Genomic DNA, 57,671 nt, shown 5'->3' with positions numbered 1-57,671 from the left:
TCGACTTCATCGCTTCCGCTCACCAGATTGTCTGCATGGGCAACGATTTTCTCTTCAAGTGTCACGGGGACATATGACTTTTCCGGAAGGCCAAGCTTAATGGCCTCCTCCTCGGTTATTCCGGCGCCGATATGCCTTTCAATGATATGCAGGACATCATCTGAATATCCATATTTCTCTGCAATCTTGACTCCTTCGACCGCATGGGTTATTCCATGGGTTCTGGACCTTCCAATATCATGCAATAGGGCGCCCTTGCGGATAAGGTCTTCATCCACATTATCAAAATTAGCTGCTATCTTCATAGCTTTTCTGTAAACGGCTTTGCAATGCTCAATGACATTATCTGGAGTGTGCTCCTTTTCAAGTAATTCTATTTCCATTTTAATCTATTTGTTAATTGTCTCATTAAATGAATTCAAATCACTTTCAATTAATTCGATGCGTTCATTGATTTGCTTGATTATATCGGAATTGTCTTGGAATTCCAATTCCTCACCGCAAACGCATAGAAATTCCTCGTCGGATGCTTCATCAAAATTGTATCTGACATGGCCTTGCGGACATATGAAGAACATGTTGTTCTCCTCATTGGCTAACTGCTCTCTCAATTCAGACAGTTCTCCTTCGCATTCCTCGTTTATCTTATTGATCAGTTCAGCCTCTTCGAATTTCCATGAGTATGTGAACCATTGAGTTTCAGGATCTTTGCTTCTTTTATAATTGGCAATTTTCAAATCATAAAGCTTGTACAGTATTTTTCTCACGATATTCAATTTTATTCCAGTTTTATTGGCTATTTCCTCATCGGTTTCAATTCCATCCCTTAATGCTTTAATGATTGGAATGATTGTTTTTTCCACAGTTTCTTTAATATCATTAGCAATAAATTGAATGTCTTCAGCAGGCAATCCTAAAGCTCTTATGAGATGGTCAATTCCTTCAGGGGTTTCTTCACCAGGATAATATTCTTTAAATCTTTTCTTAAGATTGTCTTCATGTTCTTTTTCAATTATTTGTGATAATGATTTCTTTACCAATGGATTATTTATCATTTAATTTCCCCTAAAAATTAATAGTTTAATCTAATCTAATGTATATAAAAATAAAATTGATATTAGATATCTATTTTTTTATATAAATATATGACGATTTTAATATTCCTTTAAGATATCCAATAAATTTTCAATAATATAATCTACTTCCTCATCGGTTAAGGTGGAGTATATCGGAAGGCTAATCTCATTTTCAAACAGGTGGTAAGCGTTAGGATAATCAGCAATGTCGAATCCTAAATTCTTATATGCTGTCAGTAATGGCAGTGGTTTGTAATGCACGTTTGTGCTGATTCCGGCTTCCTCCATTTTAACGATGACTTCATTTCTCTCATCAAGGCTCAAGCCGTCGAGACGGGCAAGGTACAGGTGTCCTGAAGACTTTGAGTTGTCGGTGACATGCCTTGGAGTGATGACTCTTGTTCCCTCGAATCCTTCATCGTACCTTCTTGCAATCTCATGCCTTCTTTTGAGTAGTGAATCGTATCTCTTCAATTGTCCAAGGCCTATTCCTGCCTGAACGTCAGTCATGTTGCACTTGTATGCCGGAAGAAGAATGTCATATTCCCATGACCCCTTCTGGGTCTTTTCAAGGGCGTCTTTGGTCTGTCCGTGAAGTGAGTATATCTGATACTTCTTGTAGAGCGCATCGCTGTCAAGGCTGTCATGATGCTTCCAGGTAACCGCTCCCCCTTCGGCGGTGGTCAGGTTTTTCACTGCATGGAATGAGAAACAGCTGAAATCCGCAATGTTTCCGGCACGCTTGCCGTTTTGAACCGCTCCGAAACCATGGGCACAGTCATTCACGATAATTATCCTGCCGAATGCCTCCTGCAATTCATTGCTTGGGCTGAACATGTCCCTCTTGGATTCAATTACCTCATAAATCTTATCGTAGTCACATAGGATTCCCGCTATGTCGACAGGTATGATGGCCTTTGTCTTAGGGGTTATTGCATCGCTCATCTTTGAATAGTCCATTTCCTCACGGTCGACCTGACTGTCCACCATCACCGGTGTCGCCCCGACATGGCATATTACGCTGCAAGATGCAGTGTAGGTGTATGCAGGCACGATCACCTCATCGCCCTCGCCGATGCCAAGCACCCGCAGGGTCATCTCCAATGCTGTGGTGGCTGCACTCAAGCAGACGGTCCTTTCGCTGCCGCAGTACTCGGTGATTTGCCTTTCAAATTCTTTGGTCTTGGGTCCTGTGGTAATCCAGCCTGATTTCAAGGCGGCGATTACCTCATCGATTTCCTCGTCAGTAATGTCCGGTGGTGAAAATGGAATGTTCATCATTATTATTCTCCGTTAACTTCTTCTGGTTCTTTATAAGTAGGAACACACTTCTTCATGGTTTCCTTAATGTGCTCTTTGCTGGTGTTCTCATCATCCAGGATGTCCCTGAACATGTCCAGCTTCTCTTCAATGTCATTCATTGTGAAATCCATGGATTGTGTGATGTAAATCTTGTCATGCTTGGTTCCTTCAAGGTTTTCCTCATTCATCAGGATTTCCTCATACAGCTTCTCTCCCGGCCTCATGCCGGTAATCTCGATTTCCATATCCTCTCCAAGAGTGTATCCTGAAAGCTCGATGAGGCTTTTTGCAAGGTCGTATATCTTGACCGGCTCGCCCATGTCGAGAACGAAAATCTCCCCTCCTTCGGCATAGGTTATTGCCTGAAGCACAAGGGCCACCGCTTCCGGAATGGTCATGAAGAATCTTGTAATCTCCTTGTGGGTGACTGTCACAGGCCCTCCATGGGCAATCTGCTTTTTGAACAATGGCACAACTGAACCGTTGCTTCCTAAAACATTTCCGAAACGCACTGCAACGTATTCTGTTTCGCTTTCCTTGTCCTTGGCCTGTATTATCATTTCACACAGTCTCTTGGTGGCGCCCATGATGTTGGTAGGGTTGACTGCCTTGTCTGTTGAAATCAGTATGAAACGCTTTACCTCATGCTTGTCTGAGCAGTTTACAAGATTGTATGTTCCGAAAACATTGTTCTTTATCGCTTCGGTAGGATTGTTCTCCATTAAGGGAACATGCTTATGCGCAGCGGCATGGAACACTATTTCAGGTCCGAATTCCTCGAAAATCGCATCCAGCCTGTCTCTTTCACGGATGTTGGCCACGACTGCGCGGATGTCATTGTTCGGATGATTGGTCTTCAGTTCCAGCTCAATGTCATATAGGCTGTTTTCATAATTGTCCAGCAATATGAGCTGCTTAGGGTTGTGCAGCATGATCTGGCGGCACAGTTCCGAACCGATTGACCCTCCGGCGCCTGTGACAAGCACTACATGGTCCTGGAGCAGGCTTTTGATGTTGTGGTTGTCCAATTGTATCGGGTCCCTTCCAAGAAGGTCCTCGATGCTCACGTCCCTTAGGCTGTGGTAGAGGTTTTCCTCGGTTATGATTTCCCTTAGGCCTGGAAGAACCTTGACCTTGGCTCCTGTCCTGTTGCAGATTTCAAGAATCTCCTTTTTATTTTTGTTGTCGATATTGACTATTGTGAAAAAGATTTCATCAATGTGCTCTTCCCTGCAGATCTGTTCAATGTCATTCCGGGTACCGATTATTCTTTCCCCGCCGACGGAGTAGCCTATGCGCTTCTTGTTGTCGTCAATGATTCCTATGATTTCATACTTGTTTTTCAAAGTTGAATGCAATGTCTTTATGATGTCATTTGCGGAATAGCCCCCTCCTATAATCAGCAGTTTCTTTTTGGTGTCGCCATTATCCATTGTCTTTTTTTGAGCGTCCTTCAAAAGGACGTATCTTATGACTAGGCGATAGGCAATCATTATGATACCTATAATCAGTCCCACAAGCAGGTTGTGCTTGATTGACGGATTGACCATGTGAAGCACCAGCTCCTCAATGAGGGAAACGATCAGTGCGGACACGATGGATAGGATTAGGTATAGGATGTAATCCTGGTTTGTCTCATAACGGATGATGTTTGCGTATCTTCTGGTTATCCTGAAGACAATTTGGAAAACAATTATTGACAATATGATGCTTATCAGTATCTCGTTTCTGGTCACCACGCTTGTCGGGTTCATTAAAAATGAGTCTGTAATGAGCACTGATATGAAATAATAGCCCAGTATGATTGAAAGACAATCCGCCAGGGGCAATAAGTAGTTCCTAAATTTAGCAATGCCGTCTATATTCACAAAAATCAAATCCGTTAACTAATTAATATAATCAATAATATTATAATTTCTAAGTTATAATAATGTATTTTTTGTAAAATCATAAATATAAAACTTTCTTTCAGATAGTTTTTTTAAAGTTTAAATCAGTTAAAAATTAAATTTAATTTAAAATAAAACTCGTTTGGCCTGAAAAACGCTGATGGGGGCTATATTCACCCAACATGCCTGATGATGACTGCCGGAGTGTGTGTGATGGAATCCAAATCTTCAATTGTCACTTCATCGATTTCGGAACCCAAAACCTCCTTGACGCTATGTATGGTTTTCATCTCGGTGGATAATGATTTCTGATAGTCCTCGGCAATGTTGGCGATTTCAAGGGCGCTTTCAACATCCATCCTCTCGCTGCAGCCCAACGGTGTTGAGCCCATATTCTCAGACAGCTGACCCTTCAGGTAGCCGAAAAACCCATTGTCGGCATCGATTCCGTCAATGGCTATCGGAAGGCCGGTGAAGTACTTGCCGTTTTTCATGTAGGTCGCATCAGTGTCGATGATCATCACGCAAACGTCCTTGCCGATTTCGCCCTTAAGCTCGATTGCCACCCTCTCGGGATTTTCCGGAAGCAGTGAAACGCAGGTTCCAGGAGCATTGCTCAAGTCGATACCCGCCTCTGAAGCCGGCTTGAGGGCATGCTTCAAACCGTACAGCTGGAGAACAACCTCCTTATGGGCCTTGGTTTCCTCAGGAAGCTTCCTCAGGTTCTTGATGGTTCTCTTCTTGATTCCCAAAACCGGCCCCAGGACATATCCCCAAAGGTACTTGCTCCAGACTGTTGTCAAGAACTTGGCGGTCAGGGAGGGAGTGTATTCTGCCTCATCAACCAACCTGCCCTGTGAAACTGAAATCGGGGTTTCTGCAATGACAAGATAATCCCCATCCTCCATCAGCTCCCTTGCAGGTTCAATTATGCAATTTAAATCTTCATTGGGCTTAATGTAGCCTGTCTCAATGGGGATGACAATGTATTCGCCATTAATCACATGCTTAATTTTGTCAAGTTCATCGGTCTTCATAAAAATCTTTATTAAAATAATTATATAGATATAAAATATAATGGGGTTTTAAAATATTTAACTCTTAGGGATGATCGATAATGGCAAGGAAATTTATAACATACTTTGACAAACAAGGCGAAGACTACACTGACGAATTAATTAAAGCCGTTAATGACAAGTTAGATGCATCTGAAGGCATAAAAAGAATCCTGATTGCTTCATCATCAGGCCAATCAGCCTTAAAACTGCGCGAAGCCATTGACGATGACATTGAAATAATCAACGTCACCCATCACATGGGATTCAGCGGAGACAACGAGTCAGACATTTCCGAAGAGATGGTTGAAAAGCTCGAGAAGGTTGGAGTCAAAACATATCTGGGAAGCCATGCATTCAGCGGAGCTGCAAGGGGAGTTACAAACAAGTACGGAGGATACTCACCATTGGATATTGTGGCCGACACACTGAGGATGTTCTCCCATGGGGTAAAGGTTGCAGGCGAAATAACAATCATGGCTGCCGATGCGGGACTGGTTCCTGTCGGAGAGGAAATCATAGCCATCGGCGGAAGGGGCCATGGGGTTGACACTGCAGTCATCTTAACACCTGTAAATGCCAAAAACCTCTTCGATTTGAAATTCCATGAGATAATAGCAATGCCTAGGGACTAATTATATAATTTTTCTCACATGGAAATTTCATATTTATATGTTTATAGTTGCATTTAAATATGAGTTGCAATAGAAATATTTAACAATAATTTTAAATTAGCAGAGTAAGTGGGGTTAATTTGTGAAATTTATAGATGATGCAATCAAAGAATCCGAACAAAGAATGGAAGAAAAGGCACCAGAAAAGCTCTCTTCCGACATAGATGATGAGCTTATAAGCATTATGGATGGTGTTAGAACTAAAATTTATGTTGTTGGTGCTGGAGGAGCAGGAAACAACACTATTTCAAGATTAAACGAAATGGGTATCGAAGGAGCAACAACAATTGCAGTAAATACTGATGCTCAAGATTTATTTTACAGCCAATCTGGTAAAAAAATCCTTTTAGGAAGACAAACCTCCAAAGGATTAGGCGCTGGTGGAGACCCGGCTGTCGGTGAAGAATGCGCAGAAGAAAGCGAAGATGAAATTAGGGATGAACTGGAAGGCGCAGACATGGTATTCGTGACCTGTGGTCTTGGTGGAGGAACCGGTACTGGTTCAGCTCCGATCATCGCTAAGCTGGCTAAAAAATTAGGTGCATTGACCGTAGCTGTAGCTACCTTGCCATTTTCTGCTGAAGGAATCAAAAGAAGGGAAAATGCTGAGCAAGGTTTAGAAAAACTCCAAGAATCTGCAGATACCGTAATCATTATTCCAAATGACAAATTGCTGGAAGTTGCACCTAGCCTGCCATTGAACAAGGCTTTCATGGTTTCCGATGAAATCCTCGGAAGGGCAGTTAAGGGAATCACTGAACTTATAACCAAACGTGGTCTAGTAAGTCTGGACTTCGCAGATATCAGAAGCATCATGGGCGGTTCCGGAATGGCAATGATTGGTATGGGCGAGTCCGAATCAGGCGACAGAGCATTAGAATCTGTACATGAAGCATTAAGCAGCCCATTGTTAGACATTGACATTTCCAATGCTAAAGGCGCATTAGTGAACATTACCGGTAGTTCTGATTTAACATTACATGAAGCTGAAAAAATCGTTCAGGTCGTTGCTGACAAATTGGATCCTGAAGCTAACATCATTTGGGGTACTCAAATTGATGAAAGCCTTCAAAACATTGTCAGGACCACTGTGGTCGTTTCAGGCATTGACGCTAAAATTTCTTCAGACAGCACTCCTGATATCGAGTATGCTGAAGAAAAAGCGGAACCGGAAACAGGTAATGATCAGTTAGATGATTTCATTGATGGAATCTTCTAATTCTATCATTTTTTTTCATATAATGCAAACATTTATTAATGGTTAAAATAAAAATTATTTTATTACTATTATTTTATTATAATTTATAAATTTTTTATTTTGGGTTATTTACATGAATGTACAAGAAAGTTTCGATAAATTTATTAAGGACAGTAAAAGAGTATTAAAAGTATCAAGGAAACCTGATCGTATTGAATACCGTGAATTGGCTAAGATATCCGCTATTGGTGTTGTCATTATCGGCGGTTTCGGTTACATCATAGTATGTTTAGGTTACCTGATTGGTATCTAAACCAATTATTATTTTTTTTAATCTCTTTTTAAATTTATAATAAAATTTCAGTAATGATTTTTTGTTAATATTTCTAGTTTTTTGAAAACTTTTATATACTATTAGGTATCATAAATATTAATATTATAGAAATCTTGACTTTTTGGGAATTTTTATTCTTAAAACAATGGCTTCTATAATATTTTTAACTTAATGTATGATTTTATTAACAACTAAAAACTTTAAAAATAGGTGAATTTTTCATGGAAGATACTAACAGTACTATATACGCTCTTAAGACCTCTGCAGGTCAAGAAAGGAACGTTGCAAGGCTTTTAGCACGTAAGGCTAGAACCATTGATGGTATTGGTATTTCATCAATTCTTGTTCCAGAATCTTTAAAAGGTTACATTTTAGTTGAATCATCAACAAAAATTGATCTTAGAAATCCTGATTTGAAAGTACAACATTTAAGAGGTGTTGTAGAAGGTAGTGTTGGTATTACCTTTGAAGAAGTGAAAAGATTCTTAAAACCAGAACCAATTATTTCCTCTATCCAAAAGGGAAGTATTGTGGAACTCATTTCTGGTCCTTTCAAAGGAGAAAGAGCAAAAGTGGTTCGTATCGATGAATCACGTGAAGAAGTCGTTCTTGAGTTAATAGAAGCTGCAGTACCAATTCCGGTTACTGTTAAAGCTGATCAAATTAGAATAATTCAAAAGGAGGCTGACTGATGGCTAAAGATACAGTCGAAGTTCTTATCGAAGGTGGAACTGCAACTCCAGGACCACCATTAGGCCCAGCATTAGGACCTTTCGGTATTAACATGATGCAAGTAGTTGAAGAAATCAATAAGAAAAGCGCAGACTTCGCAGGAATGAAAGTGCCTGTTAAAGTCTCAATTGATAGAGATACTAAAGAATTCGAAATCGAAATCGGTACTCCACCAACAACTGCATTAATCATGGAAGAATTAGGCATTGACAAAGCTTCTCATGAACCAGGTTTAGACATCATCAATGATGTCCCAATCGAAACCGCTTTAAAAATCGCTAGAATGAAATTCGATTCATTACTCGCAAACGATTACAAAGCAGGTGTTAAAGAAGTTATGGGAACCTGTGTAAGTATGGGATTATCCGTTGACGGTAAAGACCCTAGAGAAGCACAAAAAGATGTTGATGCTGGAGTATATGACGATATCTTAACTGAATAGATATTGTCCAGTTTAAATTTAAAATTAAGTTAATAAGCAACAGTGTATATGACGTTATAATTAAGGTTATAATTGATATACTGTTTTTAATTCATGCAATCGTTGAAGAATTTTTTTCTTGTAATCGATTCTCATGAAACCAATTGAAAATCCAATGAACAGCGAATGTTCATGGGGGATAAATAATGACACAAGATGTAATTAACGCGGTGAAGGAGGCTAAAGAACAATCTAAGCCGAGAAACTTCACTGAGTCTATTGATATTATCATTAATATCAGAGACTTAGATGTCAAAAAGCCAGAAAATAGGTTTAATGAGGAAGTTACTCTTCCTAACGGCCGTGGCAAAGATGTTAAAATCGGAGTCATCGCTGATGGGGAACTCATTGTTCAAGCTAAAGATGCTGGTCTTGACACTGTAATCAACAAACAGGATTTAGAAGAGTTCGGAAAAGACAGAAAATCAGCTAAAAAAATGGCTAACTCTGTTGATTTCTTAGTAGCTCAAGCTGATATGATGCCACTCGTAGGTAGATTCCTCGGTCCAGTTTTAGGTCCACGTGGAAAAATGCCTAAGCCAGTGCCTGCAAGTATCAAATTAGATCCTCTTTTAGAAAGATTACAAAGTACTGTCAAAGTGGGCGTTAAACAACAACCTTCTATTCAAATCGTTGTTGGAAGCCAAGACATGTCAGACGAGGATATAGCTGAAAATGTGGAAACTGTTCTTACAGTCTTAGACCGCAATTTAGAAAAAGGAAGAAGTCAAATAAAGTCCATGTTTATTAAAACAACTATGGGACCAGTAGTGAGGGTGATCTAATGGCTCATGTTGCTGAATGGAAAAAGGAAGAAGTTAAAGAGCTAAAAGGTATCATTGACGAACACGATGTAATCGGTATCGTCGACTTAATGAACATTCCTGCAAAACAGCTCCAAGAAATGAGGAAATCATTAAACGGAAAAGCTGTAATCAGAATGTCCAAGAAAAACCTTATTGACTTAGCTCTCGAAGATTGTAATGCTGAAAAAACCAACATTGTTGATTTATCAGGACATATGGATGGTCAAATTGCACTCATTGCAACTGAAATGAACCCTTTCAAATTATACAAAATATTGGAAGACAGCAAAACCTCAGCTCCTGCAAAACCAGGATCTATTGCAACCGACGATATTGTTGTGCCTGAAGGGGACACCGGTTTTGAACCAGGTCCATTCCTAGGAGAATTACAACAAGTTGGAATTCCTGCAAAAATTGATAAAGGAAAAATCTGCGTACAAAAAGAAACAGTCGTAGTAGCAGCTGGTGAAGAAGTATCCAAACAAGTTGCAGCAACCTTATCAAGAATGGATATCAATCCGATGGAAGTAGGAATTGACTTAAAAGCAGTATACGAAGAAGGATCTATTTACACTTCCGATGTACTTGCAATCGATGAAGAACAAACATTAGCTGACGTTCAAAATGCATTTAGAAGTGCATTCAACTTATCTGTAAACGCAGCAATCCCTACTGATGAAACTATTTCCACTATCATTACTCTTGCATACACCAGAGCAATCAACGTTGGTGTAGAAGCAGCAATAATGACTTCTGAAACTTCAGAACCGATCATTGGTTTAGCACAAGCTAAAATGTTAGCATTAGCATCCGAAGTTGCTGACGCACCTGGTGCTATTGATGACGAATTAGCTGAAAAACTCTCTAATGTTGCTGTAGCAGCCGCTCCAGTAGTAGAAGAAGTTGTTGAAGAAGAACCAGAAGAAGAGGAAGAAGAAGAAAATACAGAGGAAGAAGCAGCAGCTGGGTTAGGAGCTCTCTTCGGTTAAATTAATTTAAAATTTTTTATTATAAAAAAACTAACACTTTAAAAAATTAATGGTGATAACATGGAATACATATATGCGGCAATGATTTTGCACAGTGCAGAAAAAGATATTAACGAAGAAAATGTTAAAAGTATTATTGAAGCAGCAGGAATTGAAGCTGATGACGCTAGAATCAAAGCTTTAATCGCAGCTTTAGAAGACGTCGACATCGACGAAGCTATGGAAACCACTGCTATGGCAGCAGCTGCACCTGCAGCAGCACCTGCAGCAGCTGAAGCAGTTGAAGAAGAAGAGGAAGAAGAAGAGGAAGAAGAAGAAGCTTCAGAAGAAGAAGCAGCAGCTGGATTAGGTGCTCTCTTCGGATAGATTTTTTAATCTATCACCTTTCTTTTTTTTATTTTTCTTTTTACCAAAAACCACTATTTTTCACACTTATTTTAACTACATCATATTATTTTCAATCAATTTCAACCGGATTTTTCATTAATTATTTATTAGTCAAAAAACATATTCTATACTAATAAATTATTTAGAACTGATTTATATGGTAGAAATTTTTGACGAACTTGGTTATAAAAAACAAACTTGCAAGACTTGCGGACAAGAGTTTTACTCCCAAGTGGATCGTGACACTTGCGGAGACGCTCCATGTGATGAGTATGAGTTCATTGCAAATCCTGCAACCGATAAACCATACAACTTATATGAAATCCAGAAAGTCTTTAGAGAATTTTTAGAAAGCGAAGGACACACACATGTCCACAGGTATCCCGTACTTGCCAAAAGATGGAGGGATGACGTATTCCTGGTTGGTGCGTCAATCTTCTGTTTCCAGCCATGGATAACATCAGGCCTTGTAAAGCCGCCGGCAAACCCTATTGAAATGGCTCAGCCATCAATCAGGTTGAATGACGTTGACAATGTCGGAAGAACAGGCCGTCACATGACCTGCTTTACAATGGGAACCCATACTGTAATCAACAAGGAAGATGACTTCATCTACTGGGAAGACCGCACAATTGAACTGTGCCACAAATTCTTCGAACACATCGGAATCAACACTGAAGAGATCACATTCATCAAATCATGGTGGAGTGGAGGAGGTAACGAAGGGCCATGCTACGAGGTATGCTGCCGTGGAGTGGAACTCGCTACTTTAGTTTTCATCCAATATGAGACATTGGAGAACGGCGATAAAAAGGAAATCCCTATTAAAGTGGTTGATACCGGTTACGGTTTGGAACGTATAGCATGGATTTCACAGGGAACACCAACCGCCTATGACGCATGCTTCGCACCTGTTGTGGACAAGCTTAAGGAATTGACCGGCGTTGAAATCAACGAGGACATTCAGGGAAGAAACGCGCAGATTGCAGGCATGATGGATATTGAGGACATTGGCGACTTGAAGGAGCTTAGGCAACAGGTGGCTGACAGTCTTGATTTGACTCTTGAAGAGTACCTGAAAGCCGCTGAACCTATGGAAGCCATTTATATAATCGCTGACCATACCCGTTGTTTGGCATTCATGATTGCCGACGGCATCATCCCGTCAAACGTCAAGGAAGGTTACCTTGCAAGGCTGGTTTTAAGAAGGACAATCCGTTTCATGAAGGAACTCAACATGAAGGAATCACTTGCTGATGTCATGGCAATACAATTGGATTTCCTATCCAAGTTCTACCCTGAAATACGCGATTCAGAAGAGCATATCATGAATATCATTTCTTTAGAGGAAGAAAGATATGCTTCCACAGTTAAGAAGGGTAAAAGCATTGTTAAAAGAGCCATCAAAAGACTTAAAAAGGAAGGCAAGACTGAAATGCCTCTTGACATGCTCATTGACTTGTATGATGCTCATGGAATGCCTCCGGAAACAGTTGTTGAAATGGCAGGCGATGACTTTACCGTAAACGTTCCGGACAACTTCTTCACACAGGTTGCCGGTGCTCACGAGAAGGACACTACCAACAAGAAGTCCACATTCAAGGTGGACTATCCCGAAACAGATTTACTGTTCTATAAAGATTTCTACCAGGAAGAATTTGAAGCTGAGGTTTTGGGACTTGTTGAAAAGGACGGGGACAAGTGCCTGATTTTTGACAAAACAACATTCTACCCTGAAGGAGGAGGCCAGCCATCCGACATAGGTGAAGTTTCCATCGACGGGGAATCATTTAAAATACCATATGCTGAAAAAATCGACAATGTCGTATTGCACCATATAGCTGGGGACATCACAGATGATGTGGTTGGCAAGACCGCAAACGGCAAAATCGACTGGAACAGGAGAATAACCCTTGCACGCCACCACACAGGAACACACCTTGTAATCGCAGCGGCACGTAAAGTCCTCGGTCAACACATCTGGCAGGCAGGATCACAAAACGAGCTCACCCGTGCACGTATAGACCTTTCACACTACAAGCGCATCACACAGGAAGAGTTAAATGAAATCGAGAAACTCGCCAACGAATACGTGATGCAGAACATTGAACTCGACATCCAATTCCATACACGTGACGAGGCACAGGAACTCTACGGTTTCGTGCTCTACCAGGGAGGAATCGTGCCGGGCAAGATGATACGTGTAGTCAAGATTCCTGGAGTCGACGTTCAGGCATGTGCAGGAACACACGTTCTCAGAACAGGTGTTGTCGGACCGATTAAAATCAACAAGACCGAAAGGGTGCAGGACGGTGTTGAAAGGATTGACTTTTCAGCAGGACTTGCAGCAATCGATTCAATGCAGCATGACAGTGAACTATTACGTGAAAGCTCAGGAATATTCAAGGTTGAAAACGACCAATTGCCGAAAACCTGCGACAGGTTCTTCAGCGAATGGAAGGCTCAGAAAAACGAAATCGATCGTCTGAAATCAGAAATCGCATCATTGAAGATGAACTCACTCGCCGATGAGTATGATGAAATCAACGGACTGAAAGTGGTTCATCAATTAATCGAAGCGGACTTCAAGGAACTGCAAAAAATGGCTACTGACTTTACCGACAACGGAAAGGCTGATGTGGTCATCATGGGCAACAGTGACGGCAAAATCGTCGGTGCGGCTTCACAGAATGCAATTGATGATGGTGTTAAGATCAATGAAATCATCAAAACCGCAGCAGGAGTACTTGGCGGTGGCGGTGGAGGCCGCTTGACACTTGCACAGGGTGCAGGTAAAAACACCGATAAGATGGATGAGGCCATCCAAACGGCAGTTGATTTAATCAAAGGATAATCTACATTATCCTTTAACTATTTTTTTAAAAAAAGAAATGATGGGAAGTTGATTTTCCCATATTTAAATGGTAACGTACCAGATTTTAGTTTTAATAGGTGTGTATCCTTTAATCAATTTTGTGTAAGGAAGTATTTTGAACAGGTAATAGCTGTCGTCCTTGGTCTTCACGATTTTTGTTTTGATTTTTCCGGTCTTCTTGTTTTTGAAGAAGAACTTGGCCTTCAATACCAGGGTATCGGGGTTTCCGTCAAGAGGGTCTTTTGCATTGTAGCTGGTTGCATACACTCCTTTAGGATTTTCAGCATTCCTCTTAAGGTAGTAGCTTTCAATGTAATCTCTTTTGACTTTTTTCCTCTTGTTGATCTTGAGGGTCAGGGTCTTGACTTTTTTCTTGTATATGTTGAGCATTCCCTTATCGTTAATGGTGTAGCGGTCATCGTTTGAGGTTATTCTCACCTTATATGTGCCAACCTTCAATTTTTTAACGTTGAACACCTTCGCCACTCCTTTTGAATTGGTTGTAACCTTATATGTCTTGGTTGTTTTGCCGATTTTAACTTTAACGGTCACTTTCACATTTTTATGGATGACAAGCTTGTTTTTTGATTCATCAAATGTTGCGACTTTGATTTTCACGTACTTATTGGATTTCTTGATGAAATCCAGGTTTCCCAGGATGAACGCTTCGGTTTTCTTGGTGTTGGATGGGCTCTTCTGTGTTGTTTGGGCAGGGGCAGTATTATTGGTTTCGGTTCCGGTTGCATTGTCCTTAAGGATTTCACTTTCCTGTTTTTCAACTTCCTGTGCTATTTGATCAACATTTTCATTTTCAAGGGCAGGGCTGTCGTCAGCGACCGTCAGGTTTGACACATCTTCGGATGCTGATGCGCTGCCGATGCATAGGATAATGAAAAGCATTGAAAATATTATCACTATGTTCTTTAATCTCATTTTCATCACCGTTTCAATTTGTAAAAATTATTTGTCTATATTCACCTTTTTGGTGTGGATTGTATTTAATCTTTTAGAGAAAAGTTTTATTAATCAAGAATATTAAAAATTATACTTGCTGTTATATTCAAACTAGTACAGAAGGGATTACTATTTTTTTTCAGCGTGCACTAGAAAATATTAAGAGATGTTTAAATGGATTATGATGTAATAATAGCCAGGTATGGTGAAATAGGATTGAAAAGTCCTAAGATAAGGTCACGTTTTGAAAGAAAGCTAGTTAAAAATATTAAGGCTACTTTTGAATGTGAAGTTATAAGAAATCAAGGAAGAATATACATTCACCCTGAAGATTTCACAGAAAGCGTAGAAAAGCTAAACAGGGTATTCGGAGTTGTCTCATACTCTCCTGCGGTTTCAACCAAGACAACCTACGATGATATCGATGAGACATTGGACGGATACACCAGGCAATTAATCGATGAAAATGCATTGGATGAAAACACCAAGTTCGCCATCAAGTGCCGTCGTGTTGGAAAGCACGACTTCACATCACAGGAAATGGCGGCCCATTGCGGAGGGGTTGTGAGAAACGTTGTCATGGCTCCGGTTGACCTGACAAACCCTGACCTGACAATATACGTTGAAGTGCGAGAGGACGACACCTACATTTTCCATGAGAAAATCAAGGGTCCCGGAGGACTGCCTTTAGGAACACAGGGCAAGGTCGTGGTGCTTTTATCAAGCGGAATAGACTCACCCGTTGCGGCATACATGATGATGAAAAGAGGATGTGAAGTAATAGCATTGAACTGCAACAATGACCCGTTCACCACTCCCAAGGCATTGGAGAATTATGGATTGCTCGTCGATCAGCTGAACAAGTATGCCTGCGGAGTGCCGATCAAGAAGCGCGTGGTCGACTATGGCGAATACCTGCAGGCCGCAAAGGATAATGCCCCTGAAAGGATGACCTGTGTATTGTGCAAGTCCGGAATGTATCGCCTTGCAGAAAAGCTCGCAGAGAAAGTCGGTGCCGATGCCATTGTCGACGGAAGCAGCGTCGGTCAGGTCGCATCACAGACCTTGTCAAACATTCTGGCGACAAGATACGGCGTGAACATGCCGATACTCTCACCATTGATTGGCCTTGACAAGGAGGAAATCACACTGATCGCCAAGAAAATCGGAACATTCCCGATATCTGAAATCGATGACGGCGGATGCAGTGCGGTTCCAAGGTATCCTGAAACACATGCTGATTTGCAGACAGTTAAAAAGGTATGTGAAGAAATCAACCAGGATGTCGAAATCGAAAAGGCATTTCAAAAAATCAGAAAACTTGATTGAGTTTTCTGTAAACTTTTAATTTTATATACTATGTTTGACATAAATACTATTATAGTCCCGTAGGGTAGCGGCAATCCTTTTGGGCCCTGGACCCAAAGACAGCGGTTCGACCCCGCTCGGGACTACTTATTTTATTATTGCTGAAAACACCATTCCCATTTTTCATGCCATTTTTCCATGACTTCAAATATTTAATTGCTTTTTGATTTAAAATATTATTGAAGACTTAACTGTAAAGATAACAATTATTAAATACTATACTAGTTAAAAATAATATATGTCTAGTAAATAATTAATTTACTAATTAGAGGTATAAAAATGAAAACTACAGTTAGTGTAATTAAAGCTGATATTGGAAGTGTGTCCGGACACTGTGTCGCACACCCAGAATTAATGGACATCTGTGATGAAGTGTTAAACGAAGCTTTAGAAGCAGGTATCTTAAAAGATTACTATATCTCCCGTTGCGGAGACGACATAGACCTAATCATGACCCACGACAAAGGGGTAGAAAACGAAGAAGTGCATGAAACCGCATACAATGCATTCATGAAAGCTACTGAAAGAGCACGTGAATTAAAACTCTACGGTGCAGGTCAAGACTTATTATCCGACACCTTCTCAGGCAACATCAAAGGTATGGGTCCTGGTGTAGCTGAAATGGAATTCGAAGAAAGGCCATCCGATCCAGTGCTTGTGTTCTGCTGTGACAAAACCGAACCTGGTGCATTCAACTTACCAGTATTCAGAATGTTTGCAGACCCATTCAACACTGCAGGATTAGTCATCGACCCATCCCTACACGATGGATTCAAATTCGAAGTATTCGACGTAATCGAACACAGGAAAGTTGTCTTAAACTGTCCTGAAGAAATGTACGACTTACTCGCATTAATCGGTTCCACCGGAAGATACGTTATCAAAAGGGTATGGAAGAAAAACGGTGAAATCGCAGCTGCAGTAAGTACCGAAAGATTAAACCTCATGGCTGGAGAATACGTAGGTAAAGACGACCCAGTATGTATCGTAAGAGCACAATCAGGGTTCCCTGCTAACGGTGAATGTGTAGATCCATTTGCATTCCCACACATGGTAAGCGGATGGATGAGAGGATCACACAACGGTCCAATGATGCCAGTATCCGAAGCAGAAGCAAACCCAATCAGATTCGACGGACCACCTAGAGTAGTCGGATTAGGATTCCAAGTAGCAAACGGTGAATTAATCGGACCAGTCGACTTATTCGACGACCCAGCATTCGACCCAACCCGTGAACAAGCTGCTAAAATCGCAACCTACATCAGAAGACACGGCCCATTCGAACCTCACAGGTTACCTGCTGAGGAAATGGAATACACTTCACTTCCTGGTGTAATGGAAAAATTAGAATCCAGATTCGAAGACATGGATGATTAGATTTAAAGAGATTAATTAATCTCTTCTTTTTTTTTATCTTAATCGTGCAAGAATACCACGACCTCTTTTTAGGTCGTGGATGAATTGCACAAAAACATGGGAGGGACATTAATACTTATCAAATGCTCTCTCACTATTTGTTTATATTATGGTTATTTAATAATTATTATTGTGTGTTTTTATAATTTGTAAAAAATTTTAAAAAACATCAAATGCTCTCTCACTATTTGTTTATATTATGGTTATTTAATAATTATTATTGTGTGTTTTTATAATTTGTAAAAAATTTTAAAAAACCCGTTTTTGGATGTGATTCATGTGTTTTCTGAATATAATACTGTTAATAAAGGTATTGTGGTTAAATTGTATCCTGATGAAATTATGAGGAATAAAATTAATCAGAATATTGGTAATGCCAGGTTTACTTGGAATAAATTATTACAGGAATATCAGGAAACATTTGAATTGTTTAAAAAACAAGGATACACAAAGTTACAATGCAACATAAAAACATTCAATACAATGTTGAATATGCTGAAAACACAATATTCATTCTTGTATGAAAGTGAGTCAAGCAGTTTGCAGCAGGTTTTCCGTGACCTAATACAGGCATTTAAAAGATTCTTCAACAATACATCCAGTTATCCTAGATTCAAATCCAAAAAGAATCCAAAACATAGCTTCAGAATACAAAACAACAATAATATCAAAATACAGGACAATATAATTGTTTTACCAAAATTAGGACAAGTACATTACAGAACCAGCAACCATTATAAAAAACTACTAAAAGAATCTAAAATCAACAATGTAACAATTAAAAAGGAGCACGGTCACTTTTATGCAGTTTTCAACATCGAAACAAATGTAGAGACAATGGATTATACTTATAATATTGTGGGAATCGATCTTGGTATGAGAACATTAGCAACCCTCAGCAACGGACTAAAGATAGCCAATTTAGACACACGCCATGAGGAGAAAATGATTAAAAAATACCAAAAAAGCCTATCACGAAAAAAATACAACAGCACCCGCTACAACAAAACACTAAAAACACTAGGAAAATGGATAAAAAGAAAAAACAACCGCATAAAAGACGCATACCACAAATTAAGCCACTACCTAGTCAAAAAATACGACCTAATCTGTATGGAAACACTAGACATACGCGAAATGTTCGAACAAACCGATTATAGCAAAAAACTACAAAATATCAGCTGGTACAAACTATTGGAAATGATCAAATACAAATGCCAATGGTACGATAAAATATTCATCCAAATAAGCCAATGGCACCCATCCAGCAAAAACTGTAACGTATGCGGATACTACAACAAAAATCTAGGCGACGAAAAAAAATGGACATGCCCACACTGCAAAACACAACACGACAGAGACATAAACGCAGCAAAAAACATCAAACAAGAAGGATACAGACTTCTTAAAGAAAAAAATAAAATGAACCTCAGGGACTGGGGGGATAGCACGGTAATACTACTTAGGGACTGGGGGGATAGCACGGTAATACTACTTTCGTGGGAAAGTACCAGCCCGTGAAGTAAGAATCCTCGACCTCTGCCAAGGTCGAGGTAGTTCAATTCACATTTTATATTTTGTATTTTTTTACATTTTTGTAAAAAAAGTAAAAATATTTATAACATTAATTTCAAATTATATTATTGGAAGTGAGTTTTATGTTACTTAGAGAATTATTTGGTGATAATGCAAGGATAAAAATTCTGGAAGAATTAATATCCAATTGGGATTTTTTCCTATCAGTTGATGAATTATCCCGGATGTCGGATGTTTCTAAAAAAAGTGTTTATATTCATATTGATGAACTGAATAAAATAGGTTTGTTGGTAGTTGAGGGTTCTGGTTCAAAAAAATTTAAATTAAATCCTAAAGATAAAAGAGCAATTCTTTTAGCTTTAATTGAGTCAGAGGAATATTTAAGAAAATTAAATGAATTTGAAAATGAATTAGATAATCAGGAAGCAGAATTTTTGCCATTGTCATTATCTGATAGTGATGATAAAAATTTATTAAAAGTAAATTCTAAAAAAATTAATTCTGCAATAAAAAGCATTCCAATGATGAATTTCATAATGTAGGTGATTTAAATGGATAATAATAAATTAAATTTACTGATTCCTGAAGATATGGATGAACTAAATATTGTGGGTGGTGCGGTTACATCCACTCCATTCAATATAAGATTGTTATTGTACAATGATGAAATTGAAAGAACTGGTGACCAGCTGAAGGATAATGTTAAAATAATTAGAAAAGGAAAAGCGGAGGTTGTAATGCACCCTCAAGTTGCTAAAAATATTGCAGAATTGTTGCTTAAGGAAGTTGAAAACTATCAGGAAAAATTTATTGAAGATTAAGAAATCATCAGGGTTGATGCCATGTCTAACGAAAAACCATCACATAATGGGATAATTGAAAAATTAACGCCAATTGAGAAAAAGATATTGTTAGAATGTGGCAAAATGAATATTTCCATTAAAAAGAATGTTCGTGAAGAAACAATTAAAAAGAAAATGCCTGATGCCTATTTAAAAGATTTTAATAAATCAATTAAAAATCTTATTGCAATGGGGTTGTTAGTAGTCTATCGGCCGCATAATTATGGCCTATCTAAAGAAGGGAGATTAATTTCAAAAAGAATCAAGGAATCTTACCAACGTGATTTCTATTCGAGTTTGAAAATATTGATGATTGTAGAGTAAATAATTTGGGTTGTATGTCAATTCAATTACTTTGGAGCGAAATTATAATTATTATTAAGAAGTTTTGTGTGCAGTTATTATTGTAAAGCTACTTGAATTGATTGTTATTATGCAGTCATCGACTTCAACATAATAATTCTTGCCCTCCTTTGTAACCACAGAATCCTCTTTTTTGAGTTTGGCTATGCAATAGCCCAATGGCTCGTCACTTATTCCCAAATTCCTCTGAATCCTTCCGACACCCATTTCAGTAGTGTGAATCCTATCTATATTTTCAAGCAATGTTTCCTTATGCATTTCACTCACCAATATTCTCATCTCAGTTACATCAATAACTAGTTATTTATATGCTACAATCATATTAATTAATATGTCATTTTTAAAGTTCATTCTTAAAAACCCATTCAGGAGAAAGAACAGTGCAATACTTGCGATTGTCGGAATTGCAATAGGTATTGTCGTCATCGTTGCTCTTGGTGGAATTACGGAAGGTTTGGTTGATACCTTCGAGGAGACGATACATGCGGGAGGGGCTGATTTCCAGATTTCAGGAAAGGAAACCGGCGACTCAGCATATGGAACAAATACGATTGACGCATCCTGGACAGACAAGATAGCAAAAGTCGAGGGAGTGGAAGAGGCCTATCCGATATATGTGGTGTTGACTTCGGTCGGTGATGATTACATGAACACCCTGATAGGCATTGATCCGGAAGGAACAACCCTTGCCGACATCTCCATGAAGGAGGGCAGGATATTCGAGGACAATGCGGATGAGGTGATTATCGGTGAAATATATGCCGATGACAACAACTACACTGTAGGAGACACCATTGAAGTAAACCGTGAAGACTTCAAGGTTGTCGGCATATACGAATCGGGCGATTCCAACATGGCCGGCGGAGTTTTCACCTCAATTTCAAGGGTTGGTGAGCTGATGGATGATGAGGATTCCATCTCAAACATCTACGTCAAGGTTGATAAAGGAGTCGATGCGCAGGAAGTTGCCGACAGGATTGACGACAAGTACGGCGATAAGATAACCACAATAACATCTGTCATGGAGATGGAGCAGATGGCTGACATGCTCAACATGCTTCAGGCATCCTCATGGGCAATATCCCTGCTGGCGATTGTCGTTGGTGGATTGGGCATAATTAACACAATGTTAATGTCAGTGTTTGAGCGTACCCGTGAAATCGGTGTTTTGAAGGCTGTGGGATGGTCAAACAAGAGGATTCTTCTCATGATTGTTGGGGAATCCTTGGTCATTACAATTGTTTCAGCAGTCATAGGATCAATAATAGGAGTTGTGGGATGTCTTGTTTTGGCTACACAAGTAGGTTTTGAGCCGCTTTTCACTCCAAAGATTTTCATACAGGCATTCGTCATTGCAATAGCTGTCGGAATTGTCGGTGGAATATATCCTGCACTTAAGGCCATAAGGCTGCCGCCGACAGAAGCATTGAGGTATGAGTGAGGTGATTTTATGATTGTTGAGATAAGGGACTTGTATAAGAGCTATGAGGATGGAAAAATCAAGGCATTGAACGGTGTGAACCTCACAATTGAGGAGGGGGAGTTCGTTTCAATAATAGGTCCGTCAGGTTCGGGCAAATCAACACTATTGAACATGCTCGGAGCATTGGACGTGCCGGATTCCGGTTCAATAAGAGTTGCTGGTGAGGATTTGACCGCCAGCAAAAAATTAAATGAGTTCAGGGCCACAAGCATAGGCTTTGTTTTTCAGCTGCACAATCTAATCCCAAACATTTCCGTGCGTGAAAACATTGAAATACCAATGTACACTCAGGGATTATCCTCAGGCGCGATGAAAAATAAGGCATTGAAGCTGTTGGATGATGTTGGCCTTAAGGACAAGGCGGATATCATGCCGAACAAGCTGTCTGGGGGTGAGCGCCAGAGGGTTGCAATCGCCCGTGCCCTGGCAAACGATCCATCAATAATATTGGCGGATGAACCAACAGGATCACTTGATTCAAAGACAAGTACCAGAATACTTCGCCAACTAATCGATTTGCACGAACATAAAAACGTGACGCTGATAATTGTAACTCATGATATGGATGTGGCCAAACTTGCAGACAGGGTTATCGAGGTTTTGGATGGTGAGATAATATCTGCAGGTGACGATTCGCTCATTCACAGTAAAATTGATGTGTAATGCATCAAATTTTACCATTCCTTTTTTTTAATCAACCAGATTGTCTATTTTGTCGAAAAGCTCATGATATTCATCAAAAAGGCTATTGATTTCCTCATCACTTCTGGACACTAGAACAATCTTCAGCTGATTTTCCTTTTTGAATGTTTTCACCAGATCTGATTCAGGGGCGTTTTCAAACTTGTCATCAATCAGTGACTTGATTTCATTATAGGCATCTTCAGTCAAATTGTGCATTCTGTTATGGTTCATGATGTCCATTGCATGGATGATTCCATTCTCCGCCATATCCACGCAGGTGGAGAGTCTAATCTTGGTGTTCAGGTAATAAGGAGCTTCAATCTTGTCTCGGCGAAGCACGATTGAAATCTTTGTTATCACATGGTCATCACTGCAGTTATCATTAATGAATCTGATCAGTTGAAACTGCTTAATGTTTGCATTGTTATTCATGAAATTCATAGTATTATATTATTTTTAAGAATATTTAAGATTAGATGCATTCAAAGTTTCATTTTTTTATTTTTGCCTTACCTTGGAATATTGTTCTCACAGTGTAATTTTGTCTTCACTTTGAAATATTGTTATCATGTTGTAATCTTGCCTTTACTATGAAATATTGTTCTAACAATGTAATTTTGCTTTTACCTTTCAATATTGCATTTATTTGCAACAAAAAGTTTATATGAATTGTAGTTTAAAATAATATTTGATTAAATTAAATTAATTATAAAATGAGGTAAAATTATGCTGGAAGAAAAAGAAATACAAAAAACTCTGCTTTATGTCGGGGATGAAGGCGAGGTTTCACTTGATGTGATTGTCGACTCAGAAGGGGAAACATTTTGGGCAACTCAGAAAACAATGGCTGAAGTGTTTAAAGTTTCTAAATCTACAATCAGTGAACACTTAAAACATATTTTTGAAGAAGGTGAATTGGAGAAAAATTCAGTTGTTCGGAAATTCCGAACAACTGCATCTGATGGTAAAAAATATAATATAAATTTTTACAATTTAGATGCCATTATCTCTGTAGGCTACAGAGTGAACTCTAAAAATGCTACACGTTTCAGAATATGGGCTACTCAACAATTGAAAGAATTAATAATCAAAGGATTTGTTTTAGATGATGAACTTTTAAAAAATGGTTCCAGATTTGGAGTTGACTATTTCACTCAATTGCTTGAAAGGGTAAGGGACATCAGGTCATCCGAAAGAAGATTCAATCAAAAAATCACAGATATATATGCTACCAGCTTTGATTACAAAAAAGATGCTCAGGTAACTCGTGAGTTCTTTGCAACAGTTCAAAACAAGTTAATCTATGCAGTCAGCGGTCACACTGCTGCGGAAATTATTGCTGAAAGGAGTGGCAGTGAAAAAATCAATATGGGATTGGCAACTTGGAGCAATCCAAACGGCAAAATCATATTGAGTGATGTCGTAATCTCTAAAAATTATTTGAATGAAAAAGAACTAAAACGTTTAAACTCATTGGTGGATGGATTTTTAACCCTTGCTGAAGCAAGAGCCCTTAATGAAATTCCAATGTCCATGAAAGATTGGAAAAAAGTATTGGATGATTATATTGATTTAAACTTATTGCCAATTTTAAAAGGAAAAGGCAAAATTTCATCTAATGAAGCTCAAAAAATTGCAAAAGAGGAATATGATAAATTCAAACTCATTCAAGACAGGGATTATCAATCCGATTTTGATAGGTTAATCATTGACATTAAAAGAATTGAAGGTGTAAATTAGATGATTCCATGAATCATCCTTAATGCATCCAACAGCCCATGACTATATTCGATGCAGCCGAATGCAGTCCTCATATCCTCCTTTTCAAGATAATACTTGGAATCATTCCAATAGTCAACGGCCCTGTCATAAACCTCTTTTTCCTTCCCGACAAACTCAATATGAGCCACCTGATTCAGGTTCCTTTCCAATTTCGCAATGTCCTTTGCTATCTTTTCCGGACTTTCCAATTCACTCATCTCAATTGCCTCCAAACATAAACGATTCTCTGACCAACAGTGAAGTATGATAATATCACCAGGATATAAATGATGTATGTGAAGTAAATGTCTCCTGCAAGAAAACCGATAATTGCCCCAATCATCAAGATGATCATTCTAACGGCACGCTCAGCTATTCCAATGTTGCACTCTGCACCCTGTGACTCTGCCCTTGAGCGAACATAGCTGACAGTTATTGCTGAGTGAATCGCCAAGACTCCAACAAACCAATCGCAGTATCCTCCGAAAATGATTCCAATATAGATTATCGCATCAGCGAACCTGTCCATTGTTGAGTCGAGAAACGCTCCGAATGGGGATGACCTTCCATGGTATCTTGCAACGGCACCATCCACAACATCCAGAAAACCGGACAACAGGATTGCAACACAACCCAGAATAAGGTTATGATTGGCGAAACCGTAAGCCGCAAGCAATGCAACGAACGGTGAAATCACTGTCACTATATTGGGATTTATATTCAAGTTTCTCGCAATCGGATTCAGTATTCTTGTTAAAAATGGTCTTAGACTTTGAAGCATAATTATATATAAAGATTTCATCTAATATAAAGGTGAATGAAAGTCTTAAAAACAAGTATTGATGAAATCGATGAGGAAATTATTTTCAAAGCCATTAACGTATTGGCGGACGGCGGGGTTGTGCTCTATCCCACCGATACAGTCTATGGTCTAGGCGCCAATATTTTTGATAAGAAAGCGGTGAAAAGGGTTTTCGAAATCAAGAGGAGAAGCTATCTGAAGCCATTGTCAATACTTGTCAAGGACGTTGAAACCATCGACCTTGTGGCGAAAATCTCCATGGGTCAGAAAAACACCATGATGGAATACCTTCCGGGTCCCTACACTTTCATCCTGGATAAGAGAAGCATAGTGCCGAGGATAATCACAAGCGGCACCAGCTATGTGGGAGTTAGGGTGCCGGGTAATGGTTTGGCCCGCAGGCTTGCAGGCATTTTCCCAATAACCACCACCAGCGCGAACATTTCCGACGATGAGGTTCTAACCAACCCCTCAGACATACTGGATCAGCTTGACTGTGATGTTGATTTGGTGATTGATGTGGGGGACTTGGGTCCTGCCAAATCCTCAACAATTGTAGATTTGACCAGTTTCAAGCCGAAAATAATAAGAAAATAGAGATTAATGGGTTAATCTCTTGAGAATTTGATGATCAGTAAGGTTCCAAAGAGTAATATGATTAGGGCGGGAATGTAATTGTTCCCGGTCACATGCCTGTTGAGGCTGACTTTATTTAATGGGTCATCATTTGCTTCGGTGCTCATTTGATTTGATGAATTGGCGTGATTGCCTTTAATTAAAGTGCTGTTTTCATCTTCGCTTTCATTTGATTGCACGGGTTTGTCGAATGTATTAGTGGTCTCATTATCCGCCTGTGTTGAATTTTCTGCGGCGGTTGAATTTTGACTTGGCGTATTATTGCTGTTTAGGGTTTCGTTTTCAATCAGTTCAAGAATGTCTCTGTAGATGATCCTGTATGCGAAATAGTTCTGATGATTGACATTGGATGATTTAAGCACTTCAAAGTCGAACACTGCCTCTGTAGTGTTGTTGATTCTTCTAACGGCCCCATGGTCAGGTATCGTTTTTTCAGACGCGCTGGCCCTAATCATCTCCATCAAAGTGGGGTCAACCCTCCATCCGGTGAAATCATCAGTGAAATGCCATATGATATGCTGGGTTTTGATCTTGTCCTGCATTGCAATGTCATAATAGTCAACGAAGAAAGTCTTCAGCTCATTTCCGACGGACTCTCCGTTATTGTTGTTGACTGCCTTGTCAGTGTCCTCCACTGTAAACTCAGACCCTTCAACGGCTTCATCATCACCATAGTCGATGCAGTATCCATTGTAGCCGTCATCGAAACTGATGTTGAAGTGACCGTCTTCACTGGCGCTAACAATATCGCCTGTACGGTCCTCTTCACTCTTCAACTTTTCTTCATCATATGAACTCATTACTGTAATGTTGCCCTCTTCATGGGCAGATATGATATTTAAACTTGATGTTATTGTCAATAGAATTATAATCAATGTGTATAATTTGTTTTTCAATTTATTTTCACCTCTGTGAATGAGTGTAATATTAGCGTTGTCAGAGGTGATATATAAAGTTAAAGTGATTGTTTGGTAACTAAAAAAAGAAAAAAGGAAAAAGATCAGCTAGTTTTTCCTTTTCATTATAACCACTGCAATGACTGCCACCACAACAACGATTATAAGTATCAGTATAGGGTTTCCGGCCTTTAAAAGATTGCCTGCAGTATCGTTTTTAGGCTCGGTGGTGTTGTTGACTTCCTTGACGTTATTGTGCACGATTGTAGTGTTGTTCTCAATCACAGTAGTTGTGGTTTTCACGATTGTGGTGTTGTTTTTAGGTTTTTCCTTTTCAGCATTGTTCTTTTTGGCTTCTTTTTTCACATCCTCATTATTGGTGGTTTCAGAATCATTTTTATCGTTTGTTGTCTTGTTTTTATTGGTGTCTTCTGCTTTATCGTCACTATTGTCGTATGTTGTCTTGTTTTTATTGGTGTCTTCTGCTTTATCGTCATTATTGTCGTTACCGGTAGTGTCTTGCTTATTGTCCTCTGAAGTGTTGTCGATATCATCACTTGCAGCCAGCTTGTCGCTTTCCACGGTTTTCATTGAAACCTTATATGCCAAGCAGTCTGACTTTTCATCGTCAGTTGATTTTAAAAGCTCGAAAGTGAAGGTGGCCTCGGTGTTGTCGTTGATTTTAACGACTTCACTGCTGCCGATATTGTCATTTGAGTTCAAAACCTCGCTGATGACGCTGTCGCTTGAATCCATATTGTTGTCAGCAATCTTGGATATTATCGCCCCAAGCTGATTTTCCTTTCCCTGCTTGTACGCCTCGATTATTGCAAGCTTGATGTAATTCTCAATCTTGCTGTGGCTGAACTCCCCGGGGGTGAATGTGGCATCGCTTCCAATCTTGCCTTTGGAGGAATCCATAGCATAACCTGTAAATCCGTCGGCGAACTTGATTTCACCGTTGGCAATGCCAGTTATGGTAATGTAGTTAGAAGTGTCCTCCAATTCAACGCTTCCACTATCATCAGATGAATCTAACGCATCTGATGACTCGTTTCCTGCAAATGCAATACCTGCGCAGCAAAGCGCAAATATTGAAACTATTATTAATGCAGCTATCTTCCTGTTCATATCAAAAAACTCCTATAATATAGGTTATGAGTATATTTCAATTTCGTCAATATATATATTTTATAAAAAACAATATTGATACATGAAGGTATTGGCTAATTTTGAAGACAATCACAAGATCCCATCAAACTCATCTCTCGATGATTTGCTCGACGGGGGTTTTGAGAAAGGCACCATAACACAAATCTACGGTTCACCAAGCTCAGGAAAAAGCAATGTGGCATTGGCACTGGCGGTCAATGTTGCCAAAAACAACCGCAAGGTAATCTACATTGACACTGAAGGCGGAATATCCATAGACAGAATCAAGCAAATCTCAGGACCATACTTCTCCAACGTGGCCAACAACATCATTGTTCTTGAACCTACTAATTTTTTAGAGCAAACCGAAAACCTAAGATCAATCAACGTGTGGCTAAGAAAGCACCATGAGGATGTGGATCTCATCATACTGGACTCTGCAGTTGCACTGTACCGTGTCGACGACATGAAATCATATAAGCTGAGCAAGGAATTGAGAAAGCAGATACAGTCCCTGTCAAACACCGCACGCAATCACGACATTGCGGTGATAATAACAAACCAGATATATAATTCCTTCGACGATGAGGGAAACAGTGAAGTCAAGCCCGTTGGCGGCGACATTCTGGAATACATAAGCAAGGTCATAATCCAATTGGAGCGAGGGGATGAAACCAACCAGAGGATAGCCACACTTAAGCGTCACAGAAGCATTCCAGAGGGACGTCAAGTAACTTTCACTATCACTTCCGACGGGATTGTTTAGGTAATTTTATTAATAACTAAAAATATATATTTATTTTGGAATTGTTTGAGTTGATAATTATGAGGGATAAGGATTTCGATATTAAAAACCCTAAAAAGAAATTTAAAAAGACTGAAAGGGTTCCTCCAAAAGGTTACGACAATGCAAATGACTTTTTCGAGGACATGTACATGGATGAGGACATGATTTGGATGGGACAAAATACAAATCATCTGCAGGACGACACCATATCCGACGCGATGATTGAAGCCATCAAAGAAAAGAATTACTGTAAATATCCTGCCCCAGAAGGTTTCAGTGAACTTAAACAATTGATTTTGGACGATTTTGGATTCAAAGACCTTGAAGTCCTGCTCACAGCCGGAGCAACAGAATCATTATACCTGTGCATGCAGGCGCTGCTAGAGCCAGAGGACAATGTGGTATTGTCAGACCCTGGATACTTCATCATAGGCGACTTTGCAAACAGGTTCGCAAATGAAGTGAGGTACGTTCCAATATACCATGAGGAAAACCACTACAAGCTGACTCCAAAGCTCCTGAGGGAGAACATGGATGAAAACACCAGGATGGTTATACTCATTGACCCGTTGAACCCATTGGGCTCCGCTTACACAGAGGATGAACTGAAGGAATTTGCCGAAATCGCAAAAGAAAACGACTTATACTTATTACATGATGTGACCTATAAGGACTTTGCAAGAGAGCACTACAACATGGAAGACTATGCTCCAGGCCAAACATTAACCATATTCAGCTTCTCAAAAATATTCGGAATGGCTGGTTTAAGAATCGGGGGAGTGTTATCCTCAAAACCAATCATCGATGCAATCAGAAACGCTGTGGTCAATGACCTTGGAGTTAACATAATCACCCAGTACGGTGCAATCGCAGGCCTTAAGACAAAACCTCAATGGATCGGAAGAATCCGGGAAACCTGCTTTGAAAACCAAAGACTAATCCATGAAATGATTGAACCAATCGAGGGAGTGTTCCTGCCTGTCTACCCATCAGATGCTAACATGATGGTAATTGACCTGTCAGGTGCCGGAATAAACCCTAAGGAAATGTCCAACTACCTGGTTGGCAAAAAACTATTCACAAGGGAAGGGGAATACACTTCAGAGGAATTCGGCGACAGGTACCTTCGTATCAGTTTCTCAATTCCAACAGAGGAAATCAAGGTCTTTTGTGAAGAATTCCCTAAAGCCGTTGAGGCTTTAAGGACAAAATAAAAGGTTAATGGTATGAGATTTCGATATCATCAACCCATACCTAATTTTTATAATATAGAAAACCCAATTGAACCGTTAACAACCATCTCTAACGATTTTTTAGATGAATTCACTGAAATTGCCATCGCTTCAATGTTTGCCGGCTTGAGCTATTCCAAATTAAATGATGAATTTAAAAAGGAATGGGGCATTGACTGGGACAACATAATAATCCTGAAATACCACATGTCAAGCGACATCCTCAAGATGGAGCCTTCAAAAGAGAAATGCAAGCTGATGGATGAGGAATTTCAGGAATACGGCGCCAAGGCATTCGCACTGGCAGACATACTCAGGGAAAATGGATTCAGGGCTGACCTAATCAACCCCCTGGACGACAGGGTAAGCCTCAGAGCAGTTGCAATGCAATCCAACGAGGCAATCATTACAAGAAGCAACATGTGCATGTTCAAGGAAGGATTGAACCTTGGATTTTTCATGATCAAAACATCAATCGAAAACCTGCCATTCAAGACGGTCAACGAGCTTGAATGGGTTGGGGATTACTGCTCCACCTGCGGAGTGTGCATAGACAGGTGCCCCGAAAAAGCATTCGACGAAAACGGAAAGTTCTTAAGAAAACTCTGCACAGCCCATCGTGAAGGGTGCAGCAAATGCATAGATTACTGTCCGTTCTATAAGAGAGGATATGATAAAGTTAAAAAAAGATACGGGAGAATGAAAAAATGAATGATAAGATAGCATTGGTATCATGCAGCGGACTGAGCCCATTGGGACTGGTCGTAAGGGCTGCAAGCGTTGAACTTGCATTGGAAAACGAGAACATTGTAGCGGCATGCATAACAGAGTATTCAGCTCAGCCGAACAACTGCTCACCGATACTGGAAGACGCAAAAATAGTGACAATCACAGGATGCGGAGACGATTGCGCCTCAGTAATCCTCAATGACAAGGATGTTGAAGTGGTTAAAAACATTTCCGCTGACGCTGTGGTGAAAACATATGATTTGAACCCATTGGATGCCGTCAGACTTGATGATGACGGTGAAAAGGCAGTGTCAATATTGAAGAAGTATATTCTAAAAGAATTGGAAAAAATATAAAAAAGGGAAAATATTTTTAATCGGATAGGTAATAATATTCTCCTTTTTCTTTCTGCTCACGGTCCTTGTAACTGTCGAGCTTGTTAACCCTAGGCCTCTTGGTTTCCTTATCCCTTCTGAATGTAATGTTTAAGTTGCCTAGAAACTCGTTCATTGCATTTCTAAGGTCAGTAGGCTTTGACGCATGACCGTTCAAACCAGGAGTGCCGTTGAAAACCATTGCCCTGTCGGAAATGTAGTCGATAAACACGATATCGTGATCCACAATCAATGATGCCGCATTTCTGCTTTCAACCATCTTGCGAATGACTCTTGCAGCAATCAACCTCTGCTCAACATCCAAAAATGCTGTCGGCTCGTCGAAAAGATAAATCTCAGCATCCTTTGATAAAGTGGCAGCTATCGCCAGTCTTTGAAGTTCCCCACCACTCAATCCTTTAACCGGCTTGTCGAGCATTTCATCCAATGTCAATGGGGTCATGATTTCGCTTTCAAAGATTTTGGATCCGAAACTAGGGGCATTCATGTATAAAAAGTCGCTGACTGTTCCCTCAAAGTTTGAAACGATGTACTGTGGCTTGTATGCGATTGTCACTTCCTCGTCAACCTCACCGGTGGTCGGCTCCTCAACGCCTGCAAGCATCTTTGCGAATGTGGTTTTACCTATACCGTTTGACCCGAAAGCGGTGACTATTTCATCATAGAAGATTTCACCCTCATCGGCAGTCAGGCTGAAGCCGTCATATTCCTTGCTCAGGTCGCTGTATGATGCAAGGGCATCTCCCTCATCCTCTGGGGTTGGCGGGCGGATAGTGAACTCAATCGGGTTTCTTCTGATTCTAACGTTTTCCTCAGCCAAAAATCCATTGATGTAAGCGTTGATTCCTATGCGCACTCCTTTTCTTCCGGACACTACACCGTATCCTCCAGGCTGTCCGTATAATATGTGTATGTTGTCGGACAATGCGTCAAGTGTTGCAAGGTCGTGCTCAATCACTAGCACGCTCTTGCCTTCCTCTGCAAGTGAGCGTATGACCTTCACTGCATTGAGCCTTTGTGAAACGTCAAGCCAGGATGTCGGCTCGTCGAAGTAGTAGAAATCTCCTTCCCTTAAAACGGTTGCTGCTATTGCAACCCTTTGAAGCTCTCCTCCACTGAGGTTTTCCATGTTCCTGTCAAGAACGTTTTCAAGCTGAAGTTCCTTTGTTACGTAATCCAGCTTGTCCCTTTCATTAACGTTGCCAAGAAGGTCTTTAACCTTGCCCTTAACCACCTTAGGCAACTTGTCAACCATTTGCGGCTTGAGGATTGTTTTGATGTTTCCCTCGGATAGGTCCTGGAAGTACTTCTGAAGGGATGAGCCCTTGTAGTACTCAATCACTGCATCCCAGTTCTCAGGCTTGTTTTCAAAGTCTCCGAAGTTAGGAATGAGTGTTCCTGATAGGATGTTCATTATTGTGGATTTGCCTATACCGTTAGGTCCAAGCAGTCCGAGAACGGTTCCGGCCTCAAGATTTGGGAGTCCGAAGAGTTCAAACTGGTTTTGGCCGAACCTGTGAATAGGTTCGCCAGCCGCTTCTGGCAGGTTTATGATTGTAATAGCATCAAACGGGCAGCGGTTGGTACATATTCCGCACCCTTCACATAATTCTTCTGATATCAACGGTTTTTTAGTGTCTTCATCGATTACTATGGTGTCCTCCTCCATTCTGACACCCGGACAGTAATGTATGCAAAGATAATCACATTTTTTCGGTTGACATCTGTCCTTGTCTAAAATTGAAATACGAGTCATTATAATCACATGTAAAAATATAATCATTAATAATTATGTCGTTACTGATTAATTAAACTATTGTAAAAATTGCTGTTTGCGAGGATATTTTCAATGTTTCCGGTTTTGAGTGGTTGGGTTTTATGGAATTTTAATCGATTTAGGGTAAAGGTTTTAAATAATAAATTTGAAATTTTTAATTACATAAAAATAATTTTTAAGTTAAAAGTGATTAAGAATCAATAATTATGGGTGATTAAATGGATATTAAAAAATTTATGTGTTTAATTCTAACATTGGTTATTTTGATTTCTGCTTGCGGAGTTGCTTTTGCTGATTCAGGAGATTCTGGAAGTTCCGATTCATCAGATTCAGGTTCTTCTTCAGGAGGTTCAGATTCTGGTTCATCAGATTCAGGCTCCTCTTCCGGATCATCTTCAAGTTCCAGTTCAAGCTCTGATTCCAGTAGCAGCAAGGACACTTCCAAAAGTACGGATACTTCTAAAAGCAGCTCTTCATCTTCCGGTTCCAGTTCCTCTTCAGGTTCCAGCAGTTCAGGATACTCATCAAGTAGCAACTACGGTTACTCCTCAGGTTCCAGTTCAGGCTCTTCCGGATATTCATCAGGCAGTTCTGCAGGTTCAGCATCAGCAAGCAGCGATGCAACCACAACCGATGATGTTGTAAACACTACCACAAACCAAACAAACAATGTGACCAACAACACTGCAAACAATACCAATGTGTCAGCGCCTCAAGATCAAGGATTCAATCTTGGCGACAACATGATGGTTGTTGTATTGGCAATTGCGGCAGTTATTGTTGTTATAGCAATAATTTTGGTGTACTTTAAATTGTAATTGAGATTTAAAGGCATGTGATTTCATGTCTTAATCTCTACTATCTATTTTTTTCGTAAAACTTTTAAATGATTAATTTCATAATGTTATTTGTGATAAGATGAAACAAGTGATGATTGTAAGGACAGATTTAAAGATGCGCAAGGGCAAAATCGCTGCGCAATGTTGCCATGGTGCCATTGGAGCATACAAGAAATCTCCTGCTGACAAGATTAGAAAATGGGAGAATGAGGCCTATGCAAAGGTTGTTCTTAAGGTTAAGACTTTGGAGGAATTGACTGAGCTTAAAAAATTGGCCGACGAGAAGGGAATTGCCAATTATCTTGTGGTTGATGCCGGACGCACTCAGATACCTACATCAAGCGTTACAGTTTTGGCCCTCGGGCCTGATGAGGATGAAATACTTGACGAAGTGACTGGGGATTTGAAGCTATTATAACTCAAGTGTCATTTTAATCAAAGCTATTTTTAATTAAACATAGGTGTGATTATTATCATAAAACAGGTCGTTAAGATTGGGGGAAGCCTATTTCCAAAACATGCCATAGAACTTGCAAGACAGCTGGAAAACACCAACTCTGCAATAATACTTGGAGGAGGGGAGTTTGCAAACCTGATACGCAAATACGATGATGAAATGAACTTCACAGAAGAGGCCAACCACTGGACAGCAATAGATTGCATGGACATCACAGCAAAGCTCGTGAATGACAAGGTTGACTCGACCGGACTGGCATATACAATCGACGAGGTTAAGGAATTGTCCGATGATGGTTTGACTCCAATATTCATTGTTTCAGACTTTTTAAGAAGCGAAGATCCATTCGAGTGCAGCTGGGATGTGACTTCAGATTCGATTGCAGCCTATGTGGCGCACCTCCTAAATGCAAACCTTTTAATAGTAACAAATGTAAATGGTATATATACCCAAGAACCGAAAGAGCCAGGTTCAACATTCATAAGTAAAATCGATGCAAAAACTTTACTAACTTTTCAAGAGTCATCGATTGATGTAATGCTGCCGTCTCTTTTATTAAAGTTCGGGTCTGATTGTTATGTTGTGAATGGGAAGTACCCAGAAAGGGTTTTGTCTTTAATAGATGATAATATAAATGATTATAACTTCGATTACACACATATCATAGGTGATTTAAAATGAAAGAAGTAGAATGTATTAGTTGTAAACAAGAAATTCCACTAACTGGACCGTTCGTAGAATTCGAATGCCCAATCTGTGGAGCAAAAATAGCAAGATGTGAAAAATGCCGTACCTTTGGTCACGCTTACAAATGTGAATGCGGTTTCGAGGGACCATAAGTTTAAAATAATGGAGGAATTAGAATGGGTGAAGTATTAACCACTATGAAAATCATGCCAGACAGTCCTGATGTGGATTTAGAAGCTATCAAAGCAACTATTGAAAGTTCAATGCCAGAAGGAGCTAAACTTCATGAAATGAGTGAAGAACCAATTGCATTTGGTTTAGTTGCAATTATCTTACAGTTCATCACTGAAGATGGTGAAGGCGGATCTGAACCTGTTGAAGAAATGGTTCAAGGCATTGAAGGCGTTGCCAGTTTCGAAATTACTGGTGTCGGAAGATTAATGTAAATTTTTTCTTCCTTTTTTACTCTTTTTTTTAGTTTTACCAAAATATTTATATACTTTTTTGCACTATTATTATATAACACGTGTTAAGTGTTAGGTCATAGAAATTTAGGTGTGCCTAAAAATTTAGAAACATTTATATACTATGACAAACAATCTTTTATACAAGTGACATAAATTTAGGCATGCCTAAATTTTCACTTAAACAAGACATATTATTAGTCGAATAATGGTTGAATTATCTCACACTTTTACTCTCACAGGTAACTATTAGAACTTTTTATCTGATAAAATTTTCTAATGGGAAAAGTGAAAAGATTTTCAACAATAATAATACAATCTCCAAAATATAAATATAGTATTAAATTAGCTTTCCACAATTTTCTAATTTAATACACAGGAAAATTTATCTGCCAAAAATTTTCCAAAAAACAAGTCGTGGTGTTTATTAACTCTCCTCAACCAAAATAAACACCAACTACTCTATTTTTAAAAATAATTATGAAAATTATTGACTTTTATAATATTACTAAAAGTAAGAAATCGGATTTTCGATTACTTACCACTTTTCCGTGGACAATTTATAAAATACTATATCTTCACCATCAATAATAAAATTAACTTTTGTTCGTATAAAACTTATAAAAAAGTTCCTATACTTATCGATTTCCAGCACTGAAACTTTAATTTAATCTCTATTTCCAATTAATCATATTTTGAAAATATGAGAGTTATTAATTCAACACTTTTCCCAGAATGATTCAATGAAATAAATTATTCCCTGAATGAACGTGGAGTAGTTGATCTTGGAATATCCTTATGGAATTCAAGAGCCAAATCCATGATTTCCACTGAGATATCCCCCATTCTTTCGAATGATTTCACAACACGTGATATGTAAATATAATAATTCGACATTTCAACATCATCAAAAGAAGTTTCAACCATCTGATTAGCTATGAGATTCATGGCTTTCTGTTGGTTTTCATGAATTTTTTCTTCCGTATCCATCAAATCTCCACGTAATTCTATACTACCTTTAATAAAAGCATCAGTTGCATATGAAATAGACCTTTGTGAATATTTATGCATTTTTTTTAATATCTTTAAAAGTTCATCATCAACGGGGGACTTCTCATTGATAACAAATTTTGCAATATGGCCGGAATAATCCCCAATGCGCTCGTAATTGTATGCTGCCTCGCTGAATAACAAGATTTTAGAAAGTTTGGAATGAGGATCAACATCAACAACAGTTTCAACAGAGGAACGAACTTTTTCAAACATGTTATTTGTTGTAAAATCTAATTTTAAAGCTTCTTCCGCTAATTTCTTATCATTATTTAAAATAGCATCAAAAGACATTTGGACCTGTTCCTTAACATGTCCGCTCATGCTGCCTAACATGTTTTCAATTAAGAAAAAGGCGGAATGCTGTTTGATGTTAAAAATTGGATTTGAAGAACCATATTTTTCATCATATTTATTTAAATCAATGACATATGCCCTTTTGACAATGTCTTCTTCAATCAATGGTTTAAGTAACTGAGTAACATATCTACGGCTAATTCTTAATTTATCTGCAATTTCATCTTGAGTAGAAGGTTTATCATAAAAAATAACATCCAAGATATCTTCTAATGTTTTATCACTCCGTGCCATAAAATCCTCTCCAATATTTAAAATAAAAAATTAAATAAACAGTGACTGTTTTATCTGTATTTTATATACTCAATATCCATTCCTCATTTAATTTAATTAATATGCATTATTCATCTTTAGGATAATCCAGATTTTTTGAATGCAAATATTTTCATATTCACTTAATTAAAACAATGATTTTAGACTTATTTAAACTTTGCTAAAATGTGAATTTTCATTCATAAAAAGTGAATCAAATTAATTGAAAAAAATATTAATAAACTTAACAATTCCAATAATGAGAATAGAAAATAATGAAAAATATATTTAAATGAAACAAAAAAATGTAAGAGTTTTAATATGTCTTGAATAAGAAATAGGAAGAATCATAGGCAATATTCATCACAAATACTCCTTAAAATCATTCTCAAAAAAAATACTTTATTATATCTTAGTTTAAAATCAGACCACTATTCAAAAACGTCCATTAATGTTAAGATAAAAAAATTGCTATTAATTAATATTTATATCACAATATATAATATTCAAAAGGAAATTTCCACCCATTTAACTGTGCTTTTTTTGACAATTGTTGCAATGTATATCGGTCCAATTGAAATAACCCCTACAAAAGGGGTTACAGTTTCAGTAATGCCCTTGTTATACACAATGATTTTAGGCTTAATATGCTACCTTGCAAAACCAATAAAATGGATCCAAAGAAAACAATCCAGAATTGCTGAAGGTGCCATAATGCTTTTCATTGGAATTTTAATCGCAAAATTAGCAATATCCAGCGGTCAATCAATACATTTATTATTGGAAATGGGGCCTGCATTAATGTTACAGGAGTTAGGGCACCTTGCAACAATTTTAATCGCACTTCCTGTAGCCTTACTTTTAGGATTTAAACGAGAATCAATTGGCTTGACAAATTCCATTTGCCGTGAACCTGAAGTTGCAGTTGTTGTTGACAAGTATGGATTTAATTCTCCTGAAGCAAGAGGGATATTTGCACTATTCATAGTCGGAACAATAATTGGAACTGTATTCATTTTTTAACAAGTATTAGTGTTTCAATTCTACCATTACATCCTTTTGCATTTGCAATGGCAAGTGGAGTAGGCAGTGCAAGTATGAATGCTGCTTCTCTTGGACCCACACTTGCGGCATTTCCCGGTTTAGAAACTCAAATTGAAGCATTTGCAGGATTCAGTAATTTGTTGTCCTTTTCTGCGGGAATATATATCGTCATGTTTTTGGCTCTGCCATTCACTGAAAAATTATATACAATTTTAGAACCAAAAATCGGAAGAAAAGATATAACCAAAAATGAGGAAGAATGAATGTCTGATTTAATCGATGAAATAACTGAAATGACATCAGAGGGCATTTTAAATTGGATTTTGCTTTTAACCATATTTTCAATTATCACAGTAATTGGTAATTGTGCGGGTTATAAACATCCATATCAGATTCTTTAGGTGGAATAGTGATTTTATCATCTATTGTCCTTTTAAGCGTTTTTTTAGAACGAAAATTACCAATTAAAATTCCATCAATTATCTTTATTATTATAATAGGCATTATTGTAGCATTTCCCGCAATGCCTACTTCACATTTTGTTTTATATTATGTGTCTCAAATTGAAATTTTATCAATAGGTACAGTTTTTATAGGGTATGTTGGAATTGGCCTGATCGGAAATGAAACTGAGTTTAAAGAAGACAGATTGCGCGTGATTATATTTACAATATTAGTTATTTTATCTTCTTATATGGGATATGCAATGGTAGATATGTTAGTTTAGTGAGCGGTGTGTTTCAGTCTGGCATTCATTTTTAATATATGAAAACAACTCTAAAACTCAATTGGCTTTGGATTGTGATGTTTGGTATCATCATCCATTTTGCTGTTAGCATTGAGGAGTCATCCATCATAAGCTGAAATTGTTCAGGTTAATTAATATCGCAGAATACCTGGGAAATTTAATGTTCACATTCATGTTGAGTATACAATTGATAAATTACAAATCATGTTAATTTTGGAAAAAAGAAAATTACCGCGAAGTTACTTTTCAAATGATGCTTATTTTTTCTTCAGCAAAAAATCTGTTCGTTTTTTAGGTATTTTTTTATTTTTTTATTAAATGCCCCATCATTTATTATTCACATTATAGGAATTTTATTTCACTAAATAGTAACACTTAAATAATATAAAAAAAGACTTTCAAATTGTAGGAGAAAATCAGATCCTACATTTAATCAATTACAAAGAGGCAAAATAAATGAAAAAGAACCATAGAATTGCAGTTATTGTTATTGCAACCGTGTTAATCATTATGAGTGGAATTTTACTATTTTCAGGATTTGGAAGCTCCGAAAGAATTGATATAGTAGGTTCCACATCTGTACAACCAGTAGCTGAAAAACTAGTAGAAGAATATAAAATTACTCACCCCAATGCAAACATTAATGTTCAAGGTGGAGGATCTAGCGTAGGCATTAAAAGTGCCCATGAAGGAAGCGCAGAAATTGGTACAAGTTCAAAAGAATTGGACGATAATGAAAAAGAAGGATTAAAAGAATATGAACTTGGTCAGGATGGAATTGTATTAGCTGTTAACAGAAATAATGATGTATCAGATTTAACTAGTACCCAATTAAAAGACATATTTTCCGGAAAAATCACCAACTGGAAAGAAGTTGGTGGAAATGATAGTAAAATCCATGTTATAGTCCGTGAAGAGGGATCAGGTACTTTAGATGCATTTAAAAGTATTGTAATGGGAAATACAAAAATCAAAAGTGATGCCATTGTTCAAAGTTCAACTGAAGCTGTAAAACAATCTGTCAAACAAGATGAAAACGCTATTGGTTTTGTTTCATTCGCACACATGTCTGATGATGTGAAATCTTTAAGTATCGAAGGAGTAGCTCCAAGCACTGAAAGTATCGCAGACGGTTCTTATGAATTAAAAAGACCATTTTTATTCCTTGTTAAAGGAGAACCATCAGGTGATCTAAAAGACTTTATCGACTGGATAAATAGCACTGAAGCAGATAATGTTTTAAAAGGAGAAAAAATTATCAAATCAAAATAAATAACCCGACAACAGGAATTTAAAAAATAAATATGATAACTAATGTTTTCATTATATTTTTTATTCTTAATTTTTTTATACTGGAGGGATTTAACATGTCTAAACTTACATCTGAAACAATAATGGAGAAATCATTGTTTATTATTGCATTATTCTCTTGTTTGGTGATTTTACTTATAATAAGTTTTATATTTATCGAGGCTTTCCCTGCAATACAGGAATATGGAATCGCCCAATTTTTATTTGGAAATATCTGGGCGCCAAATGAAGGGCAATTTGGTGTATTTGCAATGATAATTGGATCATTATATGTTACATTCATTGCACTTTTAATGTCAGTTCCTTTATCTCTTTCATGCGCAATATTTATGGCAGAAGTTGCAAGCAGTAAAGTTAGAAAGTTTTTAAAACCCGTTATTCAAACATTATCTGGAATCCCTTCTGTTGTTTTTGGATTTTTTGGTCTAATTTTATTAGTCCCATTTATAAGATCTCAATTTGGGGGAACTGGCTTCGGCATACTTACTGCAGCAATCATATTGTCCATCATGATTTTGCCGACTATAATTTCGGTTTCTTATGATTCATTAAGAGCAGTTCCGCAGGATTACAAAGAAGCATCTTTAGGTTTAGGAGCAACAAACTGGCAAACAATTCGTAGAGTTGTTTTTCCATCAGCACTGCCGGGCATTATTACCTCAATTATTTTAGGAATGGGCAGGGCTGTGGGTGAAACATTGGCTGTACTAATGGTCATAGGCAATGTTGCAAAAATACCAGCATCGATTTTAAGTCCTGCTAGAACTTTGACCTCAAATATCGCATTGGAAATGAATTATGCAATCGGCATTCATTATAATGCTTTATTTGCTACTGCAGTCGTGCTGTTTATAGTAATTATTTCATTGTTAATTATTGCAAATCATATTCAAAGGAAATACAGTATGGATATTGGTGGAGGAACATTATGAATACAAAAGGAGGTATGAAAAATGAATTTTAATTTTATATCTGCAAAAATTTCTCAAAAAATAATGAATTCAATATTTCTACTTTCAGGAATTATTACCTTAACAATTCTGGTAATTATTTTAGCATATATTTTAATTAAGGGCCTTCCGGTAATAAATTTAGAATTTATTTTCGGTCAAGTTGAAAATCAGGGTGCATCAGGCGGGATATTTCCAATAATCGTATCAAGTTTATATGTAACTTTGCTTTCAGTTTTAATATCCACTCCATTGGGAGTAGGTGCTGCTATTTATATGGTGGAATATGCAAATGATGGAAAATTAACTAGGATAATACGTTTTGGAGCCGAAATATTAGCTTCAATTCCTTCAATAGTGTATGGTTTGTTTGGATTATCTTTTTTTGTCATATTTTTAAATTTGGGATGGTCCATATTTTCAGCCAGTTTAGTTTTAGCTATTATGGGGATTCCAACAATATTTCAAGTTTCAGAAGTATCTATACGCTCAGTGCCAAGCATATATGTAGAAGGAAGTTATGGATTGGGCGCTACAAAATGGCAGACCATTTATAAAGTTGTCCTGCCTGCAGCACTTTCCGGAATTGTCACTGGAATAATATTGGGAATGACAAGAGCAATTTCTGAAGCAGCCGCTGTAATGTATGCTGTAGGCTCATCCATTACCATGCCAATTTCAATACTCGATCCGGGTAGGCCATTGCCGCTTCATTTGTATATTTTAGCAACTGAAGGCATTTCTTTACCTAATGCCTTTGGAACTGCAGCCGTTCTAGTGATTATTGTATTGATTATTACATTTTTAACTAATTATTTCACAGAAAGATATCAAAATAAAATGATGGGAAAATAAATAAAGTAAGGAGATTTAATTATGGAAAAAATTACTGTTGAGCATTTAAATACTTATTTCGGAGATGCTCATATTCTTAAAGACATAAATTTTAAAGTAGCTGAAAACACAGTCACTGCATTAATCGGTCCATCAGGTTGTGGCAAATCAACTTTTTTAAGGTCAATTAATAGGATGAATGATTTAATACCAGCATTTAAATGTGATGGAACTCTCCTTCTTGATGATGAAGATGTTTATGCTCCTGAAATGGATGTTGTGGATTTGAGAAGAAAAGTAGGAATGGTTTTTCAAAAACCCAATCCTTTTCCAAAATCCATTTTTGAAAATGTAGCTTATGGTTTAAGAATTCATGGAGAAGAAGATGAAGATTTTATAAAACAAAGAGTTGAGGAAAGTTTAAAATCAGCAGCAATTTGGGATGAAGTTAAAGATAAACTTGATAAATCCGCAATGGGATTATCTGGAGGTCAACAACAAAGATTATGTATTGCAAGGACGATAGCCAATAATCCTGAAGTTATTTTAATGGATGAACCCTGTTCTGCTCTAGATCCAATTTCAACATTAAAAATTGAGGATTTGATTCATGAACTTAAAAAAGGTTATACAATCATTATTGTAACGCATAATATGCAACAGGCATCAAGAGTTTCAGATTACACTTCCTTTTTCTTAAATGGAGAGATTATTGAAAGTGGAAGGACAGAACAGATATTTGTAAGTCCAAAAGAACAAAAAACAGAAGAATATATAACCGGAAGGTTCGGATAATAAATTAAATTAAGGAGGTATAATAATGAATGAAAAATCTCCAAGCATCACATTTCAAAATAGAATTAACAATATTAAAGAAGGTTATGAAGAATTAGGAAATTTAACCATTAAATTAACTGGAACTGTTGTCAGATTGCTTGAAAACTATGATGAAACAGATTTTGAAAATATTGAAGAATGTTCTACTACAATAGATATTAAAACAATTGATTTAGAAAGAGAATGTATTAAATTCATGGCTACAGAACAGCCTTTAGCTAAGGATTTGATGTTTATCGAATCAACACTTCGGGTAATAAGCCATTTTAAAAGAATTTCTCATTTATGTTTAAAAATTGCTAAATTAATTAAAAACATTCAATGTGCAGACATTCCTGAAAAAATTCTTAAAGAATTGGAGTGTATGGGAGATTATACCTTGATTATATTAAAAAAATCGTTCTTTGTATTTTCAAATCAGGATTTGGATAAAGCAAAAGAATTACCTATTGATGATGATAGAATCGATGAGATGTATGACTCAATTTTAAATGAAGTTACCGAAAATATGATTAAAAATAATGAGTTGATTCCCTATTTTGTTGATGTTATTTTTCTGGCCAGATACTTTGAGAGAATTGCAGATAAATCAGTTAGCATAGGATCTAGAACAATATTCATGTTAACATTGAGAAGACCAAGTATTGATGATTGAATTTTGAATAATTTTATTTCTAGTGAGTATAAATCTTTCATTCACTTAAATTTTTTTTATATTTCATTACTAAAATTTCAAAACTGCCAACAGTTATAATCAAGATTCCAATTAGGAATGCATATAAGTTTGATATAAATATTAAAATTATTGCGATTCCCGAAATTACCAATGTTCCATCCATTATTAACAAGACAAAAGATTATTGCAATTTGATTTGGCTTGAAAATTTAAACTTGAAGGGCGAGTATAAATCAACCATCTTAAATTATATTAAAGAAAAGTACCCTGATTTATTTCCATTATATGATTTGACATATAATAAAAAAGATAGGAGCTATTGGAAGAGCCTGAATAATGAAATTAAGGAATACTGCGAAAATCAAGGATTGCTGTATCTTAGGGATAATGACTCTATCATACAACCTTTTGATGAACCTCCAATTGTTGTAAATTATTTCTATCATGAAGAAATAACAAAAACTGCAAAAAGAAAGACAGATGCCATTAGCTATTCAAAACTCACATTCTGAAACGCTTCATATATCTCAGTCCAAAATCATATTTGATTTCCAAAATCACTGCCGTTAAGTCAATATCATCTAAGGAAATGAAAACAAAAAAAGTAGCTATTGAATTTCTCAACATTAACATCGAGTATTATGCAGGCAAGAGGTTACGAACTTTAAAACAATTCGTATAAAACATATGATAAAGTTGTCATACTTATGACAAAACAAAAATTCTAATAAAAAATTTATTTTTTAGTAATTATAAAATTTTTGGATGGCACTCGTAACTTTTATTATTTAATTTATATAAATAATATAATAAAAAATATAATAAATATTATTTATGGAAATGATAATATGGGTGTTACTGATTTTATTAAAACTAGATTATTGAATAATCGTGTGGAGCAATATAACACTAAACGTAGCTATTGGGGCGAGGATGAAAGACAGCCTAGAACTGACGGAATAAATACAGGTCTTGATTTTGTTGATGCACTTCCACCAGTAATCAATAAGACAATAGCTAATGCCAGATATGCTGTTAAACTTGACGGTTACACTTCAGGTGTTTTGAAAAACAGAATTGATAAAGCTAATGTTAATATTGTTCTTGTGGATAAGGAAAACAAACTATCTGCAGAACAGAAATTTACTTTAATCTTATGGGCAAGGAAAATTGACATCAGCCAGGTTGCTAAAAATATTCTGCAAGGTGGAATGGTTGATGGTGAAGGTTTAATAAAACCAGTTCAGCGTTGGGACAAATCCATAGGTAAATATATTAAACCTATCTTTTTAGAAATTGGTGCTCACGGCTATGGATTAAAGAAAGAGTTTAATGATGATAATGAAGTGCAGCTATACTTGCATGAGATGCCTAAAGATATTGTTAACGGATCTCCAGAGGAGTTCGATAATTATGTTAGTGTTGAAGAGGGAACATTAACGGTTAAGTATGAACCTGAAGAGGTTATTAACTTCATGTACAATGAGATTTACTGCGAAGCTCAAAGTATTATCCTTAATTGCCTTGATGATATATACCACAAGTGCAACTTGGAGCGTAATCAAGTGGAACGTATTAATAAGGATAATATCATTGAAGTAAAGCCATCACTTGACAGTAACGGTCAGCCTATTGTCACTGAACTTTCAGCTACTGCAAAGGAAAATCTTTATGCTGATTACGGAACAACTGTTGATTCAAATGTAGCTATTGTACCTCCGGGAATTGAATCTAAAATACTTGGTGGTAACAATTATCAATCTGACTATACTAGGCAAACTGAAATCTTTAGAAATAATATTTTAAGGACATTCGTAACTCCTCAGTCTCAAGCAGGTAATGAGAAATCTAATCAGAACGTGGCGGAGTACATTAACGATTCAGCTATTACAGGTTTCATTGTTAATGTAGCTAATGATCAGAAATGGGTGTTAAAGTATTGTAATGAATTATTAAATCGCCAGTTGGAGTTAATGGGCATTAGTGAATCTTTAGATATTTACTTCAGCTATTCAAGAGATGATGTATTAAGATATATTATGGAACTTTCTTCTGAAGGTGATGAAATCTATAAAAATTACTTAAGTAACTTTGAAGAGGAACAGCCTGTAGGTGAGAGAATTTTAACTGATAGTGGTGTTGAAATATAATAAAGATTTATATAAAATAAATAATAAAATATATAATAATTAATATAATAAAATGTGATAACCATGAGGCATGAACTTTTTGAAGTTGGATCATACGACTATTCTGACCTGGATGAAAGACTCGACAAACCAGTTGAGTGGACGGAAGATGATCTTAAACTAATAGCTGAAAACTACCGTGGAGGAATTCCACTCACTTCAGAACATGACAATATCTATGTTGGGATTGGAAATAATATTGAATACGAGGAAGGAAAGCTATTCCTTGAAATTCCAGATGAACTGGATATGGAAGGCAAAGGCTTATCTCCTAAAGTTGATGTCTTATTGAAAGATAATGGAGATTCATTTGGAATTGATACTATGAGTTTAATAGATGTTGGAGTTACCAAACACCCAAGAAAAATTAGATTGTTGAATTCTGAAATAACAGGTGAAACTGGAGCTAGTGGAAATCCGGAACCTCCTGCACCACAGCCTCAACCTGCACCATCTAAAGATACTAATGTAGCCACTTCTTTATTATTCGAAAAACTTCAAGGTAAAGATGCAGAGATTGGAAAGCTTCAGGATGAAATAAATAATCTAAAAGAAGAATCCAAAAAGTACGATGAGATTAAAAAAGCTATTGAAGAAAATAAGGAATTCATTGACAGTAAAGATGATATCTTAAAAGAATTGTCTGAACTTAGAAAAGCTGAAAATGAAAGGAAAATAAAAGAGTACGAAGCTAAATATAATTTCAACTATAATGAGAACGCTCAGGATAAAGAGATTATCGATAAGCTATTGTCCGGTGACGTTGATATGGAACTTATGGAAAAGCTTGCTGAAAGAAGAATAAAAATTGAAGCAGCTAATGACGGTTCCACTCCCGGTGGTAGAAATCCCGAAAACTCTGGTGAAACAGGTGAAACAGGATCAACTGGTGGAAGCGATGATGAAAACGCTCCTTCATTTACAACTCGTGAGGAATATAATAAAATCTTAAAGGATATGGGATTCAATAGAACTAGAATATAGCTATGATGGTGTTTTATGCTTTTTCCACCGGAGCTAGTTTTTTTCATTGAACGCTCGTTATTGAAATAAGGTGGGAAGTGTTTGTGGTGTTTCACTTCCCATCCCCCTATTTGCATTGTAACCCTTAATGCCTAATTAATGGGGGACAAGCCCCCCATTTAATTACCCAAGAATGCCAATGCAAAATAAAATCAAGTTTATCAAAACTTAACCTCGAACCGACCGCTAAAGGGTCGGTTCTTAAATCTGACAAAATTAATTATTCCTTCATATACCTATTGCGACTCATTTCATTCGTCGCAACCTGTCCATCAGAGATGGACAGCTTATTTTTAATACACTCTCTATATACGGAACCGGCCGGCGAGGGTCGGTTCCTCACTATAGTATATGCTCACCAATTCTTTACACCAGGCCTACACACACGCCTCCCTTACGGTCGGCGTGGTTCCGGCCTGGCGAATTGGTTCGCTTATAACATGATGTGAAAAATATTATAATGACTATTAATTATATAGTTAACATCATATTTTAGAAGCGAACTATTGGGATTGAAATCTCCTTGTTTGATTTTTAACTTGGCAATATACTGTACGGTTTCCGGGTTTAGAAAAGTGCAATATGGCTTGTTTGTCTTTTTTCTTTTGAGTTTGCATGTACAGACCACATTGTCAGCATTTGCCAAAAACTTGAAAGCATCTTCAATAGTGCTTTTCTTATGATAGGAATAAGTTCCATTGCAGAACATTTCATTGGTCATCGACTTTGCCTCACATCTTGAAGCCCCACTACTTGTCATGGCCAGAATCCATGCTTTCATATCCTCATCAGCGAGATTTAAAGCTTTTCTGATTTCTTCTTTTGTAAGCAAGTCTTCATAGCTTATGCAATCATTTTGGCTAATGATTTTAGTGTTTACTGGAGGTATGAACGGAACATCCACCCGATTGTATTTATAGAAAGTTTTTATTTTGGTTAATGTAGATGCGATTGTGTTTCAGATATGATTTTCAACCAGGTGTTGCTTAAATGAATTTAACCTATCAAATAATTTAAGTTGAGTTAATGGAACATGATTTTCCTGTTCATCAATTGCTTCATTCAGGAGCTGATTTAAACTCATATTATGGAAATTCCTGTACTTGCTAAAAGCAGTGTTGTATGACTTGATTGAACCTTTTGAATGACCTGCCAACTTATGAAAATCAGCAATAATTTCTAAATCCTCACTATACATTAATAATCTCCCTCATCAATTTCAAAAAAACATTTTTTCTAAAATGTTAATGACAAGAAAAGATTATACCTAATCGATAAAAAAAGAATAAAGTGATATTAAATCACTTATTTAACAACAATTTTTACTTTTTTACTTGATGCCTTGTAAAGTTTATTTCCTTTGAATTTAATAACTGCTGTATACTTGCCTTTTTTGGTTAACTTTTTAAGGTTGAAAGTTGCTTTACCTTTGGCATTGGTTTTGGCAGTATAGGTCTTTTTACCTACTTTAATGGTAACCTTAACTTTATTCACTGCCTTTTTACCAGCTTTCAAAGTAATACTATATTTTTTAGCTTTTTTAAAGGTAGCTTTCTTTGCAGTTATTTTTGAAGGCGCTTTGTTAACTGTGACTTTAGCACTTCCAGATGAAGGAGCATACATATCATTGCCTTCAAATGAAAACTTGAAATTATAACTTTTTGGAGTTAATGATGATAAAACCATTATAATTTGACCATTTTTATCAGTTAACTTATTTTGACCATTGACATTGACCTTAACATTACTGAGAGGTTTGCCATTTGCTTTTAAACTAATGATTAACTTGTTATTGGAGCCATAAGCAATTGTAATGTCTTTGGCAGTTAAACTTGTTTTGATTCTATCATCAACAACAGTTATGAGTGATTTTACTTCACTTGCATTGTGCTTGGCATCCTCTGCATAATAAATTTGAGCAATATAAACATTTGGGGTTAAAGACAAATCAATAGTTGCTTCTCCATTACTATTAGTTATAGGGAAATATTCTTTACCGTTTAAAACTACATATAAAGTTTGATTTGAAAGTGGATTTCCATTGCCTTTCAATATCAATGACAGTTTTCCTTTTTTATAGCCTACAGTAATGTTATCTGATATGATTTGTGTTTTGATTTTTGGAAAGTCCAAATAAAAGAAATCACTTGATGCAGAGTAATTGTCGCTTCCGTTATAGCTTACATAAACATCAACTTCGCCAATGAGATTGCTTAAAATAAATGAACCATTACCGTCAGTGACTGCAGTACCTTCAACACCATCAAGAATATAAGTAACATTGGCATTGCCAATAACTGTGTTTAGTTTGTTTTTTAAAGTAAATGTCACTGAGCTTTCATCGGTTACATATGTAAATATTGTATCTTTTTCAAATTGAGGATAATCCACATCAATACTGTCAACATCCCCTTCATAATTCAAATTAAGAGATTTGATTCCCTCATATTTGGCTTCAACGTGAATATTTTCATGGGTGTCGTTATGGGTTAAAACTGTTACACCCTCATCATCCGTGATTAATCTATCTACTAGGCTTCCCCAAAATGACCAGATAATCTCAGCACCTTTGATTGGTCTTCCAGATTCATCAGTCAAAACAGATCTAAAACTATACCTATCAATAATCTCTAAAACAAGATTGGTTTTAGGAGGGTCTTGTCTAAACACAGTGACATCTCCGGTGTTATTTACAAAACTACAAAATCCTTTCTTTGATGTGTCGAATACTCCATTAATAAAAACATCACTGAAAACAGAATTCCTGATATCCGCTCCACCAGACCATTTAGATAAATCAATGGTTACAATGGAATCTGCAGTAATATTTTCAAAAATACATTTGTTAAAAGTTAATTTAGAAGCAATTAAAGCATTGATACATGTATTATCCTGATGATAATCTCTGAATGTGCAATTAAAAAAATTATCTTCAAAATAGCCTCGACTAGGTATGCACCATTGGTTGTCAACAATTAGAGTTTGGGTTTCCAAAGGAAGATTAATAAAAGTACAATTTATAAAATTAAAATTACTGCTGAATTGGGCTTTAGTGCCGTCAGGATGGGGTTTAAAAATAATATTTTCAAAAGTGATTGAGGATTCCCCTTGGTGGGAACCTAACTGGAAATACCATTGAGGTTGAACAACAACATTGTCTCCACAGCCTAACACTTTAAAATTTTTAGAAACATCTGCTCCGATAAAATTGGTATAGTTGCCATCTGCAACATAAATCACTCCATTGTTACTAATTTGCGTAATGGATTGATCCAATCTATTAACTGCATATTCCCAACCTTGACTGGCGGATGAAAAATCATCATTATCCGAACTAGCATTAACATAGATTTTATCCATGCCACGATTTGTATCTTCGAGTGTGGAATCTTGTGAAACACTGATAACTTCATTATTTTCATCATTTTCTAAAGTTACATTTTGTGGATTATCAAAAACATTTTCATTAGCGCTAACAGACATGATGCAACATAAGAATATTAGAAAAATGGAAATGAAAAATAATTTATTGTTAAACTTCAATATTCATCACCTCCTAAGTAAATTTAAAAAAAATAGAAATGAAAAATAAGTGAAAAAAGAAGTTCACTTATTTAACAACAATTTTAACTTTTTTACTGGTTGCTTTATAGTTTTTGTTACCTGCAAATTTAATTACGGCATTGTATTTGCCTTTTTTGGTTAACTTTTTAAGGTTAAATATAGCTTTACCTTTTTTATTAGTTGTTGCTTTAAAGGTTTTTTTACCTACTTTGATTGTAACTTTAACTTTAGCAACTGCTTTTTTACCTGCTTTTAAAGTAATTGAGTATTTTTTAGCTTTTTTCTTAGCTTTGAATGTTGCTTTTTTAGCTGTGATTTTAGTAGCAACCGGAGTTACTTTTTTAGCAGGAGTATTTGGTTGGCTTGGTTTTTTATCATCACTTGGAGTGGTATTGGTTGGAGTAGTGTTTCCACTAGGAGTATTGTCTTCACTTTCAGTTTTTGGGAAAGTAAAGTTACTAGTTGCGTCTAATGCATTATATTCAGTACCGTTGTATTTTACTCCAACAGATACATCGCCAGTTAAACCAGAAGCAATAAACTGACCATTAGCATCAGTAGTTGCATTATAATCTTTACCATTTAAAGTGAAAGTAAAGTTAGTGTTTGGTACAGCTTCACTTAAATTATTTTTGACAGTAACAACAAGCATGGTTTTACCAGTCACATCAGTAACATTAGTAAATTGAACATTAAGAGTTTTAGCTAATGTTCTTAAATTTACACTAGCTTCAGCAACACCATAAGATTGAGCACGAGATTTTAAACCTTCATATTCTGCACACCATACATTCCAATCTGAACCTGCTAAATCATACACAGCAATACCCTTATCATTTGTATTGACAATTATTTTGAAGTTTGGGTCATGTGAAGGTGCAGTTATAATAATTGGTGCATTTTTAATTATATTTCCTTCATGATCTTCTAAAATAAGAGTTAAAGAGTCTCGAGTAGCTGTAATGGTAATTTTTGAATCTTCTGGAAGTACTCTGTATGGATTAACATCACCAATGTTATTTTCAAATGTTGAACAATTTTCTTTTTCAACATCAATTACTCCATTAGTAGTTACATTAGAAAATTTAGAATTAGAAATATTTATTCCGCCATTTCCTGCTGAACAACTAGACAATACAATAGAATCTGAAGTAATATTAGTGAAGTTACAATTATTTATATTACATTGGAAAAAATCAGTAATTTTAAAACAGGACTCCTCAACATCATAATCTCTAAAACAACAATTAGTAAAGTTTTGATAAGATACCTTATCTGGGAGAGAATCATATTGTCCTAAACCAGTGTCAGATGTAAAAGAAAATCCTACAAATGTACAATTTTCAAAATTTAAATTGCCATAAAAATTTGCAATTTTACTAGATTTAAAAATAATATTTTTGAATGTGATAGAAGAATCTTTATCTGATACTTTTGATCCGATTTTCAGTGCTGAAGTCGCCTTGAAAATAACACTATCACCTTCACCAGTAACAGTCATATTTTTATCTTTAAATCTGAATGCTGCAGCAGAAATAGTATACTCCCCATTTGAAACATGAATTACTCCATTTTCATCAAGATTATTTACTGCAATTCCAACATTATCTCCAGGATTTACATAAATTTCAGAGTCTCCCAATTTTTCATTATCAGAGGCTCCCAAGTTATCATTTGTATTTTCATTTAAATTTTCCTCAACATCAATTTCTTCAGAATTGACTTCTTCAAGACTAACATCATCATCTGATATTTCAATATTATCAGATACGTCTTCTGTTGCACTAGCAGAACCAATACAACATACTATAACTAAAAATAATGACAATATCATTATTTTTTTACTTAGTTTCAAATTTATTTCCTCCATTTTAAATTTTTTTGCAAAAAAATTTAGTATATTTGTAGAATATACTATTATACTTCAATTTTGAAGTTTAATTTTATAAATTTTCTAAACCATGAATAAAATATATCTTATTAAATAATTCAAATACTTGAATAAAGTATATTATTAATTTAATAAACTTAATTTTACTCAAATTAAAATATGTAAAATACATTATATAAATATAATTATTTTAAAAAAATAGAGTTTGAAAAATAGTTTAAAATAACCATTTTTCATTTAATTAATTAAATTTAGTATTCTTCTTGTTCACGTTTTTGCCTATAACCAACAATTAATAAACCGATTGCCAATAATATAAGGACAATTGTTTGGATATTGGCCATTTCATCAAGTTCTTCAATCTGTTTGGTTACTTCATAGGCTTTTGGATTATCTGATTGCTGTGACTGTCTTCCTCCAGCACCAGAAGATGAAGAAGCACTTGCAATATCAACACCTGAAGAACCATAAGTATACCTGGTAGAGTTAACATCCCCATTGTGTGCTTGTGATTTGCTAGGATTTGGATTGAAGCCATTGAAACCATTATTTTTTATTCCATTTCCTTTATTCAATCCATTCAGACCAGTTCCTTCACCAGTTCCAATGAATGATTGTCCTTCACCACTAAATCCTTGTCCTTCACCTTTACTTGGTGGAGTCAAATAATTCCTCAACAATCCATTATACTCATCATCACTCATCTGCTTAGGTAAAGTCGAACCATCAGTATTATTAACAATAATGTTTCCTTTACCTTTGTCTGTCATGATAATTGCGGCTTTATCTCCGCCGGCATATGCTGTTTTTAAGATATTATTCGCAATAATGGAATCTGAAACTTTAGTATTCCCACCTTTAAGAGCCACCGCATGCTGACCATTGGTGGTCACATTATTGTATTGAATGTTATATTTATGTGTCCCGCCTGTTTTTTGTGAATAGCTAATACCATAAACATTATCTCCTTTTTTAAATTTATTTACGGTATTGACGATTATAGTATTGTTCATTATCTTGTCATCTGAGTCCTGCACTTCAATTCCGGCAACTAAAGCCCATGAATTTGATGAAGCATAACCAGTAATATTAATGAAATTGCTCATTATATCAATTCTTGTAGGACCATAGAAATTATTGGAATATATTCCAAGATTAGGACCGTTACTATAACTAGTTATCCTATTGAAGGCTATTTGCACATTTGATGTTCCAGACACTTGTATTGGATAAGCGGCACCATTACCGTCATTGCCTCCTGTGCTATAAAGGGAGATATTGTTTTTATAAACAACTATCTCTTCAGACAAGTACAAATCCATACCATACAAATAGCTTGCAGATCCTTTTGGTGTGACTTTATCCTCTTCATAAATATTATTATATTCAATGATAGCATTGTCACATTTATAGATTAAGCAACCATCTAAAGTAGGAAGTGAACCAGTTCTTTTATTTGCAACAATATTAATATCATTATTGGACAATAATAAATATGGGCAGTTATCTGCTACGAACCCTGCAACAGAATCCATACTACTTCCAATAAATATTTCACCACTCCAATCAACATCCCTTAAAGGTAATTGGCAGTTAATTTTATTTCCGGAAACTTTAGCATTTTCCACATGAAATAAAACAACCCCATAATTATATCCAGTTGAACCGTAATTTCCAACGAAATTAATGGTATTGTTAATTAATTTAACATCAGTGATGTCATCATAGTCATTATTGCAGGTTATTGCAAATCCCGTACCTTGAGTTGGAACTTTGTAGTCTATATGCACATTGCTAACAGTTACGTTGTCTGCTTTGATGAATATTCCCGAATATTCGTTAGTTGGATATGTCTTTTTTAAAACGAAGTTTAGATTTGACAAAATAACTCCGTCAGCTTTAAGGCCAAATACAGTATCATAAAATACTGCATTTCTACCGGTTATTCTTGTGTTTGGTGAGTCAATGGTGATTGTGCCTTTATCTTTAAATGAACCGTCAAAGGTTAATGTTTTTCCACCATACTCTTTTTTCAACACGCCATCATCGTCAAAATACATTTTAAAGTTTCTTTGATTGACAATAATGTTGTCTGTTGATCTTAATTCTTCGGTATCGATATTAGAAGAAGAATAGGGTTCATCAGTATCATCTTCAACACTTTCAAGAGTTGTTTCTGTTGTATTGTCCGAATTAATTAAATCAATTTGACTATTATCTGAGGCAGAAACAAGACTAACACAACATAATAAAACTAAAAATATTGAAAACAATAACAGTAATCTATTAATTTTCAATTTAAATCCCATTCCTATTCTAAATTCAAAAATCTTGTATATTCTACGAATATACTAAATTCAATAAAGTGAAACTTATGACATGTGTGTCCAATCCACTTTATTAATATTATATTAGAGTTTATATGACTAATAAATGTTACTAATAAAATAAAACTTATTTTTTTAAAGATTGATAAATTAGTCAAATACATAAACTCCAATCACACCATTCTCATCAAACACTACACATATTCCAAAAAACAGAATGCCAAAGAGTAAAAGTACCAAAAGATTAATTACTAACATCTAAAATAAATCTAATATGAAAAAAGTTTCAAAGATTGTGTAAGTATCAGATAATTTGACATCTACTAATAAATTAAATAGTATATATGGAAATTAAACAGAGAGTAAAAAAACATTTTTCTCACAAAACTATCAAAATAATATTAACAAAACGTAGATATTATCTTCCTTTAGTTTATATTTTAGTTAATATTGGATTTATCGTTTCATCATTATATCCTAAAGGATTATATTTAAATTCCTATATCTATCCATTAATATTTGTTGTATTGCCCTATACTTGTTTCTTTTTACAAGTGATATATGATTACTTCTTTCAAAATAGTGATGAGGAATTCAAAAAAAAATTCTCAATAATTTATTTTATAATAGGATATTCATCAATGATATGTTTGCCATTATTATTAGGTTTTCATACATTTAATAACTTTAATCCGGATTTAACTTTTTATTATTTTGTGATTTTAATTTCATATTCATTTTTTGCTTCGTTGGTATGTAATACTCAATTAAAATATAGATTACTAATTAAATATCCAAATAATATCAATGAAAAAATATTGCAATCATTACTTCTTATAGGGATATTAATGTCTATTTCCATTTTAGCATCTCCTCAAATAATCATCTCTCTAACAAATACACTTAATTTAAACTTATCAGAAATGGGAACATTAACTAATATTGCAATTGCATTTGTTGTTTTATGTGCTACATTATCTGCTTTATCTTTCACATATTGCAGTACAATTAAAAATAATGATAATAAGAATTATTGTAAAATGAAAAAGAATGGTGAAGGTTTTTTTATTTCAACAATTCTATCGATGATTTCATTAATAGTTATTTATATTTTTTCATTGATGAGTCACGTGATTAATTTAACAAATATATTTAGATTAACCATAATAGATTTTATTTTTATAAATATTTACGCAATAGCTTTGATATTTTTAGTCAGTTTATCAATATATGTAATTTATTATATGGTTGTTTCAAGTTTTTCAACCTTAAAAATATTAGGTTTAATTGACTGATACAGGTTAATGTTGTATTTTGTAAATGAAAAATTTCATAGTTGTAATTTTGGGTGGATTTAAGAGTGGCCTATTTGTTGTTAATGTGTATAATTACAACTCACATGTTTTTATCTTTGTTTTACAAAAAGTAAATTTCAAATATTGAATCATTAATGTTAATATTACTTTTTTTATTATATTATTTATATAAATAAAGTAATAAAATATATTTATGACATTGATAAAAGAATTGCAGATTAATATCACAATGAGTAATTACAACCAAAGGAGCAGTAGCTATTCATCCAACTATGATTATATATACTTGGATTCACTAGCTAACAGTTCTTACGCCAGTTTATTCAGAAGTGATTTGAAAAACCTGAAGATCAGAACAAAAGATGGAACTTCATGTCCATTACTTTACTTGCCCAGTTATGGATCTCAAGCTGCAGCAATGCTTTCAAGAATTCCAGTTGGTAAGATTTCACAAACAACAAAGTTGATCCTTGAAGTTTACGATACCTCAACAACATTCACAAGCACTTTAACACCAGGTAATGATCTGTTAATGTTTGATGCAAACTATGATACATACTCAAACTTTTTCATGAACTACTCAGGTTTAAGCATCAACAATGACTCAACAGACAACGGTAGATTTTTAAGAGCTAAATTCGTTCCAAGCCTTGATGGTAGCTCTCCAACATCATTATTCACAACAGTTGCTTCAGGCCAATCATTATCAAACAATCGTGTTGTTATAGCAAGATTTAAAAGAATTACCGGTTGTGTTGATGTTAATGATAATGCAACATATCATGGTTCAACAACTGGAAGTGTCATGATGCAGGTGGATGGAAGTCTCACAACATATGGAATTGACACCAAATCAACATCACTAAACTGGGCCAGCAGTGACAAAAGCTATCTGATGTTTAACGGAGCTAAAACTTTAGTTCAGGTATCATCATGGGACGCTTACAATCAGGGAAGCGACACAAACGGAAGCTATAAACAATATCATATTCACGGAAGAGTGGGAACTGGTTTTTCATCAAACAGTGATTATCTTGAGGGATTCAGCAGGAACAATCCAACCAAAATTTATGACAGTAATTTCGCCGAAGTTGAAATAGCTCCAACATTCTTTGCAACAACAGAATTTGAAGAATACAACTATGTTGATTTGAAGTGGATGTTAATCTTCCCATCACCATTGTTCGCAGCTAATGGAATTCCAGAAATAACCGTAACTGAAAAACAAACAAAAACAGGAATCAGATTATACAAAGGAGAACACGAATATCCAAAAGCTTATAAAGGCAGTAAGCTATTGTGGGATGCTGATGACGAGTCAATGGAAAATACTGGACTATACATTCCAGATAAAATTAAAAACAAGGATTGGGACTGGGTGTTTTAGGATGATAGAAGAATATAGAGAAACAATAGGACATGGCCGAGGATATCCAACTGGATTAGGTCATGAGGAAAAGATGGATGTCATTGCTTGTCTTTTAGATGAGGGCGAAAGGATTTATGTTAATGAAGAGCATACTGCTTGGATTTCAGCTAATCAATGCAGAGTCGGTGAAATGGTAACATTAGCTGAAGAATCCACAATGGAGCATACAATTGTCAAGAAAGCCAAAGAGGGAGATTTGGCTTTTGGTTATTTATTAGGTAAAGTTCAGGTTCGCTCTTCAGGACGTACTCTCGTTACTGTTGCAGTTTTAGGTGATGTCTTCAGATTGAAACTCAAAAGACCGGCTCCAGCAGATATATTGCCGAACACAAGAATCTACATTGATAAAGATGGTGAATGCAATCCAACACAGGGCCATGATTTAAGACTGCTTTCCATTGTCAACCTAACGGAAAATGAAGATGTAGAATACATTAGAGTATACCGGCAGATGTCTGAAATCGAAATGTATCCCGAATCCCAGAACTGCATTGATCTTGCGGACTGCTCCTTTGAACAGGATGAAATAACTCACGTGGTAAACATGATCGTACCGACAGAGTCCAACATCATGGCACAGGCCAATTATGTTAAAGATAAAGACGGTGTTACCTATTGTGAACTTCCGGACGTAGCTATTGTCAATAATGTCAGATTCGTATGGGAGGACAACAAGCTCTACATGGAATGGGACGGTTGCGATGATGATGAAAAAGGACTCTTTCAAAAACTTTGTTGATTTGAAATTTTTTGATGAAATTGGTTTGGAATTTTTAATTTTATCTAAAAATAGTTAAATTTAATAAATAGGTGGA

At 36.3% G+C, this 57,671-nt stretch carries 60 protein-coding genes, 1 tRNA gene and 1 pseudogene (1 of these 62 running past the window's edge); 43 read left to right on the top strand and 19 right to left on the bottom strand.

Annotated elements, in window-relative coordinates; all coding sequences use genetic code 11:
* From QZU77_RS03835 to QZU77_RS03815, 5 genes are all read right to left on the bottom strand, one after another.
* Positions 1 to 383 carry the 5' portion of a TIGR00295 family protein gene (locus QZU77_RS03835; protein ID WP_295600270.1) on the bottom strand. Its footprint begins 109 nt before the window's first position, so the window shows 383 of its 492 coding nt (coding positions 1-383); it begins with the start codon at positions 381 to 383; its stop codon lies off the left edge, out of view.
* A 6-nt stretch (positions 384 to 389) separates the two neighbouring features.
* Entirely contained in the window at positions 390 to 896 is a 507-nt protein-coding gene (gene tfe, locus QZU77_RS03830; protein ID WP_295600365.1) for a transcription factor E, read from the bottom strand.
* Between the two features lie 258 nt (positions 897 to 1,154).
* The gene (locus tag QZU77_RS03825) at positions 1,155 to 2,357 is read right to left on the bottom strand and encodes a DegT/DnrJ/EryC1/StrS aminotransferase family protein (protein WP_295600267.1); all 1,203 of its coding nucleotides are present in this window, start codon (positions 2,355 to 2,357) and stop codon (positions 1,155 to 1,157) included.
* Between the two features lie 2 nt (positions 2,358 to 2,359).
* Positions 2,360 to 4,246, bottom strand: coding sequence for a nucleoside-diphosphate sugar epimerase/dehydratase (locus tag QZU77_RS03820; RefSeq protein WP_295600362.1), 1,887 nt, complete (start codon positions 4,244 to 4,246; stop codon positions 2,360 to 2,362).
* Between the two features lie 194 nt (positions 4,247 to 4,440).
* Positions 4,441 to 5,304 carry a coenzyme F420-0:L-glutamate ligase gene (locus tag QZU77_RS03815; protein ID WP_295600264.1) on the bottom strand — a complete coding sequence of 288 codons (864 nt, stop codon included), beginning with the start codon at positions 5,302 to 5,304 and terminating at the stop codon, positions 4,441 to 4,443.
* Positions 5,305 to 5,384: 80 nt separating this feature from the next.
* Between QZU77_RS03815 and QZU77_RS03810 the strand changes: the two genes are divergently transcribed.
* The 9 genes from QZU77_RS03810 (at position 5,385) to alaS (ending at position 13,777) form a co-directional block, all read left to right on the top strand.
* Positions 5,385 to 5,957, top strand: coding sequence for a pyruvate kinase alpha/beta domain-containing protein (locus tag QZU77_RS03810; RefSeq protein ID WP_295600261.1), 573 nt, complete (start codon positions 5,385 to 5,387; stop codon positions 5,955 to 5,957).
* A gap of 121 nt (positions 5,958 to 6,078) precedes the next feature.
* The gene (ftsZ, locus tag QZU77_RS03805; RefSeq protein ID WP_295600258.1) at positions 6,079 to 7,215 is read left to right on the top strand and encodes a cell division protein FtsZ; all 1,137 of its coding nucleotides are present in this window, start codon (positions 6,079 to 6,081) and stop codon (positions 7,213 to 7,215) included.
* A 112-nt stretch (positions 7,216 to 7,327) separates the two neighbouring features.
* Positions 7,328 to 7,507, top strand: coding sequence for a protein translocase SEC61 complex subunit gamma (locus QZU77_RS03800; RefSeq protein WP_295600255.1), 180 nt, complete (start codon positions 7,328 to 7,330; stop codon positions 7,505 to 7,507).
* A 242-nt stretch (positions 7,508 to 7,749) separates the two neighbouring features.
* Positions 7,750 to 8,220, top strand: a complete 471-nt coding sequence (locus QZU77_RS03795) for a transcription elongation factor Spt5 (protein ID WP_295600252.1) — start codon at positions 7,750 to 7,752, stop codon at positions 8,218 to 8,220.
* Complete coding sequence (locus QZU77_RS03790) at positions 8,220 to 8,702, top strand: 50S ribosomal protein L11 (protein WP_295600249.1); 483 nt, start codon at positions 8,220 to 8,222, stop codon at positions 8,700 to 8,702. Before QZU77_RS03795 ends, QZU77_RS03790 begins: the two co-directional genes overlap by 1 nt.
* A gap of 185 nt (positions 8,703 to 8,887) precedes the next feature.
* Positions 8,888 to 9,526, top strand: a complete 639-nt coding sequence (locus tag QZU77_RS03785) for a 50S ribosomal protein L1 (protein WP_292894317.1) — start codon at positions 8,888 to 8,890, stop codon at positions 9,524 to 9,526.
* Positions 9,526 to 10,536 (top strand): 50S ribosomal protein L10, encoded by a 1,011-nt coding sequence (locus QZU77_RS03780; protein ID WP_295600242.1) that lies wholly within the window; start codon positions 9,526 to 9,528, stop codon positions 10,534 to 10,536. Before QZU77_RS03785 ends, QZU77_RS03780 begins: the two co-directional genes overlap by 1 nt.
* Positions 10,537 to 10,596: 60 nt before the next feature.
* The gene (gene rpl12p / locus QZU77_RS03775; protein WP_295600239.1) at positions 10,597 to 10,902 is read left to right on the top strand and encodes a 50S ribosomal protein P1; all 306 of its coding nucleotides are present in this window, start codon (positions 10,597 to 10,599) and stop codon (positions 10,900 to 10,902) included.
* Positions 10,903 to 11,080: 178 nt separating this feature from the next.
* Complete coding sequence (gene alaS / locus QZU77_RS03770) at positions 11,081 to 13,777, top strand: alanine--tRNA ligase (RefSeq protein ID WP_295600236.1); 2,697 nt, start codon at positions 11,081 to 11,083, stop codon at positions 13,775 to 13,777.
* Positions 13,778 to 13,840: 63 nt separating this feature from the next.
* Here the strand turns inward: alaS and QZU77_RS03765 are convergent, their stop codons facing one another.
* A complete protein-coding gene (locus QZU77_RS03765) occupies positions 13,841 to 14,731 on the bottom strand; it encodes a hypothetical protein (protein WP_295600234.1) in 891 nt (296 codons plus the stop codon).
* Positions 14,732 to 14,926: 195 nt separating this feature from the next.
* Between QZU77_RS03765 and thiI the strand changes: the two genes are divergently transcribed.
* From thiI to QZU77_RS03730, 7 genes are all read left to right on the top strand, one after another.
* Positions 14,927 to 16,081, top strand: a complete 1,155-nt coding sequence (thiI, locus tag QZU77_RS03760) for a tRNA uracil 4-sulfurtransferase ThiI (protein WP_295600231.1) — start codon at positions 14,927 to 14,929, stop codon at positions 16,079 to 16,081.
* A 53-nt stretch (positions 16,082 to 16,134) separates the two neighbouring features.
* Positions 16,135 to 16,206, top strand: a tRNA-Gln gene (locus tag QZU77_RS03755).
* A gap of 193 nt (positions 16,207 to 16,399) precedes the next feature.
* Positions 16,400 to 17,497 (top strand): fructose-1,6-bisphosphate aldolase/phosphatase, encoded by a 1,098-nt coding sequence (fbp, locus tag QZU77_RS03750; RefSeq protein WP_295000816.1) that lies wholly within the window; start codon positions 16,400 to 16,402, stop codon positions 17,495 to 17,497.
* Between the two features lie 318 nt (positions 17,498 to 17,815).
* On the top strand, positions 17,816 to 19,057 hold the full coding sequence (locus QZU77_RS03745; RefSeq protein WP_295600227.1) for an RNA-guided endonuclease TnpB family protein: 1,242 nt from the start codon (positions 17,816 to 17,818) through the stop codon (positions 19,055 to 19,057).
* A gap of 137 nt (positions 19,058 to 19,194) precedes the next feature.
* Positions 19,195 to 19,614: a winged helix-turn-helix domain-containing protein gene (locus QZU77_RS03740; RefSeq protein WP_295600224.1), complete on the top strand. Its 420-nt coding sequence runs from the start codon at positions 19,195 to 19,197 to the stop codon at positions 19,612 to 19,614.
* Between the two features lie 9 nt (positions 19,615 to 19,623).
* A complete protein-coding gene (locus QZU77_RS03735; RefSeq protein ID WP_295600221.1) occupies positions 19,624 to 19,893 on the top strand; it encodes a hypothetical protein in 270 nt (89 codons plus the stop codon).
* 21 nt (positions 19,894 to 19,914) lie between these two features.
* Positions 19,915 to 20,238, top strand: coding sequence for a hypothetical protein (locus tag QZU77_RS03730; RefSeq protein ID WP_295600219.1), 324 nt, complete (start codon positions 19,915 to 19,917; stop codon positions 20,236 to 20,238).
* 54 nt (positions 20,239 to 20,292) lie between these two features.
* Here QZU77_RS03730 and QZU77_RS03725 read toward each other — a convergent pair whose 3' ends face one another.
* Positions 20,293 to 20,535 carry a DUF3781 domain-containing protein gene (locus QZU77_RS03725; protein WP_295600217.1) on the bottom strand — a complete coding sequence of 81 codons (243 nt, stop codon included), beginning with the start codon at positions 20,533 to 20,535 and terminating at the stop codon, positions 20,293 to 20,295.
* Between the two features lie 73 nt (positions 20,536 to 20,608).
* On the opposite strand from QZU77_RS03725, the gene QZU77_RS03720 reads away from it, so the two are divergent.
* Both QZU77_RS03720 and QZU77_RS03715 read left to right on the top strand, forming a co-directional pair.
* Positions 20,609 to 21,718 carry an ABC transporter permease gene (locus QZU77_RS03720; protein ID WP_295600214.1) on the top strand — a complete coding sequence of 370 codons (1,110 nt, stop codon included), beginning with the start codon at positions 20,609 to 20,611 and terminating at the stop codon, positions 21,716 to 21,718.
* A gap of 9 nt (positions 21,719 to 21,727) precedes the next feature.
* Complete coding sequence (locus tag QZU77_RS03715; protein WP_295600210.1) at positions 21,728 to 22,423, top strand: ABC transporter ATP-binding protein; 696 nt, start codon at positions 21,728 to 21,730, stop codon at positions 22,421 to 22,423.
* Positions 22,424 to 22,450: 27 nt separating this feature from the next.
* Here the strand turns inward: QZU77_RS03715 and QZU77_RS03710 are convergent, their stop codons facing one another.
* Entirely contained in the window at positions 22,451 to 22,885 is a 435-nt protein-coding gene (locus tag QZU77_RS03710) for a hypothetical protein (RefSeq protein ID WP_295600208.1), read from the bottom strand.
* A gap of 285 nt (positions 22,886 to 23,170) precedes the next feature.
* On the opposite strand from QZU77_RS03710, the gene QZU77_RS03705 reads away from it, so the two are divergent.
* Entirely contained in the window at positions 23,171 to 24,184 is a 1,014-nt protein-coding gene (locus QZU77_RS03705; protein ID WP_295600204.1) for a virulence RhuM family protein, read from the top strand.
* Here QZU77_RS03705 and QZU77_RS03700 read toward each other — a convergent pair.
* Entirely contained in the window at positions 24,181 to 24,423 is a 243-nt protein-coding gene (locus QZU77_RS03700) for a DUF357 domain-containing protein (protein WP_295001272.1), read from the bottom strand. The two genes, QZU77_RS03705 and QZU77_RS03700, sit on opposite strands and share 4 nt — an antisense overlap.
* Positions 24,420 to 24,986: an archaetidylinositol phosphate synthase gene (pgsA, locus tag QZU77_RS03695; protein ID WP_295600203.1), complete on the bottom strand. Its 567-nt coding sequence runs from the start codon at positions 24,984 to 24,986 to the stop codon at positions 24,420 to 24,422. Before pgsA ends, QZU77_RS03700 begins: the two co-directional genes overlap by 4 nt.
* Before the next feature lie 36 nt (positions 24,987 to 25,022).
* On the opposite strand from pgsA, the gene QZU77_RS03690 reads away from it, so the two are divergent.
* The gene (locus QZU77_RS03690) at positions 25,023 to 25,604 is read left to right on the top strand and encodes an L-threonylcarbamoyladenylate synthase (protein WP_295600197.1); all 582 of its coding nucleotides are present in this window, start codon (positions 25,023 to 25,025) and stop codon (positions 25,602 to 25,604) included.
* A gap of 11 nt (positions 25,605 to 25,615) precedes the next feature.
* Here QZU77_RS03690 and QZU77_RS03685 read toward each other — a convergent pair whose 3' ends face one another.
* Both QZU77_RS03685 and QZU77_RS03680 read right to left on the bottom strand, forming a co-directional pair.
* The gene (locus tag QZU77_RS03685) at positions 25,616 to 26,539 is read right to left on the bottom strand and encodes a hypothetical protein (protein ID WP_295600196.1); all 924 of its coding nucleotides are present in this window, start codon (positions 26,537 to 26,539) and stop codon (positions 25,616 to 25,618) included.
* Between the two features lie 108 nt (positions 26,540 to 26,647).
* Positions 26,648 to 27,670, bottom strand: a complete 1,023-nt coding sequence (locus tag QZU77_RS03680) for a hypothetical protein (RefSeq protein ID WP_295600181.1) — start codon at positions 27,668 to 27,670, stop codon at positions 26,648 to 26,650.
* Positions 27,671 to 27,752: 82 nt separating this feature from the next.
* Between QZU77_RS03680 and radB the strand changes: the two genes are divergently transcribed.
* Genes radB through QZU77_RS03660 form a run of 4 tightly spaced genes read left to right on the top strand, consistent with a single transcriptional unit; the run spans position 27,753 to position 30,795 of the window.
* The gene (gene radB / locus QZU77_RS03675; protein ID WP_295600179.1) at positions 27,753 to 28,457 is read left to right on the top strand and encodes a DNA repair and recombination protein RadB; all 705 of its coding nucleotides are present in this window, start codon (positions 27,753 to 27,755) and stop codon (positions 28,455 to 28,457) included.
* A 59-nt stretch (positions 28,458 to 28,516) separates the two neighbouring features.
* On the top strand, positions 28,517 to 29,692 hold the full coding sequence (locus QZU77_RS03670) for a pyridoxal phosphate-dependent aminotransferase (protein ID WP_295600176.1): 1,176 nt from the start codon (positions 28,517 to 28,519) through the stop codon (positions 29,690 to 29,692).
* Positions 29,693 to 29,704: 12 nt separating this feature from the next.
* On the top strand, positions 29,705 to 30,421 hold the full coding sequence (locus tag QZU77_RS03665) for a ferredoxin (RefSeq protein WP_295600173.1): 717 nt from the start codon (positions 29,705 to 29,707) through the stop codon (positions 30,419 to 30,421).
* Entirely contained in the window at positions 30,418 to 30,795 is a 378-nt protein-coding gene (locus tag QZU77_RS03660) for a putative zinc-binding protein (protein ID WP_295600170.1), read from the top strand. The genes QZU77_RS03665 and QZU77_RS03660 overlap by 4 nt, the downstream gene beginning before the upstream one ends.
* A 16-nt stretch (positions 30,796 to 30,811) precedes the next feature.
* Here QZU77_RS03660 and QZU77_RS03655 read toward each other — a convergent pair whose 3' ends face one another.
* Complete coding sequence (locus QZU77_RS03655; protein WP_295600168.1) at positions 30,812 to 32,590, bottom strand: ribosome biogenesis/translation initiation ATPase RLI; 1,779 nt, start codon at positions 32,588 to 32,590, stop codon at positions 30,812 to 30,814.
* Positions 32,591 to 32,829: 239 nt separating this feature from the next.
* Here QZU77_RS03655 and QZU77_RS03650 point away from each other — a divergent pair, with 239 nt between their 5' ends.
* From QZU77_RS03650 to QZU77_RS03630, 5 genes are all read left to right on the top strand, one after another.
* Positions 32,830 to 33,429 (top strand): hypothetical protein, encoded by a 600-nt coding sequence (locus QZU77_RS03650; protein WP_295600165.1) that lies wholly within the window; start codon positions 32,830 to 32,832, stop codon positions 33,427 to 33,429.
* A gap of 100 nt (positions 33,430 to 33,529) precedes the next feature.
* Positions 33,530 to 33,868, top strand: a complete 339-nt coding sequence (pth2, locus tag QZU77_RS03645) for an aminoacyl-tRNA hydrolase (protein ID WP_295600162.1) — start codon at positions 33,530 to 33,532, stop codon at positions 33,866 to 33,868.
* A gap of 45 nt (positions 33,869 to 33,913) precedes the next feature.
* The gene (locus QZU77_RS03640) at positions 33,914 to 34,588 is read left to right on the top strand and encodes a delta 1-pyrroline-5-carboxylate synthetase (protein ID WP_295600160.1); all 675 of its coding nucleotides are present in this window, start codon (positions 33,914 to 33,916) and stop codon (positions 34,586 to 34,588) included.
* The gene (locus QZU77_RS03635) at positions 34,585 to 34,746 is read left to right on the top strand and encodes a zinc finger domain-containing protein (protein ID WP_292605920.1); all 162 of its coding nucleotides are present in this window, start codon (positions 34,585 to 34,587) and stop codon (positions 34,744 to 34,746) included. The genes QZU77_RS03640 and QZU77_RS03635 overlap by 4 nt, the downstream gene beginning before the upstream one ends.
* A 24-nt stretch (positions 34,747 to 34,770) precedes the next feature.
* Positions 34,771 to 35,040: an elongation factor 1-beta gene (locus tag QZU77_RS03630; protein WP_295600156.1), complete on the top strand. Its 270-nt coding sequence runs from the start codon at positions 34,771 to 34,773 to the stop codon at positions 35,038 to 35,040.
* A 771-nt stretch (positions 35,041 to 35,811) separates the two neighbouring features.
* Here the strand turns inward: QZU77_RS03630 and QZU77_RS03625 are convergent.
* Positions 35,812 to 36,699: a phosphate uptake regulator PhoU gene (locus tag QZU77_RS03625; RefSeq protein ID WP_295600153.1), complete on the bottom strand. Its 888-nt coding sequence runs from the start codon at positions 36,697 to 36,699 to the stop codon at positions 35,812 to 35,814.
* 576 nt (positions 36,700 to 37,275) lie between these two features.
* Here QZU77_RS03625 and QZU77_RS10825 point away from each other — a divergent pair.
* The 11 genes and pseudogenes from QZU77_RS10825 (at position 37,276) to QZU77_RS03565 (ending at position 46,290) form a co-directional block, all read left to right on the top strand.
* Positions 37,276 to 38,024: pseudogene (locus QZU77_RS10825) on the top strand (DUF3100 domain-containing protein).
* Positions 38,025 to 38,162, top strand: coding sequence for a hypothetical protein (locus QZU77_RS03610; RefSeq protein ID WP_295600144.1), 138 nt, complete (start codon positions 38,025 to 38,027; stop codon positions 38,160 to 38,162).
* A gap of 8 nt (positions 38,163 to 38,170) precedes the next feature.
* Positions 38,171 to 38,488, top strand: coding sequence for a hypothetical protein (locus tag QZU77_RS03605; protein WP_295600142.1), 318 nt, complete (start codon positions 38,171 to 38,173; stop codon positions 38,486 to 38,488).
* 477 nt (positions 38,489 to 38,965) lie between these two features.
* Positions 38,966 to 39,781 carry a phosphate ABC transporter substrate-binding protein gene (locus QZU77_RS03600; RefSeq protein ID WP_295600139.1) on the top strand — a complete coding sequence of 272 codons (816 nt, stop codon included), beginning with the start codon at positions 38,966 to 38,968 and terminating at the stop codon, positions 39,779 to 39,781.
* A gap of 95 nt (positions 39,782 to 39,876) precedes the next feature.
* On the top strand, positions 39,877 to 40,752 hold the full coding sequence (gene pstC / locus QZU77_RS03595; protein ID WP_295600136.1) for a phosphate ABC transporter permease subunit PstC: 876 nt from the start codon (positions 39,877 to 39,879) through the stop codon (positions 40,750 to 40,752).
* 21 nt (positions 40,753 to 40,773) lie between these two features.
* Positions 40,774 to 41,625 carry a phosphate ABC transporter permease PstA gene (pstA, locus tag QZU77_RS03590; RefSeq protein WP_295600132.1) on the top strand — a complete coding sequence of 284 codons (852 nt, stop codon included), beginning with the start codon at positions 40,774 to 40,776 and terminating at the stop codon, positions 41,623 to 41,625.
* Between the two features lie 21 nt (positions 41,626 to 41,646).
* Entirely contained in the window at positions 41,647 to 42,399 is a 753-nt protein-coding gene (pstB, locus tag QZU77_RS03585; protein ID WP_294005164.1) for a phosphate ABC transporter ATP-binding protein PstB, read from the top strand.
* A 25-nt stretch (positions 42,400 to 42,424) separates the two neighbouring features.
* Positions 42,425 to 43,096: a phosphate signaling complex protein PhoU gene (phoU, locus tag QZU77_RS03580; RefSeq protein ID WP_295600128.1), complete on the top strand. Its 672-nt coding sequence runs from the start codon at positions 42,425 to 42,427 to the stop codon at positions 43,094 to 43,096.
* Positions 43,097 to 43,308: 212 nt separating this feature from the next.
* The gene (locus QZU77_RS03575; RefSeq protein WP_295600126.1) at positions 43,309 to 43,629 is read left to right on the top strand and encodes a hypothetical protein; all 321 of its coding nucleotides are present in this window, start codon (positions 43,309 to 43,311) and stop codon (positions 43,627 to 43,629) included.
* A 249-nt stretch (positions 43,630 to 43,878) separates the two neighbouring features.
* Positions 43,879 to 45,267 (top strand): hypothetical protein, encoded by a 1,389-nt coding sequence (locus tag QZU77_RS03570; protein ID WP_295600123.1) that lies wholly within the window; start codon positions 43,879 to 43,881, stop codon positions 45,265 to 45,267.
* A 63-nt stretch (positions 45,268 to 45,330) separates the two neighbouring features.
* Positions 45,331 to 46,290 (top strand): hypothetical protein, encoded by a 960-nt coding sequence (locus tag QZU77_RS03565; protein ID WP_295600120.1) that lies wholly within the window; start codon positions 45,331 to 45,333, stop codon positions 46,288 to 46,290.
* 472 nt (positions 46,291 to 46,762) lie between these two features.
* On the opposite strand, the gene QZU77_RS03560 is transcribed toward QZU77_RS03565, so the two are convergent.
* From QZU77_RS03560 to QZU77_RS03540, 5 genes are all read right to left on the bottom strand, one after another.
* On the bottom strand, positions 46,763 to 47,233 hold the full coding sequence (locus tag QZU77_RS03560; RefSeq protein WP_295600117.1) for a hypothetical protein: 471 nt from the start codon (positions 47,231 to 47,233) through the stop codon (positions 46,763 to 46,765).
* A 54-nt stretch (positions 47,234 to 47,287) separates the two neighbouring features.
* A complete protein-coding gene (locus tag QZU77_RS03555) occupies positions 47,288 to 47,527 on the bottom strand; it encodes a hypothetical protein (protein ID WP_295600114.1) in 240 nt (79 codons plus the stop codon).
* Positions 47,528 to 47,634: 107 nt separating this feature from the next.
* Positions 47,635 to 49,812, bottom strand: a complete 2,178-nt coding sequence (locus tag QZU77_RS03550) for a hypothetical protein (RefSeq protein ID WP_295600111.1) — start codon at positions 49,810 to 49,812, stop codon at positions 47,635 to 47,637.
* A gap of 127 nt (positions 49,813 to 49,939) precedes the next feature.
* Positions 49,940 to 51,748: a hypothetical protein gene (locus QZU77_RS03545; RefSeq protein WP_295600107.1), complete on the bottom strand. Its 1,809-nt coding sequence runs from the start codon at positions 51,746 to 51,748 to the stop codon at positions 49,940 to 49,942.
* A gap of 287 nt (positions 51,749 to 52,035) precedes the next feature.
* Positions 52,036 to 53,844, bottom strand: coding sequence for a hypothetical protein (locus tag QZU77_RS03540; protein ID WP_295600104.1), 1,809 nt, complete (start codon positions 53,842 to 53,844; stop codon positions 52,036 to 52,038).
* Positions 53,845 to 54,455: 611 nt separating this feature from the next.
* Here QZU77_RS03540 and QZU77_RS03535 point away from each other — a divergent pair.
* The 3 genes from QZU77_RS03535 (at position 54,456) to QZU77_RS03525 (ending at position 57,595) form a co-directional block, all read left to right on the top strand.
* A complete protein-coding gene (locus tag QZU77_RS03535) occupies positions 54,456 to 55,406 on the top strand; it encodes a hypothetical protein (protein WP_295600101.1) in 951 nt (316 codons plus the stop codon).
* 214 nt (positions 55,407 to 55,620) lie between these two features.
* A complete protein-coding gene (locus QZU77_RS03530; protein WP_295600098.1) occupies positions 55,621 to 56,814 on the top strand; it encodes a hypothetical protein in 1,194 nt (397 codons plus the stop codon).
* Between the two features lies 1 nt (position 56,815).
* Positions 56,816 to 57,595, top strand: coding sequence for a hypothetical protein (locus QZU77_RS03525; protein ID WP_295600095.1), 780 nt, complete (start codon positions 56,816 to 56,818; stop codon positions 57,593 to 57,595).
* Positions 57,596 to 57,671 lie beyond the last annotated feature (76 nt).

This window comes from uncultured Methanobrevibacter sp., assembly GCF_902774605.1.
Lineage (GTDB): Archaea > Methanobacteriota > Methanobacteria > Methanobacteriales > Methanobacteriaceae > Methanocatella.
Note: the sequence above shows the minus strand (reverse complement) of the source record. Positions and strands in the feature narration are given on the sequence as shown.

Coding starts and splice junctions, on each gene's coding strand:
- QZU77_RS03825 (WP_295600267.1), bottom strand. CDS start 2,357: ATGATGAACATTCCATTTTCACCACCGGACATTACTGACGAGGAAATC.
- QZU77_RS03815 (WP_295600264.1), bottom strand. CDS start 5,304: ATGAAGACCGATGAACTTGACAAAATTAAGCATGTGATTAATGGCGAA.
- QZU77_RS03810 (WP_295600261.1), top strand. CDS start 5,385: ATGGCAAGGAAATTTATAACATACTTTGACAAACAAGGCGAAGACTAC.
- QZU77_RS03800 (WP_295600255.1), top strand. CDS start 7,328: ATGAATGTACAAGAAAGTTTCGATAAATTTATTAAGGACAGTAAAAGA.
- QZU77_RS03795 (WP_295600252.1), top strand. CDS start 7,750: ATGGAAGATACTAACAGTACTATATACGCTCTTAAGACCTCTGCAGGT.
- QZU77_RS03790 (WP_295600249.1), top strand. CDS start 8,220: ATGGCTAAAGATACAGTCGAAGTTCTTATCGAAGGTGGAACTGCAACT.
- QZU77_RS03785 (WP_292894317.1), top strand. CDS start 8,888: ATGACACAAGATGTAATTAACGCGGTGAAGGAGGCTAAAGAACAATCT.
- QZU77_RS03780 (WP_295600242.1), top strand. CDS start 9,526: ATGGCTCATGTTGCTGAATGGAAAAAGGAAGAAGTTAAAGAGCTAAAA.
- rpl12p (WP_295600239.1), top strand. CDS start 10,597: ATGGAATACATATATGCGGCAATGATTTTGCACAGTGCAGAAAAAGAT.
- alaS (WP_295600236.1), top strand. CDS start 11,081: ATGGTAGAAATTTTTGACGAACTTGGTTATAAAAAACAAACTTGCAAG.
- QZU77_RS03765 (WP_295600234.1), bottom strand. CDS start 14,731: ATGAGATTAAAGAACATAGTGATAATATTTTCAATGCTTTTCATTATC.
- thiI (WP_295600231.1), top strand. CDS start 14,927: ATGGATTATGATGTAATAATAGCCAGGTATGGTGAAATAGGATTGAAA.
- fbp (WP_295000816.1), top strand. CDS start 16,400: ATGAAAACTACAGTTAGTGTAATTAAAGCTGATATTGGAAGTGTGTCC.
- QZU77_RS03740 (WP_295600224.1), top strand. CDS start 19,195: ATGTTACTTAGAGAATTATTTGGTGATAATGCAAGGATAAAAATTCTG.
- QZU77_RS03735 (WP_295600221.1), top strand. CDS start 19,624: ATGGATAATAATAAATTAAATTTACTGATTCCTGAAGATATGGATGAA.
- QZU77_RS03730 (WP_295600219.1), top strand. CDS start 19,915: ATGTCTAACGAAAAACCATCACATAATGGGATAATTGAAAAATTAACG.
- QZU77_RS03725 (WP_295600217.1), bottom strand. CDS start 20,535: ATGCATAAGGAAACATTGCTTGAAAATATAGATAGGATTCACACTACT.
- QZU77_RS03720 (WP_295600214.1), top strand. CDS start 20,609: ATGTCATTTTTAAAGTTCATTCTTAAAAACCCATTCAGGAGAAAGAAC.
- QZU77_RS03715 (WP_295600210.1), top strand. CDS start 21,728: ATGATTGTTGAGATAAGGGACTTGTATAAGAGCTATGAGGATGGAAAA.
- QZU77_RS03710 (WP_295600208.1), bottom strand. CDS start 22,885: ATGAATTTCATGAATAACAATGCAAACATTAAGCAGTTTCAACTGATC.
- QZU77_RS03705 (WP_295600204.1), top strand. CDS start 23,171: ATGCTGGAAGAAAAAGAAATACAAAAAACTCTGCTTTATGTCGGGGAT.
- QZU77_RS03700 (WP_295001272.1), bottom strand. CDS start 24,423: ATGAGTGAATTGGAAAGTCCGGAAAAGATAGCAAAGGACATTGCGAAA.
- pgsA (WP_295600203.1), bottom strand. CDS start 24,986: ATGCTTCAAAGTCTAAGACCATTTTTAACAAGAATACTGAATCCGATT.
- QZU77_RS03690 (WP_295600197.1), top strand. CDS start 25,023: ATGAAAGTCTTAAAAACAAGTATTGATGAAATCGATGAGGAAATTATT.
- QZU77_RS03680 (WP_295600181.1), bottom strand. CDS start 27,670: ATGAACAGGAAGATAGCTGCATTAATAATAGTTTCAATATTTGCGCTT.
- radB (WP_295600179.1), top strand. CDS start 27,753: ATGAAGGTATTGGCTAATTTTGAAGACAATCACAAGATCCCATCAAAC.
- QZU77_RS03670 (WP_295600176.1), top strand. CDS start 28,517: ATGAGGGATAAGGATTTCGATATTAAAAACCCTAAAAAGAAATTTAAA.
- QZU77_RS03665 (WP_295600173.1), top strand. CDS start 29,705: ATGAGATTTCGATATCATCAACCCATACCTAATTTTTATAATATAGAA.
- QZU77_RS03660 (WP_295600170.1), top strand. CDS start 30,418: ATGAATGATAAGATAGCATTGGTATCATGCAGCGGACTGAGCCCATTG.
- QZU77_RS03655 (WP_295600168.1), bottom strand. CDS start 32,590: ATGACTCGTATTTCAATTTTAGACAAGGACAGATGTCAACCGAAAAAA.
- QZU77_RS03650 (WP_295600165.1), top strand. CDS start 32,830: ATGGATATTAAAAAATTTATGTGTTTAATTCTAACATTGGTTATTTTG.
- pth2 (WP_295600162.1), top strand. CDS start 33,530: ATGAAACAAGTGATGATTGTAAGGACAGATTTAAAGATGCGCAAGGGC.
- QZU77_RS03635 (WP_292605920.1), top strand. CDS start 34,585: ATGAAAGAAGTAGAATGTATTAGTTGTAAACAAGAAATTCCACTAACT.
- QZU77_RS03630 (WP_295600156.1), top strand. CDS start 34,771: ATGGGTGAAGTATTAACCACTATGAAAATCATGCCAGACAGTCCTGAT.
- QZU77_RS03625 (WP_295600153.1), bottom strand. CDS start 36,699: ATGGCACGGAGTGATAAAACATTAGAAGATATCTTGGATGTTATTTTT.
- QZU77_RS03610 (WP_295600144.1), top strand. CDS start 38,025: ATGTCTGATTTAATCGATGAAATAACTGAAATGACATCAGAGGGCATT.
- QZU77_RS03600 (WP_295600139.1), top strand. CDS start 38,966: ATGAAAAAGAACCATAGAATTGCAGTTATTGTTATTGCAACCGTGTTA.
- pstC (WP_295600136.1), top strand. CDS start 39,877: ATGTCTAAACTTACATCTGAAACAATAATGGAGAAATCATTGTTTATT.
- pstA (WP_295600132.1), top strand. CDS start 40,774: ATGAATTTTAATTTTATATCTGCAAAAATTTCTCAAAAAATAATGAAT.
- pstB (WP_294005164.1), top strand. CDS start 41,647: ATGGAAAAAATTACTGTTGAGCATTTAAATACTTATTTCGGAGATGCT.
- phoU (WP_295600128.1), top strand. CDS start 42,425: ATGAATGAAAAATCTCCAAGCATCACATTTCAAAATAGAATTAACAAT.
- QZU77_RS03565 (WP_295600120.1), top strand. CDS start 45,331: ATGAGGCATGAACTTTTTGAAGTTGGATCATACGACTATTCTGACCTG.
- QZU77_RS03555 (WP_295600114.1), bottom strand. CDS start 47,527: ATGTATAGTGAGGATTTAGAAATTATTGCTGATTTTCATAAGTTGGCA.
- QZU77_RS03550 (WP_295600111.1), bottom strand. CDS start 49,812: ATGTCTGTTAGCGCTAATGAAAATGTTTTTGATAATCCACAAAATGTA.
- QZU77_RS03540 (WP_295600104.1), bottom strand. CDS start 53,844: ATGTATTTTGACGATGATGGCGTGTTGAAAAAAGAGTATGGTGGAAAA.
- QZU77_RS03535 (WP_295600101.1), top strand. CDS start 54,456: ATGGAAATTAAACAGAGAGTAAAAAAACATTTTTCTCACAAAACTATC.
- QZU77_RS03530 (WP_295600098.1), top strand. CDS start 55,621: ATGACATTGATAAAAGAATTGCAGATTAATATCACAATGAGTAATTAC.
- QZU77_RS03525 (WP_295600095.1), top strand. CDS start 56,816: ATGATAGAAGAATATAGAGAAACAATAGGACATGGCCGAGGATATCCA.